We start from the raw sequence: 46,226 nt of genomic DNA on the forward strand, positions 1-46,226 counted from the left end.
CGGATGTGCAGCGGCAGCTTGGCTTTCACCGCGCCGCACCCGGAACAGGTCTTGGAGGAGGGGTACCAGCGGTCGGCGACTACGAGGCGGGTGGCGTGACGCTGGCGGGTCTTGCAGTCGAGCTGGCGGCGGATCTCGCCGAATCCGGCGTCGGCGATCCGGCGGGCCAGGCGCCGGTTGCGGAGCATGCCGGCGACGTTGAGGTCTTCGACCACGACGGTGCCGTACTCGGCGGTCACGGCGGCGGTGAGCTTGTGCAGGGCGTCCGTGCGCAGGTTCGCGACACGGTGGTGCACGCGGTTGCGGGCGGCGTTGGCCTTCTCCCACCGCTTCGACGGCTTGCGGCCGGTGCGCCGGTCAGGGCCCTGGCGCCGGGACACCGTGCGGGACGCGCGGCGCAACTGCTTCAGCGCGCCGTCGAGATGCCTCGGGTTGGGAACAGTACGGATCTCGCCCGTCGAGCCGGCCATCACCGCGAGGGTCTTCACGCCGAGGTCGATGCCGACCGTCGCGTCCGGGCGCGTAACGCGTTCGAGGTCCTGCTTCACCTCCACCTGGAACGAGGCGAACCAGCGTCCGCGCTCGTGCCGCACGGTCGCGGACAGGATCCGCGCTGTCTGGGCCTGCACCCGGCCGAGGAGCTTGACGGTGTGCTCGTGGGTGCGGATCGTGCCGAGCCGGGGCAGCGTCACATGGCGGCCGTCCGTGTCCACGCGGATCGTTCCGGTGGTGAACCGGCAGGCAAGTCGTGCCTTCCGCTTCGACTTGAACCGCGGCGCACCCACCCGCTTGCCGCGCCGCCTGCCCTGCTTGGACTTGGCGTAGTTGTCGAACGCGGCCGACGCGTTCGCCAGGCCGGTGGAGTACGCCTCCTTGGAGTTCTCCTCCCACCAGCCGGAGAATCCCGGGTCGGCGTGCTTGGCGGCGTTGAACGCCTTCCGCAGCGACGGCAGCGACCACGGCCGCCACTCGGTCAGCTCCGCCTCCGGGATGCCGTACGTCTCCTCGGCCTTGCGCTGCCACCAGGAGGCGGTCACCCAGCCGACAGCCCAGTTGTACGCCGCGCGGGCCGCCCCGCAGTGCGAGCGCAGCGCGGCCGCCTGGGAGGCGTTCGGGTCGAGCGCGAACCGGTACGCCTGCACCACGAAACCGGGCTGCGGCTGGAACTTCTTCACTCGGCAGCCTCGCCGGTCGCCACGGCCACCGCGCGGGCGGCCCGGTTCTTCGCCGCCCGCCGCCCGTACAGGCGCGCGCACATCGAGGTCAGCACCTCGGTGATGTCCCGCACCAGATCGTCGACGGTCTCGGCGGGGTCGAGGACTACCAGGCGCCGGCCGGACGCCGACAGCACTGCTTCGAGGTGCTCGACGCCGAACCGGGCGAGGCGATCGCGGCGCTCGACAACGAGCACAGCGGCGTCCGGGTCGGACAGGATGCGGTGCAGCTTGCGGCGGCGCCCGTTCAGTCCCGAGCCCACTTCTGTGACGACCTCGGCAACGGCCAGGCCCAGCCCGTTCGCACCGGCCACGACCCGGGCCGCCTGCCGCTCAAGATCGGTCTTCTGGTCAGCGGACGACACGCGGCAGTACGCCACCACCCGCCCGGACGGCTGGACAGCGACCTCGTCGACCAGCCACGTCCCGGACGGCGCCTGGCGGACAGGAACGGGCATCTTCCCGTCCCTCACCCACCGCCAAGCGGTCTGGTAGCTCACACCCTGCTGACGCGCCCACTCCGAAAGCTTCACACGATCAAGATACACGACTAGAGGTGACTATGAATGACTAGAAAATCTGTAGCAGTTGTCACCCCCGCGCCCGGCCCACGGCCAGAGCACGATGCCCGGCAGCACGCCGCCAGACGAGCCACTCCCGGCTGATTCCGGCTCACCCGTCACAACCGGCCCGGCCGATACGTCTCAGGTACGGAAGCCGCGTTTCGAGGTGAGACTCCTCTCTAGCAAGGAGCTGGTTATGAGCGAGCAGGCCGTGCACGAGAAGGCCGCGCTGGCTGCCGGGGCGGGCAGAACAACCGGCCGCGGGCCTGCCGGACAGCTCGCCCAGGCGGCCTCCTCGTCAACGCCGCTGCTCCCGGCTTCGTCGCCGCGGACAGCGGCGCCCGCAACCGCCACAGGCCGGATCCGGCGCCCGGCCGCGACGTGAACCGCCCTCGTCCGTGACGGGTGCGCGGCTGCCGCGGACAGGCACCGGCGCGCCGCAGCCGGCGCAGTGGGTCCCGGTGAGGCCGCGGCGCGGACACCGCGGTGCTGCCCGGCCGGGCCGGGCACGCTCGTGAACACCGACAGCGGCACCGGGACACACGCCGGCGCCGGGAGCTGTCCCGTGAGCGCGACGCCGGGGCGTGACATCGGTGAAGACGGGCGCTGCCGCGGCCCAATTTCCGTCCATGACGCGGCCAGAGAGATCCAGGGCACGGCGGGGACCGCCGGTCCGGGCTAGCGCGATGGACGACCGGGGGAGTACATGTACGACAACGATGAGCAGCGCTGGCGTGCGGTCCGGGAGCGGGACAGAGCCGCGGACGGACGGTTCTACTACGCGGTGAGAACCACCGGCATCTACAGCCGGCCCTCGTGCACGGCACGGCTGGCCCGCCGGGAGAACGTGGAGTTCCACGTGTCGCTGGAGGAACTGCACACCCGCGGCTACCGGCCCTGCCGCCGCTGCCGCCCGGGCGAGCGGGAACTCGACCGGTCCCACGCCGACATCGTGGCCCACACCTGCCTGCTGATGAACGAGGCGGTGGCGCCGCCGGACTGGGACGACCTCGCCCAGAGCATCGGCTACAGCCGCTTCCACTTACACCGCCTGTTCAAGTCCCTGACGGGAGTGACGCCGTACACCTACTGGGCGGCGGTACGAGCCCGGCGGGTGCGGGAAAGACTGATCCGGGCGCGGACCGTCTCCGAGGCGATCTACCAGGCAGGCTTCACCACCAACGGCCAGTTCTACTCCGCCGTCCCGGCGATACTGGGCATGACCCCGCAGGCGTTCCGCGCCGGCGGCGCAGGCGTCGGGATCCGCTCGGCCACGGGCACCACCGACACGGGGCCGGTGCTGGTGGCCGTGGCGGACAAGGGCGTATGCGCGGTCCTGGAAGGCCCGCAGAGCACCTTGCGTGCACAGCTTGCCGGACTCTTCCCCCAGGCCCGGCACCTGGGAAGTGACCCGCAGTTAGCGGCGCAGGTCACCCAGGTGCTGACCCGCCCCACGGCCCTGGACCCCGGCGCGCTGCTGCTCCCGCCGGACGTCCGCAGAGCCTGCCACCACGAGCGGATCCGCCAGTTGCTGCAGACCCGCCTGTACCCCAGGCCGGAACAGCGCACGCGCACGGCCTGACCCCGCGCGGACCCCTGCTTCCGGCCGCGGCGAAAGGCCCCGGGCCGGCGGCCCCCAGGCCCGAGTACAAGCGCAATTTTCTGAGTGCCAGAGGACTGGACAGATCCATAGCGTGGCGACACTCATTCGTCATGACGCAGGGGGCGGAACGATGGCACGTAAAGATCAAGGTATCCACAGACGCAACTTCCTGGCCGGGAGCGCAGCCGCCGGGGGAGCCGCATTCGTGACGGGAACGGCCCTGGCCCCGCCGGCCGCGGCTGCCGAGACGGCGGCCGAGCCGATCACCACGGTGACGCCCAGCGACAAGCGGTACCAGGACATGGTCCGCGGCTACAACCAGCGCTGGTCCGCCACGCCCGAGAAGGTCTGCCTCGCCGAGACGACGGCCCAGGTGCAGACGGTCGTCCAACAGGCCGTGCAGGGCGGCAAGCGCCTGACGGTGCGCAGCGGCGGCCACTGCCACGAGGACTGGGTCTACAACTCCGACGTCAACGTCATCCTCGACATGTCGAAGATGAACAGGGTCTACTTCGACACCAAGATGAACGCCGTCTGCGTCGAGGCCGGCTCCCAGCTCCTCAACGTCTACGAGCGGATGTACCGCTCCTGGGGCGTCACCATCCCCGCGGGCATCTGCTTCCAGGTCGGCGCCGGAGGCCACGTCAGCGGCGGCGGCTGGGGCCTGCTGTGCCGCCAGCTCGGCCTGGTGGTGGACCACCTCTACGGTGTCGAGGTGGTGACGGTCACCGCTGACGGCACCGCCGAGGTCACCGTGGCCACCCGGCAGGAGTCCGACCCGGACCGCGACCTGTGGTGGGCCCACACGGGCGGCGGCGGCGGCAACTTCGGCGTGATCACCCGCTTCTTCTTCCGTTCCCCCGGCGCAACGGGCACCAGCCCCGCCAAGCTGCTTCCGCAGCCGCCGGCCAAGGTCCTCGTGCACGCCGTGCAGTGGCCGTGGGCCGAGATGACCCAGGACCGCTTCCGGCGCCTGGTCCACAACTGGGGCGAATGGCACGCCAAGTACCTCGAGCCCGGCACCGTCAACGACCACGTGTTCAGCGCGCTGTGGCTGAACCACAAGTCGAGCGGCTACGTCGGCATCGTCACCCAGGTCGATGCGACCGTCCCGGACGCACGGAAGGTGCTGGACGACTACCTGGCCTTCGTGACCGACGGTGTGCAGGTGGCCTACGAGCCGATGACCGCCCACATGGGCGAGATGGCCGCCATGGCGGACCTCGGCGAGCCGCGTGAGATGCCGTGGTTCCAGGCCGTCCGCTACGCCGGCACCACCAACCCCACGCTCAACGACCCCAGCCTCAAGAGCGACAACAAGTCCTCGTACTACCGCACCGCCATCCCGGCGGATCAGATCGACAGGATCTACGAGCACCTGACCCGGGATGACCTGGTCAACCCCACCGCCAACCTGCAGTTGAGCTCGCTGGGCGGCCAGGTCGCCGCCGTCGCGCCGGACGCCACCGCCTTCCCGCACCGCGGGGCCGCCTACAAGGCCGCATGGTCGATCTGGTGGACCGACCCGGCCGAAGAGGCGATGTCGCTGCGGTGGCTGCGCGAGTTCTACCACAGCGTCTACGGCGACACCGGCGGTGTCCCGGTCATGAACGACGTGACCGACGGCTGCTACGTCAACTACCCGGACATCGACCTGAGCGACCCGCAGTACAACACCTCCGACGTGAGCTGGCAGGAGCTGTACTACAAGGACAACTACGCCAAGCTCCAGGAGATCAAGAAGAAGTACGACCCGCGCGACTTCTTCCACCACAGCCAGTCCATCAAGCTCCCCGGCGCATAGGGGAGAGGGGGAAGACCCTGACGGGAACCGGCCGGTGGCGCGATGCCGCCGGCCGGTTCACACGCGTCTGCACCCGCGGTGTTCTCCGCGCTCCTGCCACAAGCCCGCCCCCCGCGGGGGCCCGGTCCGCCGGGGCTGCGGCGGGGCGCGGGCGCCCGGGCAGGCGGGAGGCGGGTCAGGTGCGTGCGAGCCAGGAAAGCACGCGGTCGGCCGCGGGCTTCGAGGAGGCGACGGCCGCCTCGCTGCTGGGCCGCAAGTACAGCCAGTCTCCCGCGTACTCGACCGGCTGCGCCTGGCGGCGCGCGAACGCCCCGCGCAGGGCGAGTGCCTGCGGCGGTGCCTCCGGCAGCCCGTAGCGCCAGCGGGTCACCAGGTGCCCCGCGTACGCCTCACGTATCCCGTCGATGAACCGCTCGCTCTCGGCCAGGACCCGCTCGAGAACCTCCTCGTCGGGCAGGTCGTACACTTCGGCGGCCCGGCGCGGCGAGACCAGCAGGGTGACCAGGCCGCGGCCCGGGGGGACCCGGTGCGGGCACTTGTTGTGCTCCGCGGTGCCGCCGGACAGCAGCGAGTCCTCGCCCGCGGCCATCACGAACGCGTACAGATGCGGCCGGCGGGCGCTGCGGCGGGGCTCCAGGGGGCGGTCCAGCATGACGCCCACCCGGATCATGGTCGTGAAGGTCGACGCCTGCACGAACGCCTTCTCCTCCGGCGGCATCCCCGGGTAGAGCCCGGTGATCTGCGGGGCCGGCAGGGCCAGCACGGCGGCGCGGGCGGTGAGCCCGGTCCCGTCCGCGAAGCTGAGCCGGACGCCTTGCGCGTCCCGCTCGATCTGCTTCACCGGCGTGGACACGTGCACCTTGAGCCGTTCGGCGAGCGTCCTGGCCATGGTGTCCTGGCCGTCGCGGTAGGTCTGCCAGCGGTAGATGCCCCGGGTGCCCTGCATGATCGCCAGCATCGGCGCCGCCGCACTGCGCTCAGGCAGCCAGCCGAACGCCGCCGTGGCCACCGGCCCCAGGCAGCGGCTCACCAGTTCCCCCCCGTACTTCTGGCCGTACTGGGCCAGCGTCATGCCGCCGTAGGCGGAGTCCTCCGGGCGGTCCGGGTCGACCGCGCCCTTGCCCCGGCCCGAGACGAGCATCCGCACCATCTGGGCCCGGCCGCGCCAGCTGAGGCCGGCGCCGGTGAGCAGCGACTTGGGGTGCCCCACCCACGGGTGGGTCCGCCCGTCCTGCCACAGCCCCACCGGGTGCTGGATGCGGTGCAGTTCCCCACGCCGTTCGAGCCCCAGCTCCTCGATGAACTCCGAGGTGGCGGGGTAGCCGTACGGGCTGATGGTCTCCGCCCCGCGGTCGATGGTGTACCCGTCGATCCGCGCCGAGCGCATCCGCCCGCCGGGGGTGTCCTCGGACTCGAACACCTCGACCCGGTGGCCTTCCCGGGCGAGCCGGTACGCGGTGGTCAACCCGGCTATCCCCGCCCCCACCACCGCGATGTCGATATCGGTCACAGATCTTCCTCTCCTGGGGCGACGCGGCGCGCCGATGACGGGTGTGCGTACGGGCGCTGCGGCGGTGCGGGCGGTGCGGCGGTGCGGGCGGTCAGGTCCAACGGCCGCTGCCGAGGCCCTCCTTGCTGCCGAGCACCTGTTTGCGCAGGTCGAGCCGCCGCACCTTCCAGGTGGCGGTGCGCGGCACGTCGTCGAAGGGCACCAGGCGCGGCTCGCCGAGTTCGGGCAGCCCCCGGGTCGCGGCACGCCACTGCCCGGGGTCCAGGCGGTCGCCGGTCATGCAGAGCACCGGTACGGGCGGGCCGTCCGGCACGCCGAGCACCGTCACCTCCTGGGCGTCGGGCAGCCGGTCCAGCAGGAGGCTTTCCAGCTCGATGCCGCTGACGCCGGGGATGATGTCCACCTCGCGGTCGATCAGCTTCAGCCTCCCGAACCGGCCGCGTTCGCCCATGTCGCCGGTGTTCCACCAGATGCCGTCCACCTTCTCCCGGTGCCGCTCGGACTCGCCGAGGTAGTCCAGGCAGCGGGCCTTGGTGGCGGCCATCAGGAGGCCGGGTTCGCCCCGGCCCGCCCGGCGGCCGGTTTCGGCGTCGACCACTTTGACCCGGGTCAGACCGGGCGAGGGCCAGCCGATGTCACTGGTGACCGAGGACCCTTCGCGGACCTTGCGCATCCGGCCCCTGGTGAACAGCGTGAAGCACATCGGCCCCACCTCGCTCTGCCCCCAGCCCTGCAGCCACACCGGGAAGCGGCGGCCCGAGGCGTTCAGGAAGGTGCGGACGGTCCGCGGATGCACCGCGTCGAAGGTGCCCACGTAGAGCCGTACGCGCTTGAAGAGCTCCGGCTCGTCGCGGGCCAGTTCCTCCCAGCGCTGGAAGACGTTGGGGCTCGCCTCCAGGGCGGTGGGCCGGAATCTGCTGATCATCCGCTGCGCGGTGCCGGTGTCGTGCCGGGAGATGATCACGATCTTCTCCGGGGCCAGGACGAACTGCCCGGTCAGCCAGGAGATGGAGCGGCCGTGCGCGAACGATATCGAGGTGGCCGCCACGTCCCGGTGCTTGCTGGCCAGCACCGGGAACCGGATGCGTTCCATCTTCGCGACGCCGTCCAGCAGCGTCCTGGCGGAGTGCACGACGAGCTTGGGGATGCCGGTGGTGCCCGAGCTGTGCATGACCAGCATCGGGTCCCCGGCGCCGCCCAGGTGCACCGGCGGGGTGTCCGCGCCGGCCAGCCCGGCCAGGGTCAGCGCGTCTGGCGGAGCGCCCTCGCCGGGCTCGCCCACGACCACGACGCGGGTGCGCGGCCCGGCCAGCTCGACGCCTGCGGCAGCGGCCCGGGCCAGCGCGCCGGGGGAGACCACCAGGACCGACGGCTCGAGCCGGTCGAGCATCTTGCGGTGCGCCTCGGGCGTGTTGACCGCGGAGATGGTGGCGGGCAGCGCACCGAACCGGGCCACCGCGGCGGCGATCAGCACCATGTCGAGGTGGTTGTCCTTGATGATGGCCACCCGGTCGCCGCGCCGGGCACCGGCAGCGTGCACCCGGGCGGAGACATCCCGTACGAGCCCGGCGAGCTGGGCGGCGTCGTAGCGCACCCCGCCGTCCGGCGCGATGTCGAAGGGCCGGTCCAGGTGGGCGGCAGTCTGCTGCTTCGACTCCGCGTGCCAGTCGAAGAGCACGCCCAGATGAGTCGGGTGTACGCGAAAGACCATTCAGCTCTCCCCGGGACCGAATCACATGCATGAGCCGCTGATGGCTCCTGCCAGTGAGGCTCATCGCTGAAGTAGTGACCAAGCCTAGGAACCGGCTGGGCGCGCTGCTATAGCAACCGGCATGGCTATACGCGGACCGCGTATAGCAGGAATCAGCCGTTTGCCGGCGCAGAGGCCCAGGCCGGCGGCAGGAGGCGGCATCACCGGTTCAGCCCGAGCGGCTCCCTGTTCCGGTGGTGCGGGCGTGCGCGATCCGCCCGCCGAACAGGTCGGGCAGCGACAGGTCGAGCCCGTAGCGCTTCAGGCAGTCGGACCACCCGAGGTCGTCGACGCTGTCGAACCCGGCGGCGGCCAGTTCGGCGGCGATCTCGGCCGGGGTGAAGAAGGAGCGCCACGGCTCACCTGCCCGGGCCATGGCCTCGGCCTGCGCGGCGAGCGCCGGCCTGCGGCCGGGCGGCAGCGAGGCCGCAGGCTGGTTGTAGTCGAAGACCAGATCGGCCGGCGCGGGCAGGTGCGCCACGCCGCGTGCCGTCTCCAGCAGCGCGTCCCGGGTGAGGTAGAGAGCAACGCCCAGCAGCAGGAAGAACGACGGTGCCTGCCGGTCGAAGCCGGCCGCGGTCAGCCCGGCCTGCGCGGTCTGCTCCGCGAAGTCGACCGGGCAGAACACGACCGTCTCCGGTATCTCGATGCCGGCCTCGGCCAGCCGCCGGCGTTTCCACATCTGGGTTGCCGGGTGGTCGACCTCGAACACCCGCAGCGCCGGGTTGCCGTGCCGGTAGGCGAAGGTGTCCAGGCCGGCGCCCAGGATGACGACCTGCCGGGTGTGGGCGGCGGCGCGCAGCGCGTCCTCGGCCACCCGGTGGCGCAGTGCCATGAACAGCCGGACCTCGGCGGGCATGCCGGGCACCGCGGCCGGGGGCGGGCCGTTGCCGGGGCCGGCGAGGATGCGTGCCGCCAGCGGATCGGTGAAGACCCGCGGGGAGTCCGCGACCTGGTGCACGGCGCGGGCGCGGGCCGCGGTGAGCGCGGTACGGCTGGGCTGTCCCGTCTGCATCACCAGTCGCCTCCGGCAGCCGCCGGCCGCAGCGTGCGGGCGTAGCTGATCAGCTCCGAGCGCCGGTTGATCCCGAGTTTGGTCTTGATCGAGGCCCGTTGCGCCTCGATGGTGCGTACCGACAGGCCCAGCTCGCCGGCGATCTGCTGGTGTGTCAGGCCGTCGGCGATCAGCCCGAGCACCTCACGTTCCCGTCCGCTCAGGACGCCGCTGGGGCTGGTGTGCTGGTCGAACAGCGTGGCGCCGAGCGCCGGATGGAGGTACCGGCCGCCCGCGGCGAGCGCGTCGACCGCGGCGAGGAGCTCCTCGGCTGCGGCTTCCTTGGGCAGGAAGCCCTGCGCGCCGGCGGCCAGTGACTTCCTGGCCGAGTCCGCGTCGCTGTGCATGGTCAGGATCAGCACCCGGGTGGCCGGTGACACCGCCCGCACGGTGGGCAGGGTCCCCAGGCTCGAGGTGCCCGCGAAGTTCAGGTCGAGCAGCATCACGGTGGGCTGGTGCCGCCGGACCTGTTCGACGGCGCCGCCCAGGTCCGCTGCCTCGCCGACGACCGGGTAGCGGTCGTCGGCGAGCAGGGTGCGGATGCCGCAGCGCACGACCGGATGGTCGTCGCAGATCAAAACGGTCGGCCGGCGGGTGGAGTTGTGCGGCGTCATTGCTGGTCTGTCCCCTCGTGCGCCGGGTTTCTGGGCAGTACGAGGGTGACGAGCGTGCCGGTGCGGCCGGAGTCGACGGCCAGGTACCCGCCCGCTTCCCGGGCCTGGGCGTGCATGGCGCTCAAGCCGAAGTTCGGGCGGGTGGTGGCCTGCGCGAAGCCGCGGCCGTCGTCGCGCACCGTGCAGATCAGCCGGCCGGCTCGTACGGTCATGCTCACCCAGACATGCGTGGCGTCGCTGTGCTTGACGGTGTTGTGCAGTGCCTCGCGCACGATCCGGTAGGCGGCCGGGTCGTTGCCCGTCCACCGGCCCGGGGCCGCGGTGTGGTCCTCGACGAGGATGCGGATGCCCGTGACCGACTGGAGGCGTTCGGCGGTGGCGGCCAGCGCACCGGGCAGGTCCGGCGCCGGCAGGGCGGGCGGGTCCGAACCGCCGATCAGGCGGCGCAAGTCGGCGATCTCGCGGTCCAGTAACAGCTTCAGATCGGTGCCCAGCTCGCGGGGCAGCGGGCCTTCCCGGGTGAGCGCCCGGTGCAGCCGGATACGGGCGACGGCCAGGGTCTGCAGGACCCCGTCGTGCAGGTGCTGAGCCAGCGGGGGCGACACGCCGCTCATCGCTCCCCCGGAACGCGTGCGGCGAAGAGGCAGACCGCTCCGGACCGCACCGTGGCGACATCGGTGAACCGCAGGCGCAACTGCTCATCCAGGTCTTCCAGCCGGTCGCCGAGGTTGCTGAACACCTCGCTGCTGTTGAGCTTGACCAGCATCTTCGCGGACCGCCGGGTGTGATGAGGGCCCTCGCCCAGCACGGTGCTGCCGAAGACCCGCGCACCCGGCCGCAGGAACGGCAGCATGTGATCGAACACCACCGACTTCTGGCGCATCGACCCGGGAAGGCAGTGCAGCAGGAAGCCCATGCCGACCGAGTCGAACCGCGCGGCCCCGAGGGCGAACGGTTTGAACGCGTCACCGGCCACGGTCTCGGGACGGTAGCGCCTGATGCGCCGCGCCGCGGTGGCCAGCACCACCTCGTTCAGATCAAGCAGGGTGACAGCCGGTGCTTCTGCCGGAAAGCGGCACTTCTTCAGAAACCACCCGGTCCCCGGACCGATATCCAGATGCGACGCGCTGATCTGCCGGTTGTAATGCGCCAGCATTTCACCGCGTGGACAGCGCCACATGAACCGGCTCATCATGCCGAGCACAAAGATGTCATAGGCGGCGAGCATGGGCCGCCGATACGCCTCGGCGGCGGTCCGGATGCGCGCCTCGGTCGGCTCCGGAAACCCGGTCCGCGCCTGGTCGGATTCCATGTCCATCGTTCCGGTCAGTCCCGGGTTGCGACGATGAACTGGCCCCCGGCCAGCCGGTCGTCGGGCCGCCCGTACCGCAGCCCCAGATCGTCGCGCTCGGTGACCGCCACGGACCAGCCCTGGCCGGCCACCCAGTCCCGCCCCCGGGGGCCGAGCCCGCCGCGGACCATGGCGCTGATCCGGTCCGCGCCGGGGGTGCGCAGCGCGGCGGCTGCGGCCCTGGGGTCCGGCCCGGCCTTGCCGGAGTGCTCGAACACCAGCCGGCTGCCCGGCGCGGACAGCCGCCCGACGTCAGTGATCACACGGCGTGCCTGGTCCGCGGTCAGATACGGCAGGACGCCCTCGGCGACCCAGGCGGTCCGCCTGCCCGGGTCGAAGGAGCTGCCGGCGAGGTTCGCGGCGAAGTCCTCGCGCAGGTCGGCGTGGACGGCGGTGCGCGAGCGGCCGGTCGGCCCGGCACCGGCGAGCACCTCGTCCTTGAAGGCGAACACCGACGGCGTGTCCACCTCGAACACATCCGCGCCGGGCACCGGCAGCCGGTAGGCGCGGGCGTCGAGACCGGCGCCGAGCAGCACCACCTGGGTGCAGCCGTCCGCCACCGCACCGCACACGAAGTCGTCGATGAACCGGGTGCGCACCACCCCCCGCGAGTAGAACAGGTCGACCCAGGCGAGCAGCGACGGCCACTCGTCCGCGCCGAGCACCGTCTTGGCCGCATCGACGAACGACTGCGCGTACGGGTCGTGGAACATCCGGTCCGCGCGGCCGGACTCCCTGGCCCTGGCCATCGCCACCGCGACCGCGGTGACCCCCGCCCCGGCCAGCCTCGGCGGCGCTGCTGACGCGTCCATTATCGTCTCCTCACACCCCGGGAACCAATTGAATAAGTGAAGCAGCGTGCCCGAAATTACGTCAATCTATTCGGCAGGACGGCGCCGGCCCCGCCCCGGGGATGAGGCGCACTCATTCCCTGGAACCAGGCCATTCGGGTCTCTCGGCCGAAGCGGAACCGAAGAATTCCCGGCTACTGTGGAATGCGGGTTCGCTGGCCAAATGTGAAGGGAATACCCGTGTCGACATTCACTATTGAAGAGCTGATGGAGATCCTGGTGGCCAAGGCGGGGCTTCCCCGTTCCGCGGTCACCGGCGATCCGAGTGCCACGCTGAGTGACGTCGACCTGGACTCGCTGGCGCGCCTGCAGCTCCAGGTGGAGATCGAGGACCGCTACGGGTTCGAGATCGGCGAGGCGCAGGCGGCCACGACCTTCGGCGAGCTCGTGGCGATGGTCAACGAGGGACTTCGCGAGCACGCGGGATGAACGGCGACCGCCGCATCACGGTCACCGGGATCGGTGTCGTCGCGCCCGGTGGCGCCACGCGCAAAGCGTTCTGGCAGTTACTCACCGACGGCCGCACCGCGACCCGCCGCATCTCGCTGTTCGACCCGGCGCAGTTCCGCTCACAACTGGCCGCCGAGGTCGACTTCGACCCCGTCGCCGCAGGTCTGACGCCCCAGGAAGTCTTCCGCAACGACCGCTCCGTGCAGTTCGCACTGGTCGCCGCCGACGAGGCGATGGCGGACTCGGGGCTGCTGCCGGCCGCAGAAGCCGGCCACGACCGGATGGCGGTGTGCCTGGGCAGCGCGGTCGGCGCGAGCACCCGCCTGGAAGACGAGTACGTGGTGGTCAGCAACGGCGGCCGGGACTGGCTGGTCGACCCCGAGTACGGCTCCGGTTTCCTCTACCAGGCATGGATCCCCAGCTCCCTGGCCGCCGAAGCCGCCTGCCGCTACGGCGCGCACGGCCCCGCCTCCGTGGTCTCCACCGGCTGCACGTCCGGCCTCGACGCGATCGGGCAGGCGTACCAGCTGATCCAGGACGACATGGCCGACGTCGTTCTCGCCGGCGCGAGCGACGCGCCCATCACGCCGATCTCGATCGCCTGCTTCGACGCCATCGGCGCGACAAGCGCCCGCAACGACGACCCCGAGCACGCCTCCCGGCCGTTCGACGCGACCCGCGACGGCTTCGTGATGGGCGAGGGAGCAGCCGTGCTCATCCTGGAGGAATACGAGCACGCCCGGCGGCGGGGCGCACACATCTACGCGGAGATCCTCGGCTACGCCGCCCGGTGCAACGCCTTCCACATGACCGGGCTGCGCCCGGACGGCGCCGAGATGGCCGCCGCGATCGGCAGCGCGCTTGACCAGGCACGGATGGATCCCGCCGCGCTGGACTACGTCAACGCGCACGGCTCGGGCACCAAGCAGAACGACCGGCACGAGACGGCCGCGTTCAAACGCAGCCTGGGCGAACACGCCTACCGGGTGCCGGTCAGCTCGATCAAGTCCATGGTCGGGCACTCCCTCGGCGCGATCGGCTCCATCGAGGCAGCCGCCACCACACTGGCCATCGAGCACAACGTGGTGCCGCCCACCGCCAACTACCGTGAGCCGGACCCGGAGTGCGACCTGGACTACGTGCCCAACACCGCGCGCGACCACCGGGTGGACGCCGCGCTCTCGGTCGGCAGCGGGTTCGGCGGCTTCCAGTCGGCCCTCGTGCTGGCCCGGGTGCGCTGATGGCCGCCGTCGTCACCGGACTCGGGGTGGTCGCACCGACCGGCATCGGAGCGGACGAGCACTGGCGCGCCACCCTGGCCGGCGAGCTTGCGGTGCGGCCCATCGAGACGTTCGACACCAGCCGCTACCCCACCACACTGGCCGGCCAGGTCACCGACTTCGACGTGCACGAGCACGTGCCCGACCGGCTGGCCGTCCAGACCGACCGGTGGACCTGGCTGGCGTTCGCCGCGGCCGGCATGGCCCTGGCCGACGCCGCCTACGACCCGGCCGCCCACGACCCGTACGCCACCTCGGTGATCCTGGGCAGCGGCTCGGGCGGCAACGAGTTCGGCCAGCGCGAGATCCAGGCACTGTGGAGCCGGGGCCGCAAGGCGGTCGGCGTCTACCAGTCCATCGCCTGGTTCTACGCCGCAAGCACCGGACAACTGGCCATCCGCCACGGCACCAAGGGGCCGTGCGGGGTGGTGGCCTCCGATGCGGCATCCGGCCTCGACAGCCTCGGCTGGGCCGACCGTACGCTGCGCCGCGGCACCGGCGCCGTGCTGGCCGGCGGCACCGAGGCCCCGCTGTCGCCGTACGCGCTGGCCATCAACTCCGGCACCGGCCGGCTCTCCAGCGCGACCGACCCGAAGGCCGGCTACAAGCCGTTCGACCGGGCGGCCAACGGCCATCTGCCCGGTGAGGGCGGCGCCGTGCTGGTGATCGAGGACTCGGCCGCCGCGCAGGCCCGCTCCGCACCCGCCGGATACGGCGTCATCGCCGGCTACGCGGCCACCCACGACGCGCACCGTGACCGCGGCGCCGCGCCGGACGGGCATCAGTACGCCCGCGCGATCGCACTGGCCCTCAAGCGGGCCGGCGTCCGGGCGGACGAGGTCGACCTGGTGCTGGCCGACGGCGCCGGCCGCAGGGACGCCGACGCCGCCGAAGCGAGGGCTCTGCGCGCGGTGTTCGGCCCGCTCGCGGTGCCGGTCACCGCACCGCAGGGGCTGGTCGGGCGGCTGCTGTCCGGCGGCTCTGCGCTCAACGTGGCCACGGCGCTGCTCGCGATGCGCGACGGTGTCATCCCGCCGGTGGGCAACCTGGACGATCCCGATCCGGCCTACGGCCTGGACCTGGTGCGCCAGCCGCGTGCATGCAGGCTGGAGACCGTCCTGGTCACGGCGCGCGGCCAGGGCGGATTCAACAGCGCGGTGGTGCTGCGCGCCTGCCGGGGCCGGCGCCGGTGACAACCGCCGCCGGCCCGGTCCCCGGCATACAGCCCCCGGCCCCGAAGGCGCCGGGGGACTGATCACCGCGTCACCCCCGTACGGGGCCGGCCGGGCTCCTTCGCGATAAACCCCCGGGGCGGCTTTACGGCGCCGGCGCCCGTGTCCAGGAACGGGCGCCGGCGCCGGGCGGTCTTGACGGCTCCGCCGTAACGCCCGCAATTCGGGAGCGATTCCGCAGATCCCGCTGATGCCTCAGCCCTATTCCCGGCGCTGGCTGATTTCGTGTTTACGGTCCGCGTGCCGGGCATGAGGACGGGCGCAGCCTTGAGAAGGCGCGTTACCTGCTGTCTGTCCGCCTGTCAACTGCCGGGAAGCGCACTGGCATTATCCTGCCACTGGCCCGCCCGGCCGGCGTGCTGCGGCCCTGCCGCCTGCGGTGCCGGCGGGCCCGGACCAGTCCTCCGTGCGCGAGGCGGAAGCGGAGTTCTCCGGCAACGGTGAGTTCCTCAGCGGTCCACGCAGCGTGTGCGGCGCGCATCGTGTGCGCACCGGCCCGTCCGGACGGCGATGTCACCGGCATTGTCGCCAGCCAGCCGGAATACCAGTCAGTACACCGGGCATCCATGCAGGCGAAAGCGATGAACGGTTCGTTCAGATACGTGATGTTTTGATAATTTCAATGGTCCCCCCGGCCGGCGTGCCCGGCCTTCTGCCTGCCGCGGGCGGACCAGAACCATCACGGCGTCATCTGCTGCGGTGTCCATCTTCTGTATGCATACTGCAATGCCGCCGGGCTCCGGATGCCGGTGGTCTTGCGCAATGCCAGCGGCGGGGTGTACACCGTCATGGACTCCCGCTCAGTGGACGCCGACCGCGCGTATGACTGGCCCGGGAACGAGATCGTGGTCATGGGCGGCGAAGGCGCCGCGGGCGTCATCTGCGCCGGGAAGCCGCCGGGTCCGGCGACCTAACGGCACTCGCAGCCCACTTGTCGAGGAGTATCGGCAGGAACTCATGCATCCCTACTAGCCGCCGGACATGGTCTGGTGGACGACGCTGTCGACCCCTGCGGAGACCAGGGAAATTCTGGTCAACTCCCTGGCGATACTGCGCAGTACGTATTCTGACCTGCCGATGTGGAAGAACGGTAATCCCCACATGTGAAATCGCTGCACCCGCGACATTGCCAGCGTACGTTGCCGCGAAACACGAGGAGTGTGAAGATGCCGGTTACGTTGCCGAACCGTGGGAGATCCGATTGTGAGCAGTGTTTTCTTTTTGAAGAGCCCGCAGACGGCTACATCGTTCCCAGGACACTATCGGTTGGAGTATGCAGTGGTTCCAGCGTATACCGAGCAGGTGTGAAGACCGTGCTGCGTGAGATTCCCGGGATCGATGTGGTGATCGAACTGGATACATCGCGCTACGATCCCCGGCTGCTGCAGGAATACCGGCCGCGTGTGCTGCTGATGGACTTGGACGGTTTCGACCTTGAGGATCTGCTGGGCAGGCGTGTGCTGGGCCGGACGGTGGAGCAGGCGGTGAAGGTGCTTGTGCTGTCGGCCAGTCTGGACCGCCATACTGCGATGAGGGCGCTGCGCGGCGGAGCCGAGGGGTTCTTGCACAGGGACACGCCGGTGCGGGGGCTGGTGGATGCCATCCGGGCGGTTGACCAGGGCGGTGCGGCGCTGGATCCGCAGGTGGCGGGCGACCTGGTGACCGTGCTGCGCAGCGGCGGCGGCCCGGAGGCGGGCACGGGGCCGGTCAACGGGGCGAAACTCACCCCGCGTCAGCGGCAGATCCTCGGTCTGATCGGCCACGGGCTGACCAATGTGGAGATCGCTCATCAGCTGCAGCTGGGCCGGCCCACGGTGAAGTCGCACATCTCCGCGCTGCTGCGGGTGCTCGACCTGCGCGACCGGACTCAGCTGGCGGTGTATGCCTGCGTGCACGGCTTCCGGGCCCAGGCCAGTGCTGCCCGGCTGGCAGCCGGAGACTGAAGCAGGCGTCTGAGCAGCGCCGTTGCGGATTTCCCGCAGCCGGTTTTCAGGTTTCCCGTCAGAATCTTCACGGGATACCGCTGATGCGGAGCGGGGGCGTGCAGGGGGATCATCCCCTCATGAGTAAACCACCGGTCAGCCGAGTTCATTCCGCTGAGATAGAGCCCTATCGGGCGCGCGGCGGGCATCTGCGTATGGTGCTTCATCCCGGTTCGGTGGGCAGCCGGTCCGGCTATATGGGCACGGTCGTGCTCCAGCCCGGGGAACACGTGGTGGAGCACTTCCACCCGTACTCCGAAGAGTTCCTGTATGTCGTCAGCGGCGATCTGGTGCTCGAAGCCGAGGGCGACAACTGGACGCTGGGTGCCGGTGACGGAATTTACGTGCCCATAGGCAAGCGGCACCGGCTGCGCAATGTGGGCACGGCCGAGTCGCTGACCGTCTACCACATCGGCCCCCTGGCGCCGGACCCGTCGCTGGCGCATGTGGACACCGAAGTCCTCGGCGAAACCGGGACGGAGGGCTCCGACGCTGCGGCGGGCACGGCCCGCATCCTGTTCATGATGACGGTCGCCGAGGAAAAGAAGGAGGAGTTCCTGGCCGCCTACGAAAAGGTCCGCTTCAGCGTCGCGGCAACCCCGGGGCACATGCGCGACCAGATCTGCCAGGCGCCCGACGATCCGGAGAAATGGCTGATCGTCAGCGAATGGAAAACCATGGACGATTTCTTCGCCTGGGAGAAGTCGGAGGAGCACAAGGATCTCGTCAGGCCGATGCGGGCATGCTACTCGGATCCTGAACTCCGCAGCTTCAGCGTGGTCGCCGAGACGACGGCGGCACGGCCATGAGCAAAATCTCCACGAACGAAGGCCTGATGACCTATATCAACGTCTTCCGCTGCAAGCCCGAGAACCAGAAGGCGTTGTCCGTTGCGATCCGCAAGGAAACCGACGAGGTGATCCGGCACATGCCCGGATTTGTGTCGGCCAACGTGCACTGCAGCGTCGACGGCAGCCGGGTGACGAACTACGCCCAGTGGAGCGAGCTCACGGCGTTCCAGGAACACATCCGCAGCGAGGCGGGCCGCGCGCTGATTCTCGAACTGCACAAGTACGCGGACGACGCGGACGTGCAGGTGTACCAGGTCGACTGGATCGTGTCCGGCGACGGAGAGGGACCGCAATGAAGGGCGCAAAGGAACTGTGGGAGGCCGTGTACGCATCGGTCGATGCCGGCGACTTCGCTGACGTGGTCGAACTGTGCATCCCGGAAGTGGAGATCCACACCGCTTCCCTGGAGAAGACCGGCGCACAGCAGCTCATCAGCATGTTCGTGCAGCAGCGCGGACTGTACCTGGAGATGGACCGCAAGGTCGACGGGATCATCGAGTCCGCGGACGGCAGCGCACTGTCGGCCGAACTCACGCTGTCCGGCGTGCCCAAGGGCACCGGCCAGCGGGTGACCTGGAACGTCGTGGAGACCGTCCGCGCCGACGCCGGCCGCATCGTGTCCTGGCACGCCATGCTCGACCGCACCGGCCTGGTCGAGCGGATCCGCTCCCTTCAGCGGTGACCGCCATGGCGGCTGGATCGCCCGTACGCCGTGAAGTCGAAGTCGCCGACGGCGTGGTCGCGGTGGTGAACGGCGACGGCAGCGCCGGCCAGTCGAACAGCGTGCTGCTCCTCGGCGGGGGCGGGCCGGCCACGGTGATCGACACGATGCTGCTGCCGGAGATGGCAGCCGGCATCGTGACCGCGCTGGCCCGCCGGGGCCGCGCCGCCGAACTGGTCGTCAACACCCACGTCCACACCGATCACATCGGCGGGAACCTGCTGTTCGACCAGGTGCCGATCCTCGCCCATCCGCGCTCCGCGGCGGGGATGCGGAAGATGATCGGCGAGCCGGGACTGCCCGCGCTGCTCGCCAGGGTGATGCCGGCGTTCGCCGACCGGCTGGCGGACTGGGACAGCGTGGCGGCCCAGCCGGCACCGGCCGCCGGCATCGAACAAGCGCTGCCCGGCGGCGCGCGCGTGCTGGAGTTCACCGACACCCACTCAGCCGCCGACCTGGCGGTGTGGCTGCCTGCCGAACAGGTGCTGGTCACCGGCGACCTGTGCTTCTCCCAGGTGACGCCGCTGGCCGTGCACGGGCGCGTCAGCCGCTGGCGGGCGGCACTGGACCGGCTGATCGCGCTGCGCCCGACAACCGTCCTTCCCGGCCACGGCCGGCCGGCCGGGATCGAAGCACTGCGTGAACTGGCCGACTACTTCGACCGCGTGCTGGCCGCCGCCCGCCTCGCCCACGCCGGGCAGTTGTCCGCGGAAACAGTGTGGGCCCGGTTCGACCCGGGCCCGGCAGCGGGCTGGCTCGAACCGGAACGAACCCTGGTCAACATCCAGGTGGCTCTTGCCGAGATAACCGGACAACCCTTCCAAGGAGAACACCGTGTCCGACAAGATCAAGATTCGCCGCATCCTGACCGAGGCATTCTCCCAGGGCAAGCCCGAGGTCCTGGACGAGCTGATGACCGAGGACTTCGTCAACCACAACGCGCCTCCCGGAATGGACACCGGACGTGAGGGCGTCAAGTCGGTGATCCGGATCGAGCGGCAGGGCTTCCCCGACCTGAAGGCCGACATCATCCGCGACTTCGAGGACGGCGACTTCGTCATCCAGCACGTCCAGCTCACCGGCACCCACACCGGCACGGTGTTCGGCGTCGAGCCGACCGGCCGCACCGTCAGCTGGAACGAGATGCACATCGCCAAGATCCGTGACGGCCGGGTGAGCGACCACTGGGCCTGCAACGACCTGCACGTGCTGCTCACCCAGCTCGGCCAGATGACGCCGCCGGACACCTCCGCGTTCCGTCAGGCCACCGCCCGGTCCTGACGGGCACCGCACGCCGCCGTCCGGTTTTTTCAGGATCTTGTCGAGGGGACGCACCATGACTGAGGGGTTCGCGATCATCGGCATGGCCGTCCGGCTGCCCCGGGCGAACGGGCCGGGCGAGCTCTGGGAGCTGCTGCGCTCGGGCACCGACGCGGTCACCGAGGCGCCCTGGGGCCGGACGGCCGCACGCCGTGGTGCGTTCCTCGACGACATCACCGGATTCGACGCCGGCTTCTTCGGCATCCTGGCGCGGGAGGCCGCCGCCATGGATCCGCACCAGCGGCTGATGCTGGAGCTGGGCTGGGAGTCGCTGGAACACGCCCGGCTGCGCGAGGCCCGGCTGGCCGCCATGCCCACCGGCGTGTTCGTGTCCGCACCGGGGGAGAACGCGGCCGCGTCCGCACCCGATCAGTACACCTTCGCCGGCCGGCAGCGCGCCATGGTGGCCAACCGGCTGTCGCACGCCCTGGGCCTGAGCGGGCCGAGCCTGACCGTGGACACCGGGCAGTCCTCGTCGCTGGTGGCGGTGCACCTGGCCACCCAGTCGCTGCACGCCGGCGACTGCGACCTGGCCATCGCCGGCGGGGTGAGCCTGATGGCGGCCCCGGATGCCGCCAGCGGCCTGGCCGAGCTGGGGGTGCTGTCGCCGGACGGCCGCTGCTACGTGTTCGACAGCCGGGCAAACGGTTTCGTACGCGGTGAAGGCGGCGGCCTGGTGGTGCTCAAGCGGCTGCCGGACGCGCTGGCCGACGGCGACCGGATCATGGCGGTCATCGCCGGCAGCGCGGTGAACAACGACGGGCGTTCACGCGAGCTGACCACGCCCAGTGCCCAGGCGCAGCAGGCACTGCTTGCCCTGGCCTGCGACCGGGCCGGGGTCGATCCCGGGGCCGTGCAGTACGTCGAACTGCACGGGACCGGCACCGCTGTGGGCGACCCGGTGGAGGCGGCGGCCCTGGGCGCCGCGCTGGGCACCGCCCCGGCCCGCAGGGCGCCGCTGCTGGTCGGCTCCGCGAAAACCAACATCGGCCATCTGGAGGCCGCGGCCGGGATCGCCGGCCTGCTCAAGACCGTGCTGAGCCTGCACCACCGGCAGGTGCCCGCGAGTTTGCACTTTGCCCAGCCCAACCCCGCCATCCCGCTGGCGGAGCTCAACCTCCGCGTGAACACGCAGATCCGGCCGTGGCCCGAAGGGCCGGCCGTGGCCGGGGTCAGCTCATTCGGCCTCGGCGGCACCAACTGCCACGTGGTGCTGACCCCGGCGCCCTGCGCCCCGGCCGCGCCCCGGCCCGCGGCACCCCGTCTGCCGGTGGTGCCGTGGGTGTTGTCCGCAAAGACCCGCAGCGCCCTGCGCGGGCAGGCCCGGCGGCTGCTTGCCCAGGCCGCCGGCGCCGAGCCGGCGGACGTGGGGCTCTCGCTGGCGGACACCCGCACCCACTTCCCCGTCCGCGCGGTCGTCTTCGGCCGCGACCACAGCGAACTCAAGGCCGGGCTGCGGGAGGTGGCCGACGGCGACGGCCCGTCCGTAGCCGGGGCAGCCGGGGCGGCCGGGGCGGCCGGAGGGCCGCTGAAGGCGATGGCACAGGACTTCGTGGCCGGCGGCGACACGGACTGGTCATCGGTGTTCGCCGGCACCGGCGCGCGCCCGGTGGACCTGCCCACCTACGCGTTCGACCGGCCGCCCGCCCCCACCGGTACACCGAAAGCCGGTGGCGCAGCGCCCGCGTCCGGCGACGGCATGCTCGCCGCCGTCCGGGCCGAGGCCGCCGCCCAGCTGGGTCTGGACGACGCCGGTGCCGTGCCGTACGACAGCACCTTCGACGACCTCGGCTTCAGCTCGCTCAACGCGGTCGAACTGGCCGGCCGGCTGTCGGAGACGCTCAGCCGGCCGGTCGATGCCACCGCGGTCTTCGACTACCCGACCCCGGCCGCGCTGGCCGCACACCTGGCCGGCGGCCCCCCGGCTGCCGGACAGCCGCGCCCGGCCCCCGCCCCCGCCCCCGCCGACGGCGACGGCGACGGCGCGGCGGGGGAGCCTGTCGCGATCGTGTCGATGAGCTGCCGCTTCCCGGGCGGGGTGACCAGCCCGGAGGAGCTGTGGCAGCTCGTGGCCGAAGGCCGGGAAGCCATCGCCGAGTTCCCCGCCGGCCGGGGCATCGACATCGACGCGTGCTACGACCCGGACTCCGGCCGCCAGGGCACCACCTACGTACGCGAGGGAGGCTTCCTTCAGGACCCCTACCGGTTCGACCCGGGGTTCTTCGGCATCAGCCCCCGCGAGGCGGTTGCCATGGACCCCCAGCAGCGGCTGCTGCTGGAGACCGCGTGGGAGGCCCTGGAACGCGGCGGCCTCGACCCCGAGAAGCTGCGCTCCACCGCCACCGGCGTCTTCGCCGGGGTCATGAACTACGACCCGCCTGTCCGGATGGACAGCGCGCCGCAGGACCTGGGCGGCTACGTGCTGACCGGGAACGCCGGCAGCGTAGCGTCCGGCCGCGTGGCCTACACCCTCGGCCTTGAGGGGCCGGCCATCACCATCGACACCGCGTGTTCCTCGTCGCTGGTCGCCATTCACCTGGCCTGTCAGTCGCTGCGGCAGCAGGAGTGCGATCTGGCGCTGGCCGGCGGTGTGACCATCATGGGCACGCCGGGGCCGCTGGTGGAGTTCAGCAGGCAGCGGGCGCTGGCCCGCGACGGGCGTTCACGGCCGTTCGCGGCGGGCGCCCAGGGATTCGCGATGGCCGAGGGCGGCGGGCTGCTGCTGCTGGAACGCCTCTCGGACGCCCGGCGCAACGGCCACCAGGTACTGGCCGTGCTCCGCGGCAGCGCCGTGAACCAGGACGGCGCGAGCAACGGTCTGACCGCCCCCAACGGGCCGTCCCAGCAGCGGGTGATCCGCCAGGCGCTGCGCAACGCGGGGGTGGCGCCCGGTGACGTGGACGTGGTGGAGGCACACGGCACCGGCACCGCGCTCGGCGATCCGATCGAGGCGCAGGCGCTGCAGGCCGCCTACGGTGTCGGCCGCCCGGCCGGCCGGCCGCTGCGGCTGGGCTCGGTGAAGTCCAACATCGGGCACACCCAGGCCGCCGCCGGGATCGCGGGCGTCATCAAGATGGTCATGGCCATGCGTCACGGGCTGCTTCCCCGCACCCTGCACGCGGAGCAGCCCTCCCCGCACATCGACTGGGCGGCCGGCAGCCTGTCGCTGCTGACCGAGCAGGTCCCCTGGCCCGGGCGGAACAGGCCCCGCCTGGCCGGGATCTCGGCGTTCGGCATCAGCGGCACCAACGCCCACGCGGTGCTGGAAGCCGTACCGGACGAGCCGCCGCAGCCGGGCCAGACCGCAGACCCGGCCGCAGACCCGGCGCTGGTGTCCTGGGTGGTCAGCGGGCGCGGCCAGGGCGCGCTGCGGGCGCAGGCGGCCCGGCTGCACGCTCACCTGGAGCAGAACGAGAGCCTGGGCCCGGTGGATGTCGCCTGCTCACTGGCCGCGACCCGGGCCCGTTTTGAGGACCGGGCAGTCGTCGTCGGCCGTACCCGCCAGGAGCTGCTGGCCGGGATCGACGCCGCGGCAGCCGGCCGGCCGGCGCCGAACCTGGTGCAGGGCACGGCCGGCGAGACGGGCGCGGTGGTCTTCGTCTTCCCCGGCCAGGGAACGCAGTGGGCGGGCATGGCGGCGGAACTGCTGGAGAGTTCCCCGGTCTTCCGTGACCGGCTGCAGGAGTGTGCTGATGCCCTGGCACCGCACCTCGACTGGTCGTTGATGGACGTGCTGCGGTCCGTGCCCGGGGCCCCTGGGCTGGAGCGGGTGGACATCGTGCAGCCGGCGCTGTTCGCGGTGATGGTCGCGCTTGCCGAGGTGTGGCGCTCGTGCGGGGTGGAGCCTTCGGCGGTGGTGGGGCACAGCCAGGGCGAGATCGCCGCGGCCTGTGTGGCCGGGGCGCTGAGCCTGGCGGACGCGGCGATGGTGGTGGCCCGCCGCAGCCGGGCGCTGCTGGCGCTGACCGGCCGGGGCGGCATGGTCTCGGTGGCGCTGAGCGAAGCGGAGACCGTGCCCCGGCTGGAGCGGTGGGGCCGCGCGGTGTCGGTGGCGGTCGTCAACGGGCCGGGCTCGGTCGTTGTCTCCGGCGCTGCGACGGCCCTGGACGAGCTGGTCGAGGCGTTCACCGCGGAAGGCATCCGGGTCCGCCGCGTGCCCGTCGACTACGCCTCCCACTCCGCGCACGTCGAGGAGATGCGAGAGCCGCTCGCCCCCCTGCTGGCCGGTGTCGCGCCAGGCCCGGCCAGAACGCCCATCTACTCCACGGTCACCGGCGCGCGCATCGAGGGCAGCGCGCTGGACGCCGGCTACTGGTTCACCGGCCTGCGGCACACGGTGCGCTTCGAAGACGCCACCCGGGCCCTGCTCGCCGACGGCCACCGGGTCTTCATCGAGATCAGCCCGCACCCCGTGCTGGCCACCGGAATCGCCGAGACCGCGGAATCGGCCGAAGCCTCCCCGGTGGCCTCGGTCGGCACCCTGCGCCGGGGGGAGGGCGGCCTGCAGCGGCTGGCGCACTCCCTGGCCGAGGCCCATGTCCGCGGCGTGGACGTGGACTTCACCGCGCTGCTCCCGCCCGGCACGGCCGCGCGCCGGGTCGAGCTGCCCACGTACGCCTTCCAGAAGCAGCGGTACCAGCCCGGGCAGACGCAGCCGGGCACCGGCGCGGCCAGGGCAGCGGGTCCTGCTGCTGCGGAGGCGGAGTTCTGGCAGGCGGTCGGCGAGCAGGACGTGGCCGCTGTCGCCGGCACCCTGAGCGTGGGGCAGGACAGCCCGCTCAGCGAAGTGCTGCCCGCGCTGTCTGCCTGGCACCGGCGGCGCGGCGAGGAGAACACGATCGACGGCTGGCGCTACCGCGTGGGCTGGCGGCCGGTCACGGCCCTCACCAGCGATACGGCCGGCGCCCGCGGGCCGTGGCTGCTCATCGTCCCCGAGGATCTTGCCGGTACGGAGCTGGCGGCCGGCGCCGCCCGCGCTCTGGCCGGTCACGGCGCCGCCGTGACCGAGGTGAGCGTGGGCCGCGATGCCGGCCGGGCCCGCCTCGCCGGCCTGCTGCGCGCCGCTCTCCCCGACGACCCGGAGGACCCCGGGGACACGGTTCCGGCGGCCGGTGTGCTGTCGCTGCTCGCGCTCGATACCCGGCCGCACCCCGGGCAGCCGCAGGTGCCGGCCGGACTCGCGGCCACCCTCGCGCTGATCCAGGCTCTGGGCGACATCGGCGGCATCCCCGCCCGGCTGTGGTGCGCCACCCAGGGCGCGGTCTCCATCGGCCGCTCTGATCCGCTCACCCACCCGGTGCAGGCGCAGGTGTGGGGCCTGGGCCGGGCAGCGGCCCTGGAGTTCCCGGAAGGCTGGGGCGGTCTGATCGACCTGCCCGCGACGCTGGACGACCGCGCCCGCGCCCGGCTGTCGGCCGCTCTGGGCAGCGCCCAGGAGGACGGGACGGGGGAGGACCAGCTCGCGCTGCGCCCTTCGGGCCTGTTCGCCCGCAGACTGCTCCCCGCCCCCGCCGCCCCCGCCGGCAGTTCCGCCTCCGGCAGTTCCGGCTCCGGCGGCTCCGGCGGCTCTGGTGGCTCTGGTGGTTCCGGTGGTTCCTGGCGGATCGACGGCACGGTCCTGATCACCGGCGGCACGGGCGCGCTGGGCGGCCACCTGGCGCGGGCACTGGTCCGCGGCGGCACCCGCCGCCTGGTCCTGGCCAGCCGCCGCGGGCCCGCGGCACCGGGCGCCGGGGAACTGCGGGCCGAGCTGACCGCGCAGGGCGCGCAGGTCACCGTCGCGGCGTGCGATGCGGCCGACAAGGCTGCGCTTGAGGACCTGGTGGCCGCTTCGGCAGCCCGGGGCGCCGCGGTACGCGCGGTCTTCCACGCGGCCGGGGTCGGCACCTCGGTCCCGCTCGCTGATGCCGCTGTGACGGATCTGGCCGAGGCCCTGGCGGCCAAGGCTGCCGGGGCGGCGCATCTTGACGAGATCTTCGCCGAGCCCGGCTCGCTGGATGAGTTCGTCGTCTTCTCCTCCGGCGCGGGGGTATGGGGCGGCGGCGGCCAAGGCCCCTACGGCGCGGCCAACGCCTTCCTGGACGCGCTGGTGGAGCGGCGACGCTCAGCCGGCCTGCCGGGGACGGCGGTGGCGTGGGGACTGTGGGACGGCGCCGGCATGGGCGAAGAGCTGGGCCGGGAGCGGATCTGGCGCCGCGGCCTGGTGCCCATGCCCGCGCCGCTGGCTGTCGCGGCACTGCGGGGGGCGGTGCGCGGGAACGAGGGCTGCCTGGTCGTCGCGGACTTCGACTGGCAGCGGTTCGTGCCGGGCTTCACGGTGGCGCGCCCCAGCCGGCTGCTCGCCGAACTGCCCCAGGCCGCAGCAGCCGTGCCAGAGCACGCACACGGACACGGCGCGGCACCGCAGGAATCGGACCTGGCCGGGCGGCTTGCGGCGCTGCCGGAAGCGGAGCGGGCCACGGCCGTGGCAGACCTGGTACGCGGCCACACGGCGGCCGTACTCGGTCACAGCGCCCAGGCTGCTCTGGACACCGGCCGGGCCTTCAAAGAGCTCGGCTTCGACTCTCTGACCAGCGTCGAGCTGCGCAACCGCCTGGTCGCCGCGACCGGCCTGAAGCTGGCGACGACCCTGGTCTTCGACCACCCCACCCCCGACGCGCTCGCGGCGCATCTGACCGGGCTGCTGACCGGCACCCGCACCCCACCGGCCCAGCAGGCCCAGCAGGCCCCGGCACCAGCCCCCGCCGCCGGCGCTGCAACGGGCGACGACCCCATCGCGATCGTCTCCATGGCGTGCCGGTATCCCGGGGGAGTGCGTACCCCTGAGGAACTGTGGGATCTCCTCGCGGCGGGCGGTGACGCCATCACCGGCTTCCCCACCGACCGGGGCTGGGACCTGGACGGCCTGGTCGATCCCGATCCGGACCGGCCGGGCACCACCTACGTCGACCAGGGCGGCTTCCTCACCGACGCGGCCGGGTTCGACGCCGGCTTCTTCGGCATCAGCCCGCGCGAGGCCACCACACTGGACCCCCAGCAGCGGCTGATGCTGGAGACGTCCTGGGAGGCCGTCGAACGGGCCGGGATCGACCCCCGCTCGCTGCGCGGCAGCAGGACGGCGGTGTTCACCGGCACCGTCGGCCAGGACTACGCGGGCAGGCTGGATGACGCACCCGAAGCGGCCGAAGGGTACCGGCTGACCGCAGTGGCCGCCTCGGTGGTCTCGGGGCGGGTCGCCTACTGCCTGGGCCTGGAAGGGCCGGCCGTCACCGTCGACACCGCCTGCTCCTCCTCGCTGGTGTCCCTGCACCTGGCCTGCCAGTCGCTGCGCCAGCAGGAGTGCGACCTGGCGCTGGCCGGCGGGGCGACGGTGCTGTCGGCCCCCACCGTGTTCGTGGAGTTCAGCCGGCAGCGCGGACTGTCAAAAGACGGCCGCTGCCGGTCCTTCGCGGCAGCCGCCGACGGCACCGGCTGGGGCGAGGGAGCCGGCATGCTGCTGCTGGAGCGGCTGTCCGACGCGCGCCGCAACGGCCACCGGGTACTCGCGGTGGTGGCGGGCTCGGCCGTCAACCAGGACGGCGCGAGCAACGGCCTGGAGGCGCCCAACGGCGCCTCCCAGCAGCGGGTCATCAACCAGGCACTGGCCGCCGCCCGCCTGACCACCGCGGACGTCGACGCGGTGGAAGCCCACGGCACCGCCACCACCCTCGGCGACCCGATCGAGGCACAGGCCCTCCTGGCCACCTACGGCCAGGACCGGCCCGCCGGCCGGCCGGTGTGGCTGGGCTCGGTGAAGTCCAACATCGGCCACACCCAGGCGGCGGCGGGCGTCGCCGGGGTCATCAAGATGGTGCAGGCGATGCGCCACGGCACCCTGCCGCGCACGCTGCACGTGGACGAGCCGACCCCGCACGCCGACTGGAGCGCGGGAGAAGTCCGGCTGCTCACCCGGGAACAGCCCTGGCCGCACGGCGAGCGCCCCCGGCGGGCCGGCGTCTCCGGGTTCGGCATCGGCGGCACCAACGCCCACGTGATCCTCGAAGAACCTCCCGCCCTGCCCGCACCGGCCGCGGCCGTCCGCGCACCGGGCCGGATCCGCAGGCCGTTCCTGCTCTCCGGCCGCGACGAGACGGCCCTGCGGGCGCAGGCCCAGCGGCTGCACGAGCACCTGCACGCCCGCCCCCGCCTGGAGCTGGCCGACGTCGCCCACACCCTGGCCAGCGCCCGCACCGCCTTCGAGGAGCGGGCAGCGGTGCTGACCGACAGCCGCGACGGCCTGCTGAGCGGCCTGTCGGCGCTGGCCGCAGGCCACAGCGCCCCCGGGCTGGTACGCGGCAGCGCCGGGCAGCGGCCGCCCGCCACCGCCGTGCTCTTCACCGGCCAGGGCAGCCAGCACCCCGGCATGGGACGCGGCCTCAGCGCGGCCTACCCGGTCTTCGCCGACGCGCTGGAGGAGACCTGCGCCCACCTCGATGCGCACCTGGACCGTCCGCTGCGCGAGGTGCTGGCCGCCGAGCCGGGCTCGCCCGGCGCGGCGCTGCTGGACCGTACCGAATACACCCAGGCAGCTCTGTTCGCCTTCGAGACAGCGCTGTTCCGGCTGATGGAAAGCTGGGGCCTGGCCCCGGACTTCCTCCTCGGGCACTCGATCGGGGAGCTGACCGCCGCCCACGTCGGCGGCGTACTCACCCTGGCGGACGCGGCGCTGCTCGTGGCAGCGCGGGGCAGGCTGATGCAGGCCCAGCCGGGCGGCGGCGCGATGATCGCGGTGGAGGGCTCTCAGGACGAGCTGGCCGGGTTGCTCGCCGGCCGCGAGGCCGAGGTCTGCCTGGCCGCGGTCAACGCCCCGGGCGCGGTCGTGCTGTCCGGCGATGAGCAGCCGGTACTGGACATCGCCAGGCAGTGGCGGGCACAAGGCCGCAGGGCCGGCAGACTGCGGGTCAGCCACGCCTTCCATTCCCCGCACATGGACGGGATGCTCACCGAGCTCACCGAGGTTGCGCGGGGCCTTTCCCTCTCCCCGCCCGCCGTCCCGGTCGTCTCCAACGTCACCGGCGTGCCGCTGACCGCGGAACAGGCGTGCTCGCCCGGGTACTGGGCCCGGCACGTACGGTCCACGGTGCGGTTCGCCGACGGGATGCGCTGGCTGCACCGCCAGGGCGTCACCGCATTCGCCGAACTCGGTCCCGACGGCGTACTGACCGCGCTGGGCCGGGAATGCCTGCCCCGGGAGGCGGGCGGAAAGACGGTGTTTGCGGCCGCGGTCCGCCGGACCGGGCAGGGCCGCCGGACGCACGGGCCGCAGGCCCAGGACGCGGCCCAGGACGCGGCCCAGGATGCGGCCCAGGATGCGGCGCAGGCCGAGGCGCAGGCCGAGGCGGCCGGGCCGGTGGCCGCCGCCGCGCAACTGCACGTCCACGGCGTGCCCCTCAACTGGCGCCCGGCGCTCAGCGGCCACGGCGGACGGCTCGCGGACCTGCCCACCTACGCCTTCCAGCACAAGCGTTACTGGCTCGCACCCGAGCCCGGCACCACACCCCGGCACCGCAGGCCGCAACTCCCGGCGAGCGCCGGGCCCGGCCCCGCGCACCACCCGATGATGGACGCCGCGGTACGGGTACCGGGCGGCGACGGCTGGCTGTTCACCAGCCGCCTCTCCCGCACCGGCCACCCCTGGCTGGCCGACCACGTGGTGATGGGCACCGCCGTCGTACCGGGCATCGCACTGCTGGAACTCGCCCTGCGCGCGGCACGGCACGCCGACAGCGGGCAGGTGGCGGACCTGACCTTCGAAGCACCCCTCTACCTGCCGGAATCCGGCGCCCAGGAGCTGCAGGTCTGGGTGGGCCCGGCGGACGCCGCCGGGCAGCGTGAGCTGACCATCCACTCACGCCCGGACGGCGACGGCACGCGCGGCTGGGCCCGTCACGCCACCGGCGTGCTCGCCGCGTCCGACGAGATGGCCCCCGCCCCGCCGGAGATGAGCGTCTGGCCGCCGCAGGGCGCCAAGGAGACGGACGTCACCGAGCTGTACGAGCGGCTGCACGGCCGCGGCTATCACTTCGGACCCTCCTTCCGCAGCCTGCGCGGTGCCTGGCGGCGCGGCGACGAATGGTTCACCGAGGTGCGGCTGCCCGAGGAATACCAGGAGCACACCGGCCGCTTCGAGGTCCACCCGGCACTGCTGGACTCCGGAGTCCACCTGCAACTGGAAACCTTCGGCCAGGCCGCCGCCCCGGACCCGGACAACGCCCCGATCCTGTTCTCGGTGGCCGGCGTGCACCGCTACGCCGCCGCGGGCCCCGCAAGCTTGCGGGTACGCCTGAAGCCGCTCTCGCCCGACGAGGTCGCCCTCGACGTCGCCGACCACACCGGGCAGCCGGTACTGCGCATCGACTCGTTCGTCATGCGGGCCGTCTCGGCCGGGCGGCTGCGCGACACCGCCGCCGCCACCGCCGTCGCCGCCGCGCCGGACGACACGCTTCTGCACGTCGGCTGGGTTCCCGCGCCCGCACCGGCCGCCGAGGCGCGCGGGCCCGCCCGCTGGGCGGCGGTGGGAGCCGGCGCCGCAGCGGCCTGGGAGGGGACCCCGGTTGACCCCTATCCCGGCCTCGCGGCGTTCGCGGGCACGCTGCCGCCCGGCACCCCGGCCCCGCCGGCCGTGCTCTGGGACGTGGCGGGCAGCGCAGCGGACAACGCAGCGGCTGGCCCGGCCGGACTGCCGGACCGGGTCAGGGCGACGGCCGCGCAGGTGCTCGGCGTGCTGCGCGACTGGCTGGCCGATGACCGCTTCGCCGCGTCCCGTCTGGTCGTGGTGACCCGCGGCGCACTCGCCGCGGGCGGCTTCCCGGTCGACCTGGCGATGGCCGCCGTGCCCGGCCTGGTCAGGTCGGCGCAGTCGGAACACCCCGGCCGGTTCGTGCTGCTGGACACCGACGACGCCCGGATGCTGCCGGGGCCGGGCGGGGCGCTGGCTGCCGCACTGGCCACCGAGGAGCCCGAAGTGGCCATCCGGGACGGCCGCGTGCTGGTGCCGCGCCTGACCCGCACCACCACCCAGCCGGCCCAGCCGGCCCGGCCTGCCGGGCAGGCGCGCCCCCTCGACCCGCGCGGCACCGTGCTGCTCACCGGCGCGACCGGCGGCCTGGGCCGCCTCCTGGCCCGGCATCTGGTGGTCCGGCACGGCGCCCGGCACCTGCTTCTGGTCAGCCGGCGCGGCCCAAAGGCACCCGGCGCGCCGGAACTGGTGGCCGAACTGGCGCACCTGGGAGCCGCCGCCACCGTTCAGGCATGCGACGTATCCGACCGCAACGCGCTCGCCGCCCTGCTGGACCAGGTACCGTCCGGGCATCCGCTGACGGCGGTGGTGCACGCCGCCGGAGTACTCGACGACGGTGTCCTGACCGAACTCACCGACGACCGCCTTGAGGCGGTGCTGCGCGCCAAGGCCGACGCCGCAGCCCATCTGCACGAACTCACCCGCGGGGTGGCCCTGGCCCAGTTCATCCTCTACTCCTCGGCCTCCGGCATCCTCGGCGCCCCGGGCCAGGCCAACTACGCTGCGGCCAACACCTTCCTGGACGCCCTGGCCGAGCACCGGCGCGCGGCGGGCCTGCCCGCGCTCTGTCTGGCCTGGGGACCCTGGGCAGCCACCGCGAGCATGACCGGACAGCTCGACGAGCCCGGCCTGCTGCGACTGCGCAGGCTGGGACTCGCCCCCCTCACAGACGAGCAGGGCCTGGCCCGCTATGACGCCGCACTGGCCACCGCGCCACCGGTGGTCCTGGCCGCGCAGCTGGACACCGGCGCACTGGGCGCCGGCCCGCCGCACCTCTTCCGGGCCCTGCTGCACCGCGCACCGCCTACCGCGCCCGCCGCGCCTACCGCGCCCGTCCCGGCCGCCGGCCGGCAGGAGGGCCTGCGCGACCGGCTGGCGCGGCTGACCGGCACCGACCGCTATCCGGTGCTGCTCGACCTGGTGCGTACCCAGGCGGCGCACGTCCTGGGGCACGACACCCTCGGCAAGGCTGACACCGAAGTCCCCTTCCTGGACCTCGGCTTCACCTCGCTGCTGGCGATCGACCTGCGCAACCGCCTGGGCGCGGCCACCGGTCTGCGGCTGCCCGCAGGCCTGGTGTTCGACTACCCCACGCCGGCCGCGCTGGCCCGTCACCTGGCCGACCGGACGGCCGGAAGCACCGCACACCGCGAGGACGAGCGGCCGGCGGATGCGGCGGACGACAGCGATCCGGTCGTGGTGGTCGGCATGGGCTGCCGCTTCCCGGGCGGTATCAACTCGCCCGCTGACCTGTGGGAAACAGTGACCGGCGGCCGGGAGGTGACCGGCGGCTTCCCGGACGACCGCGGCTGGCCGCTGGCCGGGCTGTCCGTCGAGCCCGCCATGCGGCGCGGCGGGTTCCTCGCCGACGCAGCCGGGTTCGACGCCGCGTTCTTCGGGATCAACGCGCACGAAGCGGCGGCGATGGACCCGCAGCAGCGGCTGCTGCTGGAGGTGTCCTGGGAGGCGGTGGAACACGCCGGCATCGACCCGCAGTCGCTGAACGGCAGCCCCACGGGCGTGTTCGCCGGGATCATGGCCCAGGAGTACGCGGCAGGCACCGACGACGCCGCCGCCGGAGTCCAGGGCTACCGCCTGACCGGCAGCCAGCCCAGCGTCGCCTCCGGGCGGGTCGCCTACGCACTGGGCCTTCAGGGCCCGGCGGTCACGGTGGACACCGCCTGCTCCTCGTCGCTGGTCGCCATGCACCTGGCCGCGCAGTCGCTGCGCTCGGGCGAGTGTGACCTGGCGCTGGCCGGCGCCGCCACGGTGATAGCCACGCCGACGGTGTTCGCGGAGTTCGCCAAGCAGGGCGGGCTGGCCTCCGACGGCCGGTGCAAGGCGTTCGGCGCCCAAGCGGACGGGACCGGCTGGAGCGAAGGCGCCGGTGTGCTGGTGCTGGAGCGGCTCTCACGCGCCCGGCAGCACGGCCACCGGGTGCTGGCGGTCTTGCGGGGCAGCGCAGTGAACCAGGACGGTGCATCGAACGGGCTGACCGCGCCCAACGGCCCGTCCCAGCAGCGCGTGATCCGCGCCGCCCTGGCGGATGCCGGGCTGGCTGCCGCGGACGTCGATGTGCTGGAGGCGCACGGCACCGGCACGGTGCTGGGCGACCCGATCGAGGCGGAGGCGGTCGCGGCAACGTACGGCCAGGACCGGCCGGCCGGCCGGCCGCTGCTGCTCGGCTCGGTGAAGTCGAACCTCGGGCACACCCAGGCGGCGGCGGGCATGGCCGGCGCCATCAAGATGATCAGCGCGCTCAACGCGGGCCTGGTGCCGCCGACTCTGCACGCCGACCCGCCGACATCGGCGGTCGACTGGTCGGCAGGCACCATTGCGCTGGCGACGCAACCGGCCGACTGGCCGCAGGCCGCACGGCCGCGCCGGGCAGCGGTCTCGGCGTTCGGCATCTCCGGCACCAACGCCCATCTCATCCTCGAACAGCCCCCCGGGCAGCCGGAACCCGCGGCCGCACAGCCAAGCGGCCCGGCGCTGCCCTGGGTGCTGTCCGCACGTACGGCAGCTGCGCTGCCCGGCCAGGCTGCCCGGCTCCTGGCCCATCTCAAGCAGCACGAGGACGTCGACCCGGCGGCCGTCGCCACGGCCCTGGCGGCAACCCGCTCCCGCTTCCCGTACCGCACCGTCATCACCGGCGCGGACCGCGGCGAACTGCTGGAGAAGCTGGCGGACGCCGCCGGCGCCGGCCCGGCCGGACCAGCGGACATCGCGGCGGGGCCGGTGGTGTTCCTCTTCCCCGGGCAGGGCGGTCAGTACCCGGCGATGGGATCAACGCTGTACGCCCACCTCCCGGCGTTCGCCGCTGCGCTCGATGAGGTGCTTGCCGCACTGGACGCGCACCTTCACCGGCCGCTGGCCGATCTGCTGTTCGCGCAGAAGGGCTCGAAGGAGGCGGCCCTGCTGAAGGACCGCACCGAGTTCACGCAGCCTGCGCTGTTCGCCGTCGAGGTGGCCCTGTTCAGGCTGATGGAGTCCTTCGGCCTGCGGCCGGACTTTCTGCTGGGGCATTCCTTCGGCGAACTGGCCGCGGCGCACGCGGCCGGGATCCTGTCGCTGCCTGATGCCGCCAAGCTGATCACGGCGCGGGGCCGGGCGATGGCCGCCGCGCCGCCCGGCAGCATGGTGCAGATCCTGGCAACCCCCGAGGAGATCACCGGCGCCCTGGAGCCGGGCGTGTCGATCGCGGCCCTGAACGCGCCGCACGCCACCGTCATTTCCGGGCCGCCGGACGCGGTCGAGCGGGTAGCAGAGCGCTGCCGCGCCGCCGGCCGCCGGTCGGTCAGGCTCCGCAGCAGGCACGCCTTCCACACCGCTGAACTGGACGGAGTGCTCGCCGAGTTCCAAGCCGTGGCCCAGGAGGTCACCTACCGCCAGCCGGTGATTCCGGTCATGTCCAACGTCACCGGACAACTGGCCACCGGCCAGGACCTGCGTTCGGCCGACTACTGGGTGCGCCATGCCCGGCAGCCCGTGCGGTTCTCGTCCGGTGTGGACGCCCTGGCACACAGGGGCGCAGCTGCTTTCGTCGAGATCGGGCCCGGGCGGGCGCTGATCAACCTGGCGGCGCAGAGCATGCCCGCCGGCGTCACCGCCGTGCCGCTGCTGCGGCACGACAAGCCCGAACCCGACATGCTGCTGGCCTCGTTGAGCACCTTGTACGTCCACGGGCTGGACGTGGACTGGCGTGCTGTGTCCGGCAACCCGTCAGGCCCCTTTGCCCCCCTGCCCACCTACGCGTTCGACCGGCGGCGCTACTGGCTGCCGCCGCAGTCGCCGGCCGCCGCGGCCGGGCTCGGGTTCGTCGCGGCGGACCATCCCGTGCTGACCGCCCGGATGGAGCTGCCGGACGACGGCACCGTGATCCTGTCCGGCTCCGTCTCCCGGAACTCGCCGGGGTGGCTCGCCGACCACACGGTGGCCGGCCAGGTCCTCGCGCCCGGCACGTTCTTCGCCGAGCTGGCGCTGCGCGCCGCCGCCGAAACCGGGGCGGACATGCTGCGCGAGCTGGTGATCACTGCTCCGCTTCAGCTGCCCGAGCAGGGCCGGCTGACTGTCCAGGCCGTTGCCCATCCGGCCGGCGAGGTGGTGGTGTCCGCCCGCGGCGAGGACCCGGACTCACCGTGGGTGGTCCATGCCCGCGGATCGGCGGCCCGGGCGGGGGACCGGGCAGATCCGCCCGCGCTGGCCGACTGGCCGCCTGCCGGCGCGGTGCCGGCCGGCCTGGACGGGGCGTACGACCGGCTGGCGGAGCAGGGATTCGACTACGGCCCGGCCTTCCGCGGCCTCGTCGCGCTGTGGCGCGACGGCGACGGCATACTCGCCGAGGTCGCCGGGACCGCCGGGACCGCCGGGACCGCCGAGGCCGCAGCCGGTGCTGGCACCAGCGGCTACGGTCTGCATCCGGCCCTGCTGGACGCGGCCGTGCACGCATGGCGGGCGGGCAACGAAGCCGGCGGCAGCAGCGTCCCGTTCGCCTGGCAGAACGTGGTGCTGCACCGGATGGGGGCACAGCGCCTGCGGGTCCGGCTGTCCCCCGCGGGCCCGGACAGCATCCGCGTCGCGGTGTGGGACCAGGAGGGCCGGCCGGTGCTGACCGCACAGTCGGTGCGTCTGCGGCCGATGTCAGCGCCTGCCGGCCGGATCCACGAACTGGCCTGGACCCCGCTGACCCCCGCCCCCGCCCCGGACGCAGACGCCGGCGCCGGTGTTGCGGTGCTGGACTCGCCCTCCACCGGTACGGACGTGGTCACCTCGGTGCACACGGCGACGCAGACCGTACTCGAGGCGCTGACCGCATCGACCGCCCGGCAGACGGTGATCGTCACCCGCGGCGCGGTCGGCCTGCCGGGCGAGGACATCTGCGACCTGGCCGGCTCGGCGGTGTGGGGCCTGGTGCGCTCCGCGCAGGCCGAACAGCCCGGCCGGTTCGTGCTGGTGGACACCGACGGCGAACTGGATCTGCCCGCGGTCCTGGCCACCGGCGAGCAGCAACTGGTGATCCGCTCAGGCGTACCGCACACGGCACGCCTGGCCCCGCTGGCGCCCGGCGCACCGCAGGCGTCCCCGTTCGGCCCGGAATCAACGGTGCTGATCACCGGCGGCACCGGCGGCCTCGGCGCGCTGTTCGCCCGCCACCTGGTCACCGCGCACGGCGTGCGGCGCCTGCTGCTGGCCAGCCGCCGGGGCCCGGCTGCACCGCAGGCGGACGCGCTGCGCGCGGAGCTGACCGCGCTGGGCGCGCAGGTCGAGATCACCGCGTGCGACCTCACCGACCCCGCCGCAGCGGCCACGGTGGCCACGCCCGGTCTGACCGCAGTAATCCACGCGGCCGGTGTCCTCGACGACGGCGTCCTTCAGTCGCTGACACGCGAACAGATGACCGCGGTCCTCGCCGCCAAGGCGGATGCCGCATGGCACCTGCACGAGGCAACGCGCGGGCTGGACCTGACCGCGTTCGTGCTGTTCTCCTCGGTCGCCGGCACGCTCGGCTCCGCGGGCCAGGCCAACTACGCCGCGGCCAACGCCTTCCTGGACGCCCTGGCCGCGCACCGCCGGGCCGGCGGCCTGCCCGCGCTGTCCATCGCGTGGGGGCTGTGGGCGCAGCCGGGCGGCATGACCGGGCACCTGCGCGAGACGGACCTGGCGCGGCTGCACGACCGGGGGTTCACCGCGATATCCGCGTCCGACGGCCTGGCCATGTTCGACACCGCCCTGACCACGCCGCGGGCACAGGTGACCGCGGCGGGGCTGCACACACCCGCCCGCAAAAGCCGCCGCCAGGACGCGGTCCGGCTGCGGCAGGAACTGACCGGCCTCGACCCGGACGAGCAGCGCACCCGCCTGCTGGACCTGGTCAGCCGCAAGCTGCAGGCGGTGCTCGGCCTCAGCGCAGCCCAGCCGCTCGAGGCCGGACGCAACTTCCGCGACCTGGGAGTCGACTCACTCGCCGCGGTCGAACTGCGCAACGCACTCGCGCCGCTGACCGATACGCCGCTGCCGGCAACCGCCGTGTTCGACTACCCCACTCCCGCGGCGCTCACCGACCACATCCACCGCATCATCGTCGCGCCGGCGCCGGACGCACGGCCGGGCCGGAAGGAGCCGATTGAGACCATGGACGCCGAAGAACTGATCGCAGTCGCGCTGGGTGAGGACGGCCCGCAATGACCGGCCCGACGTCGAAGACGCCTTCCTCTTCTCCGTGGCACCGGGGTGTGGCCGCCGCGCTCTGGCAGGCCCTCGCGGCGCTGGGCCTGGCCTGGCTGCCGCCGCCGGTGCCGCTGGAGGACTATCTGCCGGACTTCGGCCGGAGTGACGAGCGATGAGCACGGACACCGAATCCAGGCTGGTGGAGGCGCTGCGTGCGGCCCTCAAAGAAGTCGAGCGGCTGCGCGAGTCCAGCCGCGGCAGCAACGACCCGGTCGCCATCGTGGGCATCGGCTGCCGGCTGCCCGGCCAGATCGCCTCGCCGGCCGACCTGGCCGACGCGGTCCTCGCCGGCCGCGACGCCGTCTCGGGCTTCCCCGCGGACCGGGGCTGGGACCTGGAGGGCCTCTACGATCCCGATCCTGACCATCCCGGGACGACATACGCCCGCGAAGGCGGATTCCTGGAAGGCGCCGCCGACTTCGACGCGGAATTCTTCGGGATCGGCCCGGCCGAAGCCGTAGCGATGGACCCGCAGCAGCGGCTCATGCTCGAAGTCACCTGGGAGGCCCTGGAGAACGCGGGCATCGACCCCCAGAGCCTTCACGGCAGCGCGACCGGAGTGTTCGCCGGCCACATGGCGCAGGACGAGTACGGCCGCGACATCGCGGAAACCGGCACCGAAGGCTACCGGTCCACCGGCCGCGCCGGCAGCCTGATCTCCGGACGAGTGGCATACACGCTGGGCCTGACGGGCCCCGCAGTGACCATCGACACGGCATGCTCCTCGTCGCTGGTCGCGCTGCACCTGGCGTGCCAGTCACTGCGGTCCGGGGAGTCGGACCTGGCGCTGGCCGGGGGCGCGACCGTCATGTCGACACCCCGCATCTTCGTCGAATTCGCCCGCCAGCGCGGCCTGTCACCGGACGGCCGGTGCAAGTCCTTCGCCGCCGCCGCGGACGGCACGGGCTGGGCCGAGGGCGTCGGGATCGCCGTACTGGAGCGCCTGTCGGACGCACACCGGCTCGGGCACGAGGTGCTGGCGCTGGTACGGGGCAGCGCGGTGAACCAAGACGGCGCCTCCAACGGGCCGACCGCACCCAACGGCCCCGCCCAGCAGCAGGTGATCCGCGCCGCACTCGCCGACGCCGGGCTGTCCGCCGCGGACATCGACGTGGTCGAGGCACACGGCACCGGCACAGTCCTGGGAGACCCGATCGAGGCACACGCCGTGCTGGCGACCTACGGACAGGACCGCCCCGGCGACCGACCGGTACTGCTGGGGTCACTGAAGTCGAACATCGGGCACACCCAGGCAGCCGCCGGCATCGCCGGCCTGACCAAAATGGTCACCGCCATGCGCCGCGGAACCGTCCCCGCGACACTGCACGCCGACACACCGAGCCACCACGTCACATGGTCCTCAGGCGCGGTACAGCTGGCCACCCGCACCCAGGACTGGCCCGGCACCGGACGCCCGCGCCGGGCAGCGGTATCGGCATTCGGGATCTCCGGCACCAACGCCCACGTCATCCTCGAACAGCCACCGCCCGCCCCCAGCCCGCCGCGGCACCCCATGCCCGCGGTGCCCTGGGTGCTCTCGGCCAAGACCCCCCACGCACTGGCCGCACAGGCCGAACGGCTGCTGGCACACCTTCAGACCACCCAGCTCGACCCGGCAGACGTCGGTTTCACACTCCTTACCCGGACGCAGTTCACCCACCGCGCCGTCATACTCGGCGCAAACTGGGACGAATTGCTCACAGGGCTGCGCAACCTCGCCGACGCACCACAGCCCGGCACCGTGATCGGGCAGACCCAACTGCGTGAACTGGCCGACCAGTTCGCAGCAGGCGGCACAGCCGACTGGACAGCACTCTTCGCCGGAACCGGTGCACGACGAGTCGAACTGCCCGCCTACCCCTTCACCCGCCAGCGCTACTGGCTCACACCAGCCACGACGGACACCGACACCACATACACGAGCGACATCACCACCGCGGTGCACACCGCCGTCAGCGACGTACTCGGCCAACACGGCACGCCCGGCCCCGACGACGACATCACCGCAGAAGGACTGAACTCACTGGCCGCCGTGGAACTCCGGGGCCGCCTCCAGGCCCTCACCGGCCTCGAAGTCCACCTGGCCGACGTCCTCGACAACCCGACGATGCGCTCCCTGGCCAAGATCCTGGAAGAGCGCCACCAGGCCCGGAGGCTGCCATGACCGATCCCGTGACCACACTCGGCTTCGACCAGGTGGTACCCCCCGCGATGGTCAACCGGAAGTCCCCCCAAGAGGTGTTCATCACCGACTACGCGCGCCTGGGCACACAAGAGTTCGCCATCGCCATACAGGTGGCACACAACCACCCCCTCTGGTCCGACCAGCGATCAGGCTGGCACGACCCCGCAGCCGTGATCGAAGCATTCCGGCAGGCCTTCGCCGTGATACGGCACGCCTACCTCGGCATCACACAAGGCACACCGACATCCGTGCAACGGCTCGCCGTAGGCGTGCAGGAACTGACCGCCTTCCGCACCGGCCCAGCCGAACCGCTGCGCGGCGTCATCAAAGTCCGCGTCACACAGACCGGCGACAGCATCACGATCGACGGCGACTTCACCGTCGGCCCCGCCCAGGCCATGACGCTCTCCTTCGGCGGCAACATGTTCTCCGCCGACACCTACCGGAAAATCCGCGACTACCAGCGCTCCCGACGGGCCGCAGCCGCAGCCGGCGAGCCCACGACACAGCCCATCAAGCCCGAACTGGTCGGCCGCCACGACCCAAGCAACGTAGTGATCGGCCCCGCCATCCGCCCGCACCGCTTCCCCGTGATAGTGGACCGGACCCACCCGTGGTTCTTCCCCCGGGACTACGACCACATCCCCGCAACCCTGCTCATCGAAGCAATGCGGCAGTCCGCACTGCACAGCGCAGCACAAACCGGCCTGCGCACAGGAGAAGCCGTACTGACCGGAGCCGACCTCGACTTCGGCATGTTCACAGAAATCGACGTCCCCACCACATGCACGGTGTCGATGACCGGGCAACCGGGACGGGCAACCGCGTCCGCCGGCATCGAACAGGACGGCATCCGCGTCGCCAGCGGAACACTGAACCTGACAGAAGTCAAACCCGACCAGGCCGACCACGGCACACCGAGCTGAACAGAGCCGACGCCCCGCCGACGTGACGCACCGCGCAGCCGCAAGCCTGGTCCAGACGGCCCGCGAGACGCCCACCGAGGAGGCTCTGCCCGCTGAACGGAATCACCCAGGGCAGGCGTGGCGGAGTAGGCCCACCTACGACATCGCCAGACCACAGGCGCCCTGCTGCACCAAGGCCGCGGCCAACACCTGGGCCTGCGTTCACACGCTGCAGCATCCCTTGGCTCTGGCTACGTCGCGATAGGAGAAAACGTGTGACTCCACCCATGGCTGAAGCCGCGGGCTTCCTGTGTCGCTGGCTAGGCAGCGTCGCAGAGGGCCAGCCCGGCCCTGAGGACGTTGAGTGCGCCGACGACGTCGGCGTGCGCGGCATGCCGGCATCTGACGCACTCGAACTTCTCCTGTGTGGTGCGGTTCTCCTTGGCCGCGTGTCCGCATGCGGGGCAGCGGCGGGAGGTGTTGCGGGAGTCCACCGGGATCACGGTCCGTCCGGCGCTTTCAGCCTTGGCGTGCAGGATCGCGAGGAACACCCCCCAACCCGCATCCGATATCGATCGGTTGAGTCCGGCCTTCGCGCTCGACCCGTTGGGCAGGAACGTGCCTGGCCGCCGGGGGTCAGGCTTGGGTGCCGGGCTGGTGACCATGCTCGCGATGTTCAGCCGCTCGTGTGCGATGACGTCGTAGTCGCGTACGAGGGCCAGCGCGGTCTTGTGGGCGTGGTCGAGGCGCTGGCGCCGCACCTTCGCGTACATCTCGGCGACCTTCGCGGTGGCAGCGCGGTGCTTCTTCGTACGGTCCTTCGCCTTGCGCCGCTTGGGGAAGCCGTCGAGTGCACGCTGTGCGTCGGCCAGCTTGGGGGCGGCGTTGCGGCCGTGTCCGGGGTTGGCGATGTGCTCGCCGTCGCTGGTGGTCAGGAACGAGGCGACGCCCATGTCGATCCCGACCACCGCGCCTGTCGCCAGGAGGGGCTTGGCGGGCACGTCATCGCAGGCCAGGATGACGAACCAGCGCTTGCCTTCACGCTTGACCGAGACCGTCTTGACCCGGCCTTCAAGGGGCCGGTGCTGGTGCACGCGGACGTGCCCCACCCCTTGGAGACGCACACGGGTCTGCCGGTCGTGCGGCGTGCTGTTCCAGCGGCAGCCGTCACCGTCCTTGGGGAAGGTGACGGTGTCGAAGTGACCAGCGCCCTTGAAACGCGGGTAGCCCGGCTTCACTCCGGCCTTGACACGGCGGAAGAACGCGGCGAACGCCTTGTCCAGCCGGCGCAGGGTGGCCTGCTGGGACGAGAACGACCAGCGGCCCTGCCGCTGCGGGTCGAACGCGCGGATCCCCTTCAGCTGCGCCGACTGGTCCCCGTACCGGACCGTGGTCTTCGAAGCGTGCCGGTAGGCGTCCCGGCGTTCCTGGAGCGCGCCATTGCAGAGGGAGCAATGATCAGCCAGCATCGCCCGCAGCAAGGCTTCCTGCCCGGTGGTGGGGCGCAGCAGGAACTTGTACGCCCGCTTCACCGCGCCCGCCGCTTCTCCACACGCAAGCCTTCGGCGAGAAGAACGCACGCGGCCGCGTTGATCGAGATGCCCATACGCTGCGCATGGGCCTCGATCTTCCGCTTCAAGTCGGGTGGCACACGCAGGTTCAGCGACTCCCGACGATCACCTCTTGCCACAACCAAAACGCTACCACTTCACACCTCTGAAGGGGGGAGCGTGGATTCCCCCCTCACCTGAAAGCGAGGGGGGAATCCACGCACATCTGATGGGAACGATCGTGCTGGCAGTCGACGTCGTAAGCAACGGCACCGGCAGCCTCGATGTGTCCTGGGAACTGACCGACGCCGGGCCGGTGGTACTGGCCGTCGGCCCGACACCCGAGTCGGTCAACCACGACCACCCGGTCACCCGCGTCGACCACGCGACCCGAGTGTCACTGTCCGGACTGGCACCCGGCCGGCACTACGTCTCCGTCGCCCCCGCCGCAGGAGGAACCGCCATGCTCGCCGCAGAGCGCGTACTGCCGCTCCAGGGCGCAAGCAACTTCCGCGACCTGGGCGGCTACCCCACCAAGAACGGCGGCCACACCCGGTGGGGCCTGGTCTTCCGCGCAGACGCACCGGACCACCTCACCCCCGCCGACCTCGCCGCGATCGACCAACTCGGCCTCCAGACCGCCTACGACCTGCGCACCGACGCCGAACGCACCAAGGAACCCTCCACCCTGCCCCCGGCAATCCGCCGCGAACCCCTCACCATAGGCGGCGAGACCGCACCCACAGCCCCGCTCGGCGACCTGTTCCGCACCGGCCGCGCCGACGCCATCCCGGACGACTTCCTGCACCGCGTCTACCTGGACATGCTCGAACAGGACGCGGCAGCCTTCGGCCAGGTCCTCACCGCACTCACCACACCGAACGGCGCACCAGCGGTAATCCACTGCACCGCCGGCAAGGACCGCACCGGCGTAGCCGCCGCACTGCTGCTGTCAGCGCTCGGCGTGGACGACGCGACAATACTGGACGACTACACCCTCAGCAGACACCACCTCAACGAACGCCGCATGGCCCGGCTGCTGCCCATGCTCGCCGACCTCGGCCTCGACCAAGAGCGCTACTACGAGGTGTTCGGCGCGCCCCGCCCCGCGATGGCCGCCACACTGGATGCGCTGCGGGCACAGCACGGATCGGTGGAGAACTACCTGAGAGGGCCCGCCGGGGTAACGCCCGGGACGATCGCGTCCCTGCAGGCCCGGCTGGTGACCCAGACAGCGGACGCGCAGACGATCCGGTAGCCGGGACGGCACCCGGGAGAGCGGGCCGGGCCGCGACCAAGCTGCGCTCGGACCTGCCAGCCGAAGACGCCGAACTCGAACGCCCCCTCACCTTCGAGAAGGCAGACCGACGAAGCCACCGGGGGAGCAGGCGCCCGCGGACACGCCAAATCCCATCCGGCAATTGCCATATGCACTAAGTACATAGAACGGTAGAGTGTGGCATATGGCGATGAGCACATTGGAGACGCTGAGGCTGACCATCGCGGCACTCCGCCAGGCCACCGGAATCTCCCAAGCCGAACTCGCCACGGCCGGCTGCGGCCTGACCCAGGACAAGGTCTCACGCCGTCAGGCCGGCCGCTCAGCATGGTCGCTCGACGAAGCCGACGCCGTCGCCGCATACTTCGGCATCGACCCGATCGACCTGCTCTCCGGCCCCACCGTCGCCTGCGAGGCACTGCCCGCCGAACGGCGCCCACACGCTCACCCGGCAGCCCTCCGCGAAACCCCACCACAGCCGAAGACCGCACCTGCGACCGAGGCAGACGGCGACGACCAGACACTGTGCGTGCTGTGCGGGGCCCCGGCCACCGAAGAGGTGGAAGGCTTCCCCCAGCACCTCGACCCCGCCGACTGCCGCCCCACCAGCCCACCGCCGACAGCCCTCCCGAGAACACCTTCCACCGCCATAGCGACAGCCCCGCCCCCGCAGCCTCGCCGTGAAACACCACCACACCACCACACCAGCAACGACCTGCCGGTGGATGAAATCCACCAGGCAGTAGCCCACGAAGCCACCCGCGCCGACGGGGACACCGAGACAGCAACCGCGGCGCTGGTCAAGCGAGCCATCCCCGACGCCATGAACCTGTGGAAACTGACCCGGGTCGGCTCCCGCTACGACGTGCTCTTCCGCCCCCCACGCCCCGACATCCTGAAAAAGCGCTCCCGCAACGGCGCAGACGAGATCTGGGAAGCACGCCCCAAGTGGCACAACACCGCCGCACTGAAGGACGCCACCGCACCAGCCCAGCAGGTGACAGTCCTCGACATCAACGGCGCCTACCTGGCAGCGATGAAGACCCACCTGCCGCACAAACAACTCAACCTGGAGCCCGACACCTCCGGCATCTTCGACAAAACCAAATCCGGCGTCTACCTCATCACCCCACCCGCCTGGGAACACGACCATCTCCTGCCCAACCCGATCGGCAACCGCGACACCCCCGGCGAACTATGGGTCACCGACGCCACCCTCCGGCTGCTGCTCCGCCTGTCCAGCCCCCGCTACGCGCTGTGCGACCCTCCCCAGATCCACGCAGCCCACACAGCCGCCGGCTCCGAAAGCCTGCTGGAGAAATTCCGCGCCACCCTCGCAGCCGCCCGCGAGGAAGCCCTGGCCAACAGCGACACAATGACGCTGGAGTACATCAAGGCGATGTACTCCAAGTTCGTCTCCACCTGCGGCGAATCCCATTACAACCGCAGCTTCGAACGCCCCGAATGGATGCACATCATCCATTCCCAAGCATTCGCCAACCTATGGTGGAAGGCATACAAAGCACACACCGCCGGCCTGACAGTAGTGAAAGTAGAAGGAACCGACGAACTCCACGTCACCGGCGGCGACTGGCGCACGGTCTTCACCGAAGGCCGTAGCCTCACCGAGGCCAAGACCAAGCCGGAACAGAGCTACACCATCGGAGGCGCCTGATGGCCGGCCGCTGGGACCAGTTCGGCCAGTTCGGCGCCCGCGGCATGCCCGGCAGCATCGCTCTGGCCCGCCAGCTCGACGACCTCGTCACCGGCATCACCTCCCCCGTCGAATCCAACCGCGGCCTTCACGCCCGGCTGCGCTACCTGACCGCCAGCGACGCCGGCTACCAAGCCATACAGGACGCGGGCATCAACGTCACCCAGCGCACCCTGATGGCCTGGCTGGCCGAGGAACGCCGCCCGAACAAGGCCAACCTCCGCCGCATCGACGAGGCTTACTGGACGCTGCGCCGCCGCAACGTCGTCGCCGACTTCAAGCGCCGGCTGACCAACCACGGCCGAGGCACCCGCATCGAGATCTACCCCGTCGACCAGACCCAGGTTCCTGAACCCCGCCGCCGCGATGTCCAGCACCGGTCGATGAACGTCCGCCGCTGGGACCACATCGTCGACGCCTGGATCGACGAAGACCTCGACACCCTGGACGCCGCCTGGAACGACATCATCACCGACCTCGGCTCCGACTACGACGCCTACGCCTACGTCACCGCCGTCGGCTTCGGCGCGTAGTCGACGGCGCCGACTCATTAAGAGACGTGACTATGCCTACGCGCCATAACCATTCCACTGGATAGTTTTTCAAGCTGACTTTCTCGGGGCGATTGCATAAGGAAGAGCGATGTCCTGGCTTGATGCATAGATATTCTCTGGTCGCGGCGGTCTGGAATGAAGGCCGTTACAGTAGAAAGGCGGGGTATCGAGAGACCAAGATACTCGACATACTCTTCAAGCACATGTTCCTGGGAATGGCCCAATGTGAAAAAGGGGGACAGAATATTTCCCCGCTGCCGCACAGTGGCCCGTGCGTGGGGATGCGGCGCGGAGCGCTGCATCCCCTGCCTGCTTTCAGCTATCCTCAATACCGGGCAGAATACCGCGAGTTCGAGGGAATCAAACTTTCCGTCACCCCTCAAAAAACCTTAACTCCCGCTTTTATAACGGTTTTTGTTCTTCCGTCAAATCGGCCAGGAATTCCGGCACTTGAAAACACGGCGCCCCCGGCCCCCTAGCTGGCCTAGGGAATTCGCGGAGCGAATTCCTGCAGCGCGGATGCGCTGCGCCTTTAGCGGCCGTAGGCCGCTGAAGGCCGACGTCGCGTAGCGACGTGCGTCGTTTCCGCGGAGCGGAACGCGCGC

31 protein-coding genes are annotated in these 46,226 nt (G+C 71.9%); 20 read left to right on the forward strand and 11 right to left on the reverse strand.

What is annotated here, in order from left to right:
• Both tnpB and B124_RS30900 read right to left on the reverse strand, forming a co-directional pair.
• On the reverse strand, nt 1–1,175 hold a 1,175-nt coding region (gene tnpB, locus B124_RS30895; protein WP_496506299.1), incomplete at its 3' end, for an IS607 family element RNA-guided endonuclease TnpB.
• A complete protein-coding gene (locus tag B124_RS30900; RefSeq protein ID WP_496506300.1) occupies nt 1,172–1,747 on the reverse strand; it encodes an IS607 family transposase in 576 nt (191 codons plus the stop codon). The genes tnpB and B124_RS30900, both read right to left, overlap by 4 nt.
• A 226-nt stretch (nt 1,748–1,973) precedes the next feature.
• Between B124_RS30900 and B124_RS30905 the strand changes: the two genes are divergently transcribed.
• The 3 genes from B124_RS30905 (at nt 1,974) to B124_RS30915 (ending at nt 5,184) form a co-directional block, all read left to right on the forward strand.
• The gene (locus B124_RS30905; RefSeq protein ID WP_496506301.1) at nt 1,974–2,162 is read left to right on the forward strand and encodes a hypothetical protein; all 189 of its coding nucleotides are present in this window, start codon (nt 1,974–1,976) and stop codon (nt 2,160–2,162) included.
• A 321-nt stretch (nt 2,163–2,483) separates the two neighbouring features.
• A complete protein-coding gene (locus B124_RS30910) occupies nt 2,484–3,359 on the forward strand; it encodes a bifunctional transcriptional activator/DNA repair enzyme AdaA (RefSeq protein ID WP_496506302.1) in 876 nt (291 codons plus the stop codon).
• 226 nt (nt 3,360–3,585) lie between these two features.
• Nucleotides 3,586–5,184 (forward strand): FAD-binding oxidoreductase, encoded by a 1,599-nt coding sequence (locus tag B124_RS30915; RefSeq protein WP_496506303.1) that lies wholly within the window; start codon nt 3,586–3,588, stop codon nt 5,182–5,184.
• A 175-nt stretch (nt 5,185–5,359) separates the two neighbouring features.
• Here the strand turns inward: B124_RS30915 and B124_RS30920 are convergent, their stop codons facing one another.
• From B124_RS30920 to B124_RS30950, 7 genes are all read right to left on the reverse strand, one after another.
• Nucleotides 5,360–6,694 (reverse strand): protoporphyrinogen/coproporphyrinogen oxidase, encoded by a 1,335-nt coding sequence (locus B124_RS30920; RefSeq protein WP_496506304.1) that lies wholly within the window; start codon nt 6,692–6,694, stop codon nt 5,360–5,362.
• A gap of 91 nt (nt 6,695–6,785) precedes the next feature.
• A complete protein-coding gene (locus B124_RS30925; protein WP_496506305.1) occupies nt 6,786–8,405 on the reverse strand; it encodes a class I adenylate-forming enzyme family protein in 1,620 nt (539 codons plus the stop codon).
• A gap of 208 nt (nt 8,406–8,613) precedes the next feature.
• On the reverse strand, nt 8,614–9,459 hold the full coding sequence (locus B124_RS30930) for a class I SAM-dependent methyltransferase (RefSeq protein WP_496506306.1): 846 nt from the start codon (nt 9,457–9,459) through the stop codon (nt 8,614–8,616).
• Nucleotides 9,459–10,112: a response regulator gene (locus B124_RS30935; protein WP_496506307.1), complete on the reverse strand. Its 654-nt coding sequence runs from the start codon at nt 10,110–10,112 to the stop codon at nt 9,459–9,461. Before B124_RS30935 ends, B124_RS30930 begins: the two co-directional genes overlap by 1 nt.
• Nucleotides 10,109–10,726, reverse strand: coding sequence for a sensor histidine kinase (locus tag B124_RS30940; protein ID WP_496506308.1), 618 nt, complete (start codon nt 10,724–10,726; stop codon nt 10,109–10,111). The genes B124_RS30935 and B124_RS30940 overlap by 4 nt, the downstream gene beginning before the upstream one ends.
• A complete protein-coding gene (locus B124_RS30945) occupies nt 10,723–11,424 on the reverse strand; it encodes a class I SAM-dependent methyltransferase (protein ID WP_496506309.1) in 702 nt (233 codons plus the stop codon). Before B124_RS30945 ends, B124_RS30940 begins: the two co-directional genes overlap by 4 nt.
• Before the next feature lie 14 nt (nt 11,425–11,438).
• A complete protein-coding gene (locus B124_RS30950; RefSeq protein ID WP_496506310.1) occupies nt 11,439–12,275 on the reverse strand; it encodes a class I SAM-dependent methyltransferase in 837 nt (278 codons plus the stop codon).
• 219 nt (nt 12,276–12,494) lie between these two features.
• Between B124_RS30950 and B124_RS30955 the strand changes: the two genes are divergently transcribed.
• From B124_RS30955 to B124_RS31020, 14 genes are all read left to right on the forward strand, one after another.
• On the forward strand, nt 12,495–12,743 hold the full coding sequence (locus B124_RS30955; RefSeq protein ID WP_496506311.1) for an acyl carrier protein: 249 nt from the start codon (nt 12,495–12,497) through the stop codon (nt 12,741–12,743).
• On the forward strand, nt 12,740–14,005 hold the full coding sequence (locus B124_RS30960) for a beta-ketoacyl-[acyl-carrier-protein] synthase family protein (RefSeq protein ID WP_496506312.1): 1,266 nt from the start codon (nt 12,740–12,742) through the stop codon (nt 14,003–14,005). The genes B124_RS30955 and B124_RS30960 overlap by 4 nt, the downstream gene beginning before the upstream one ends.
• A complete protein-coding gene (locus B124_RS30965) occupies nt 14,005–15,237 on the forward strand; it encodes a beta-ketoacyl synthase N-terminal-like domain-containing protein (RefSeq protein ID WP_496506313.1) in 1,233 nt (410 codons plus the stop codon). Before B124_RS30960 ends, B124_RS30965 begins: the two co-directional genes overlap by 1 nt.
• Before the next feature lie 695 nt (nt 15,238–15,932).
• The gene (locus tag B124_RS30970; protein ID WP_496506328.1) at nt 15,933–16,190 is read left to right on the forward strand and encodes a carboxyl transferase domain-containing protein; all 258 of its coding nucleotides are present in this window, start codon (nt 15,933–15,935) and stop codon (nt 16,188–16,190) included.
• A gap of 390 nt (nt 16,191–16,580) precedes the next feature.
• Nucleotides 16,581–17,219: a LuxR C-terminal-related transcriptional regulator gene (locus B124_RS30975; protein ID WP_496506314.1), complete on the forward strand. Its 639-nt coding sequence runs from the start codon at nt 16,581–16,583 to the stop codon at nt 17,217–17,219.
• A gap of 119 nt (nt 17,220–17,338) precedes the next feature.
• Nucleotides 17,339–18,067, forward strand: coding sequence for a cupin domain-containing protein (locus B124_RS30980; RefSeq protein WP_496506315.1), 729 nt, complete (start codon nt 17,339–17,341; stop codon nt 18,065–18,067).
• Nucleotides 18,064–18,405: an antibiotic biosynthesis monooxygenase family protein gene (locus B124_RS30985; protein WP_496506316.1), complete on the forward strand. Its 342-nt coding sequence runs from the start codon at nt 18,064–18,066 to the stop codon at nt 18,403–18,405. The genes B124_RS30980 and B124_RS30985 overlap by 4 nt, the downstream gene beginning before the upstream one ends.
• A complete protein-coding gene (locus B124_RS30990; RefSeq protein WP_496506317.1) occupies nt 18,402–18,791 on the forward strand; it encodes a nuclear transport factor 2 family protein in 390 nt (129 codons plus the stop codon). Before B124_RS30985 ends, B124_RS30990 begins: the two co-directional genes overlap by 4 nt.
• Nucleotides 18,792–18,796: 5 nt before the next feature.
• Complete coding sequence (locus tag B124_RS30995; RefSeq protein WP_496506318.1) at nt 18,797–19,798, forward strand: MBL fold metallo-hydrolase; 1,002 nt, start codon at nt 18,797–18,799, stop codon at nt 19,796–19,798.
• Nucleotides 19,743–20,111, forward strand: a complete 369-nt coding sequence (locus B124_RS31000; protein WP_496506319.1) for an ester cyclase — start codon at nt 19,743–19,745, stop codon at nt 20,109–20,111. The genes B124_RS30995 and B124_RS31000 overlap by 56 nt, the downstream gene beginning before the upstream one ends.
• A 55-nt stretch (nt 20,112–20,166) precedes the next feature.
• On the forward strand, nt 20,167–37,392 hold the full coding sequence (locus B124_RS31005) for a type I polyketide synthase (protein ID WP_496506320.1): 17,226 nt from the start codon (nt 20,167–20,169) through the stop codon (nt 37,390–37,392).
• A complete protein-coding gene (locus B124_RS31010; protein WP_496506321.1) occupies nt 37,389–37,550 on the forward strand; it encodes a hypothetical protein in 162 nt (53 codons plus the stop codon). Before B124_RS31005 ends, B124_RS31010 begins: the two co-directional genes overlap by 4 nt.
• Nucleotides 37,551–37,573: 23 nt before the next feature.
• On the forward strand, nt 37,574–39,598 hold the full coding sequence (locus B124_RS31015; protein ID WP_496506329.1) for a type I polyketide synthase: 2,025 nt from the start codon (nt 37,574–37,576) through the stop codon (nt 39,596–39,598).
• Nucleotides 39,595–40,545 (forward strand): AfsA-related hotdog domain-containing protein, encoded by a 951-nt coding sequence (locus B124_RS31020; RefSeq protein ID WP_496506322.1) that lies wholly within the window; start codon nt 39,595–39,597, stop codon nt 40,543–40,545. Before B124_RS31015 ends, B124_RS31020 begins: the two co-directional genes overlap by 4 nt.
• A gap of 299 nt (nt 40,546–40,844) precedes the next feature.
• Here B124_RS31020 and B124_RS31025 read toward each other — a convergent pair whose 3' ends face one another.
• Nucleotides 40,845–42,056: an RNA-guided endonuclease InsQ/TnpB family protein gene (locus tag B124_RS31025; protein ID WP_496506323.1), complete on the reverse strand. Its 1,212-nt coding sequence runs from the start codon at nt 42,054–42,056 to the stop codon at nt 40,845–40,847.
• Entirely contained in the window at nt 42,053–42,214 is a 162-nt protein-coding gene (locus tag B124_RS31030; protein ID WP_496506324.1) for a toxin-antitoxin system HicB family antitoxin, read from the reverse strand. The genes B124_RS31025 and B124_RS31030 overlap by 4 nt, the downstream gene beginning before the upstream one ends.
• An 89-nt stretch (nt 42,215–42,303) precedes the next feature.
• Between B124_RS31030 and B124_RS31035 the strand changes: the two genes are divergently transcribed.
• The 3 genes from B124_RS31035 (at nt 42,304) to B124_RS31045 (ending at nt 45,600) form a co-directional block, all read left to right on the forward strand.
• Nucleotides 42,304–43,332 carry a tyrosine-protein phosphatase gene (locus B124_RS31035; RefSeq protein ID WP_496506325.1) on the forward strand — a complete coding sequence of 343 codons (1,029 nt, stop codon included), beginning with the start codon at nt 42,304–42,306 and terminating at the stop codon, nt 43,330–43,332.
• A 205-nt stretch (nt 43,333–43,537) separates the two neighbouring features.
• Nucleotides 43,538–45,028, forward strand: coding sequence for a helix-turn-helix domain-containing protein (locus B124_RS31040; RefSeq protein WP_496506326.1), 1,491 nt, complete (start codon nt 43,538–43,540; stop codon nt 45,026–45,028).
• Complete coding sequence (locus tag B124_RS31045; protein WP_496506327.1) at nt 45,028–45,600, forward strand: transcriptional regulator; 573 nt, start codon at nt 45,028–45,030, stop codon at nt 45,598–45,600. The genes B124_RS31040 and B124_RS31045 overlap by 1 nt, the downstream gene beginning before the upstream one ends.
• Nucleotides 45,601–46,226 lie beyond the last annotated feature (626 nt).

The organism is Streptomyces sp. CNP082 (assembly GCF_059570535.1).

Bases quoted from the DNA above. Each gene is read 5' to 3' on its own strand.
- B124_RS30905 (WP_496506301.1), top strand. From the start codon at position 1,974: ATGAGCGAGCAGGCCGTGCACGAGAAGGCCGCGCTGGCTGCCGGGGCG.
- B124_RS30910 (WP_496506302.1), top strand. From the start codon at position 2,484: ATGTACGACAACGATGAGCAGCGCTGGCGTGCGGTCCGGGAGCGGGAC.
- B124_RS30925 (WP_496506305.1), bottom strand. From the start codon at position 8,405: ATGGTCTTTCGCGTACACCCGACTCATCTGGGCGTGCTCTTCGACTGG.
- B124_RS30930 (WP_496506306.1), bottom strand. From the start codon at position 9,459: ATGCAGACGGGACAGCCCAGCCGTACCGCGCTCACCGCGGCCCGCGCC.
- B124_RS30935 (WP_496506307.1), bottom strand. From the start codon at position 10,112: ATGACGCCGCACAACTCCACCCGCCGGCCGACCGTTTTGATCTGCGAC.
- B124_RS30940 (WP_496506308.1), bottom strand. From the start codon at position 10,726: ATGAGCGGCGTGTCGCCCCCGCTGGCTCAGCACCTGCACGACGGGGTC.
- B124_RS30945 (WP_496506309.1), bottom strand. From the start codon at position 11,424: ATGGAATCCGACCAGGCGCGGACCGGGTTTCCGGAGCCGACCGAGGCG.
- B124_RS30950 (WP_496506310.1), bottom strand. From the start codon at position 12,275: ATGGACGCGTCAGCAGCGCCGCCGAGGCTGGCCGGGGCGGGGGTCACC.
- B124_RS30960 (WP_496506312.1), top strand. From the start codon at position 12,740: ATGAACGGCGACCGCCGCATCACGGTCACCGGGATCGGTGTCGTCGCG.
- B124_RS30965 (WP_496506313.1), top strand. From the start codon at position 14,005: ATGGCCGCCGTCGTCACCGGACTCGGGGTGGTCGCACCGACCGGCATC.
- B124_RS30980 (WP_496506315.1), top strand. From the start codon at position 17,339: ATGAGTAAACCACCGGTCAGCCGAGTTCATTCCGCTGAGATAGAGCCC.
- B124_RS30985 (WP_496506316.1), top strand. From the start codon at position 18,064: ATGAGCAAAATCTCCACGAACGAAGGCCTGATGACCTATATCAACGTC.
- B124_RS30990 (WP_496506317.1), top strand. From the start codon at position 18,402: ATGAAGGGCGCAAAGGAACTGTGGGAGGCCGTGTACGCATCGGTCGAT.
- B124_RS30995 (WP_496506318.1), top strand. From the start codon at position 18,797: ATGGCGGCTGGATCGCCCGTACGCCGTGAAGTCGAAGTCGCCGACGGC.
- B124_RS31000 (WP_496506319.1), top strand. From the start codon at position 19,743: ATGACCGAGGACTTCGTCAACCACAACGCGCCTCCCGGAATGGACACC.
- B124_RS31005 (WP_496506320.1), top strand. From the start codon at position 20,167: ATGACTGAGGGGTTCGCGATCATCGGCATGGCCGTCCGGCTGCCCCGG.
- B124_RS31010 (WP_496506321.1), top strand. From the start codon at position 37,389: ATGACCGGCCCGACGTCGAAGACGCCTTCCTCTTCTCCGTGGCACCGG.
- B124_RS31020 (WP_496506322.1), top strand. From the start codon at position 39,595: ATGACCGATCCCGTGACCACACTCGGCTTCGACCAGGTGGTACCCCCC.
- B124_RS31035 (WP_496506325.1), top strand. From the start codon at position 42,304: ATGGGAACGATCGTGCTGGCAGTCGACGTCGTAAGCAACGGCACCGGC.
- B124_RS31040 (WP_496506326.1), top strand. From the start codon at position 43,538: ATGGCGATGAGCACATTGGAGACGCTGAGGCTGACCATCGCGGCACTC.
- B124_RS31045 (WP_496506327.1), top strand. From the start codon at position 45,028: ATGGCCGGCCGCTGGGACCAGTTCGGCCAGTTCGGCGCCCGCGGCATG.